50 protein-coding genes, 1 tRNA gene and 2 pseudogenes (1 of these 53 running past the window's edge) are annotated in these 57671 nt (G+C 47.1%); 22 read left to right on the top strand and 31 right to left on the bottom strand.

Annotated features, from left to right (window positions below; genetic code table 11):
- Nucleotides 1-225 carry the final stretch of an ABC transporter ATP-binding protein gene (locus AC5JR3_RS09400; RefSeq protein ID WP_495845253.1) on the top strand. It extends 1623 nt beyond the left edge of the window, so only the last 225 of its 1848 coding nucleotides appear in the window; the start codon falls outside the window, past its left edge; its stop codon occupies nucleotides 223-225.
- A gap of 72 nt (nucleotides 226-297) precedes the next feature.
- On the opposite strand, the gene AC5JR3_RS09395 is transcribed toward AC5JR3_RS09400, so the two are convergent.
- Both AC5JR3_RS09395 and AC5JR3_RS09390 read right to left on the bottom strand, forming a co-directional pair.
- On the bottom strand, nucleotides 298-924 hold the full coding sequence (locus tag AC5JR3_RS09395; RefSeq protein ID WP_495845250.1) for a restriction endonuclease subunit R: 627 nt from the start codon (nucleotides 922-924) through the stop codon (nucleotides 298-300).
- A gap of 32 nt (nucleotides 925-956) precedes the next feature.
- Nucleotides 957-2051, bottom strand: a complete 1095-nt coding sequence (locus AC5JR3_RS09390) for an FHA domain-containing protein (RefSeq protein WP_495845249.1) — start codon at nucleotides 2049-2051, stop codon at nucleotides 957-959.
- A gap of 124 nt (nucleotides 2052-2175) precedes the next feature.
- On the opposite strand from AC5JR3_RS09390, the gene AC5JR3_RS09385 reads away from it, so the two are divergent.
- Entirely contained in the window at nucleotides 2176-3498 is a 1323-nt protein-coding gene (locus AC5JR3_RS09385) for an RNA-guided endonuclease InsQ/TnpB family protein (protein ID WP_495845247.1), read from the top strand.
- A 194-nt stretch (nucleotides 3499-3692) separates the two neighbouring features.
- A complete protein-coding gene (locus AC5JR3_RS09380) occupies nucleotides 3693-4448 on the top strand; it encodes a fatty acid desaturase (protein ID WP_495845244.1) in 756 nt (251 codons plus the stop codon).
- Between the two features lie 88 nt (nucleotides 4449-4536).
- Here AC5JR3_RS09380 and folE read toward each other — a convergent pair whose 3' ends face one another.
- The 5 genes from folE to AC5JR3_RS09355 all read right to left on the bottom strand — a co-directional run bounded on the left by folE (nucleotide 4537) and on the right by AC5JR3_RS09355 (nucleotide 9938).
- Complete coding sequence (folE, locus tag AC5JR3_RS09375; RefSeq protein ID WP_495845242.1) at nucleotides 4537-5250, bottom strand: GTP cyclohydrolase I FolE; 714 nt, start codon at nucleotides 5248-5250, stop codon at nucleotides 4537-4539.
- A gap of 59 nt (nucleotides 5251-5309) precedes the next feature.
- Nucleotides 5310-6035: an SDR family oxidoreductase gene (locus AC5JR3_RS09370; RefSeq protein WP_495845239.1), complete on the bottom strand. Its 726-nt coding sequence runs from the start codon at nucleotides 6033-6035 to the stop codon at nucleotides 5310-5312.
- 456 nt (nucleotides 6036-6491) lie between these two features.
- Entirely contained in the window at nucleotides 6492-7472 is a 981-nt protein-coding gene (accA, locus tag AC5JR3_RS09365) for an acetyl-CoA carboxylase carboxyl transferase subunit alpha (RefSeq protein ID WP_495845236.1), read from the bottom strand.
- 180 nt (nucleotides 7473-7652) lie between these two features.
- Entirely contained in the window at nucleotides 7653-8675 is a 1023-nt protein-coding gene (locus AC5JR3_RS09360; RefSeq protein ID WP_495845234.1) for a long-chain acyl-[acyl-carrier-protein] reductase, read from the bottom strand.
- Nucleotides 8676-9242: 567 nt separating this feature from the next.
- On the bottom strand, nucleotides 9243-9938 hold the full coding sequence (locus AC5JR3_RS09355; RefSeq protein WP_495845232.1) for an aldehyde oxygenase (deformylating): 696 nt from the start codon (nucleotides 9936-9938) through the stop codon (nucleotides 9243-9245).
- A 196-nt stretch (nucleotides 9939-10134) separates the two neighbouring features.
- Between AC5JR3_RS09355 and AC5JR3_RS09350 the strand changes: the two genes are divergently transcribed.
- On the top strand, nucleotides 10135-10974 hold the full coding sequence (locus AC5JR3_RS09350) for a carbohydrate ABC transporter permease (RefSeq protein ID WP_495845230.1): 840 nt from the start codon (nucleotides 10135-10137) through the stop codon (nucleotides 10972-10974).
- 38 nt (nucleotides 10975-11012) lie between these two features.
- Here AC5JR3_RS09350 and AC5JR3_RS09345 read toward each other — a convergent pair whose 3' ends face one another.
- Both AC5JR3_RS09345 and AC5JR3_RS09340 read right to left on the bottom strand, forming a co-directional pair.
- The gene (locus AC5JR3_RS09345) at nucleotides 11013-12101 is read right to left on the bottom strand and encodes a fatty acid desaturase family protein (RefSeq protein WP_495845229.1); all 1089 of its coding nucleotides are present in this window, start codon (nucleotides 12099-12101) and stop codon (nucleotides 11013-11015) included.
- A 259-nt stretch (nucleotides 12102-12360) separates the two neighbouring features.
- Nucleotides 12361-13419 (bottom strand): hypothetical protein, encoded by a 1059-nt coding sequence (locus tag AC5JR3_RS09340; protein ID WP_495845228.1) that lies wholly within the window; start codon nucleotides 13417-13419, stop codon nucleotides 12361-12363.
- 108 nt (nucleotides 13420-13527) lie between these two features.
- Between AC5JR3_RS09340 and AC5JR3_RS09335 the strand changes: the two genes are divergently transcribed.
- Nucleotides 13528-13653 carry a hypothetical protein gene (locus tag AC5JR3_RS09335; RefSeq protein WP_495845226.1) on the top strand — a complete coding sequence of 42 codons (126 nt, stop codon included), beginning with the start codon at nucleotides 13528-13530 and terminating at the stop codon, nucleotides 13651-13653.
- Between the two features lie 39 nt (nucleotides 13654-13692).
- Here the strand turns inward: AC5JR3_RS09335 and AC5JR3_RS09330 are convergent.
- From AC5JR3_RS09330 to AC5JR3_RS09305, 6 genes are all read right to left on the bottom strand, one after another.
- Nucleotides 13693-13765: transfer RNA gene (locus AC5JR3_RS09330), tRNA-Met, on the bottom strand.
- Nucleotides 13766-13883: 118 nt separating this feature from the next.
- Nucleotides 13884-16622: a peptidoglycan DD-metalloendopeptidase family protein gene (locus AC5JR3_RS09325; RefSeq protein ID WP_495845224.1), complete on the bottom strand. Its 2739-nt coding sequence runs from the start codon at nucleotides 16620-16622 to the stop codon at nucleotides 13884-13886.
- Nucleotides 16623-17533: 911 nt separating this feature from the next.
- Nucleotides 17534-17995 (bottom strand): tRNA (cytidine(34)-2'-O)-methyltransferase, encoded by a 462-nt coding sequence (locus tag AC5JR3_RS09320; RefSeq protein WP_495845222.1) that lies wholly within the window; start codon nucleotides 17993-17995, stop codon nucleotides 17534-17536.
- A 202-nt stretch (nucleotides 17996-18197) separates the two neighbouring features.
- The gene (gshA, locus tag AC5JR3_RS09315; RefSeq protein ID WP_495845220.1) at nucleotides 18198-19349 is read right to left on the bottom strand and encodes a glutamate--cysteine ligase; all 1152 of its coding nucleotides are present in this window, start codon (nucleotides 19347-19349) and stop codon (nucleotides 18198-18200) included.
- 134 nt (nucleotides 19350-19483) lie between these two features.
- Complete coding sequence (locus AC5JR3_RS09310; protein WP_495845218.1) at nucleotides 19484-20401, bottom strand: histone deacetylase family protein; 918 nt, start codon at nucleotides 20399-20401, stop codon at nucleotides 19484-19486.
- A gap of 51 nt (nucleotides 20402-20452) precedes the next feature.
- A complete protein-coding gene (locus AC5JR3_RS09305; RefSeq protein ID WP_495845216.1) occupies nucleotides 20453-21703 on the bottom strand; it encodes a tetratricopeptide repeat protein in 1251 nt (416 codons plus the stop codon).
- A 277-nt stretch (nucleotides 21704-21980) separates the two neighbouring features.
- Here AC5JR3_RS09305 and AC5JR3_RS09300 point away from each other — a divergent pair, with 277 nt between their 5' ends.
- The 3 genes from AC5JR3_RS09300 (at nucleotide 21981) to AC5JR3_RS09290 (ending at nucleotide 24477) form a co-directional block, all read left to right on the top strand.
- Nucleotides 21981-22499 carry a hypothetical protein gene (locus tag AC5JR3_RS09300; RefSeq protein ID WP_495845214.1) on the top strand — a complete coding sequence of 173 codons (519 nt, stop codon included), beginning with the start codon at nucleotides 21981-21983 and terminating at the stop codon, nucleotides 22497-22499.
- 122 nt (nucleotides 22500-22621) lie between these two features.
- Entirely contained in the window at nucleotides 22622-23641 is a 1020-nt protein-coding gene (locus AC5JR3_RS09295; protein WP_495845212.1) for a mechanosensitive ion channel family protein, read from the top strand.
- A gap of 215 nt (nucleotides 23642-23856) precedes the next feature.
- On the top strand, nucleotides 23857-24477 hold the full coding sequence (locus AC5JR3_RS09290; RefSeq protein ID WP_495845210.1) for an HPF/RaiA family ribosome-associated protein: 621 nt from the start codon (nucleotides 23857-23859) through the stop codon (nucleotides 24475-24477).
- Nucleotides 24478-24581: 104 nt separating this feature from the next.
- On the opposite strand, the gene AC5JR3_RS09285 is transcribed toward AC5JR3_RS09290, so the two are convergent.
- The 4 genes and pseudogenes from AC5JR3_RS09285 to AC5JR3_RS09270 all read right to left on the bottom strand — a co-directional run bounded on the left by AC5JR3_RS09285 (nucleotide 24582) and on the right by AC5JR3_RS09270 (nucleotide 26779).
- The gene (locus AC5JR3_RS09285; protein ID WP_495845208.1) at nucleotides 24582-25019 is read right to left on the bottom strand and encodes a DUF4079 domain-containing protein; all 438 of its coding nucleotides are present in this window, start codon (nucleotides 25017-25019) and stop codon (nucleotides 24582-24584) included.
- Nucleotides 25020-25229: 210 nt separating this feature from the next.
- Nucleotides 25230-25628, bottom strand: a complete 399-nt coding sequence (locus tag AC5JR3_RS09280) for a DUF1830 domain-containing protein (protein ID WP_495845206.1) — start codon at nucleotides 25626-25628, stop codon at nucleotides 25230-25232.
- Between the two features lie 445 nt (nucleotides 25629-26073).
- Nucleotides 26074-26261: pseudogene (locus AC5JR3_RS09275) on the bottom strand (ABC transporter permease); the annotation flags it as partial.
- Between the two features lie 269 nt (nucleotides 26262-26530).
- Nucleotides 26531-26779 (bottom strand): DUF6761 family protein, encoded by a 249-nt coding sequence (locus AC5JR3_RS09270; protein WP_495845205.1) that lies wholly within the window; start codon nucleotides 26777-26779, stop codon nucleotides 26531-26533.
- Between the two features lie 543 nt (nucleotides 26780-27322).
- On the opposite strand from AC5JR3_RS09270, the gene AC5JR3_RS09265 reads away from it, so the two are divergent.
- On the top strand, nucleotides 27323-28099 hold the full coding sequence (locus tag AC5JR3_RS09265) for a response regulator transcription factor (protein ID WP_495845203.1): 777 nt from the start codon (nucleotides 27323-27325) through the stop codon (nucleotides 28097-28099).
- Nucleotides 28100-28314: 215 nt separating this feature from the next.
- On the opposite strand, the gene AC5JR3_RS09260 is transcribed toward AC5JR3_RS09265, so the two are convergent.
- Nucleotides 28315-29085: an ABC transporter ATP-binding protein gene (locus tag AC5JR3_RS09260; protein WP_495845201.1), complete on the bottom strand. Its 771-nt coding sequence runs from the start codon at nucleotides 29083-29085 to the stop codon at nucleotides 28315-28317.
- Nucleotides 29086-29180: 95 nt separating this feature from the next.
- Nucleotides 29181-29717: a hypothetical protein gene (locus AC5JR3_RS09255; RefSeq protein WP_495845199.1), complete on the bottom strand. Its 537-nt coding sequence runs from the start codon at nucleotides 29715-29717 to the stop codon at nucleotides 29181-29183.
- Between the two features lie 234 nt (nucleotides 29718-29951).
- On the opposite strand from AC5JR3_RS09255, the gene cimA reads away from it, so the two are divergent.
- The 4 genes from cimA (at nucleotide 29952) to uvrA (ending at nucleotide 36491) form a co-directional block, all read left to right on the top strand.
- A complete protein-coding gene (gene cimA, locus AC5JR3_RS09250) occupies nucleotides 29952-31577 on the top strand; it encodes a citramalate synthase (RefSeq protein WP_495845197.1) in 1626 nt (541 codons plus the stop codon).
- Between the two features lie 288 nt (nucleotides 31578-31865).
- Nucleotides 31866-32084: a DUF4327 family protein gene (locus AC5JR3_RS09245; RefSeq protein WP_495845195.1), complete on the top strand. Its 219-nt coding sequence runs from the start codon at nucleotides 31866-31868 to the stop codon at nucleotides 32082-32084.
- Nucleotides 32085-32846: 762 nt separating this feature from the next.
- The gene (locus AC5JR3_RS09240) at nucleotides 32847-33335 is read left to right on the top strand and encodes a pentapeptide repeat-containing protein (RefSeq protein WP_495845194.1); all 489 of its coding nucleotides are present in this window, start codon (nucleotides 32847-32849) and stop codon (nucleotides 33333-33335) included.
- 111 nt (nucleotides 33336-33446) lie between these two features.
- Nucleotides 33447-36491, top strand: coding sequence for an excinuclease ABC subunit UvrA (gene uvrA / locus AC5JR3_RS09235; protein ID WP_495845192.1), 3045 nt, complete (start codon nucleotides 33447-33449; stop codon nucleotides 36489-36491).
- 234 nt (nucleotides 36492-36725) lie between these two features.
- Here uvrA and AC5JR3_RS09230 read toward each other — a convergent pair whose 3' ends face one another.
- Nucleotides 36726-37166, bottom strand: a complete 441-nt coding sequence (locus AC5JR3_RS09230) for a hypothetical protein (RefSeq protein WP_495845190.1) — start codon at nucleotides 37164-37166, stop codon at nucleotides 36726-36728.
- A gap of 233 nt (nucleotides 37167-37399) precedes the next feature.
- Here AC5JR3_RS09230 and AC5JR3_RS09225 point away from each other — a divergent pair, with 233 nt between their 5' ends.
- A complete protein-coding gene (locus AC5JR3_RS09225; protein ID WP_495845188.1) occupies nucleotides 37400-39217 on the top strand; it encodes a hypothetical protein in 1818 nt (605 codons plus the stop codon).
- Between the two features lie 65 nt (nucleotides 39218-39282).
- On the opposite strand, the gene AC5JR3_RS09220 is transcribed toward AC5JR3_RS09225, so the two are convergent.
- From AC5JR3_RS09220 to AC5JR3_RS09205, 4 genes are all read right to left on the bottom strand, one after another.
- Entirely contained in the window at nucleotides 39283-41712 is a 2430-nt protein-coding gene (locus AC5JR3_RS09220) for a glycoside hydrolase family 31 protein (RefSeq protein WP_495845185.1), read from the bottom strand.
- 51 nt (nucleotides 41713-41763) lie between these two features.
- Nucleotides 41764-42384, bottom strand: a complete 621-nt coding sequence (locus AC5JR3_RS09215) for a hypothetical protein (RefSeq protein WP_495845183.1) — start codon at nucleotides 42382-42384, stop codon at nucleotides 41764-41766.
- A gap of 73 nt (nucleotides 42385-42457) precedes the next feature.
- Nucleotides 42458-43132, bottom strand: coding sequence for an SOS response-associated peptidase (locus AC5JR3_RS09210; RefSeq protein WP_495845182.1), 675 nt, complete (start codon nucleotides 43130-43132; stop codon nucleotides 42458-42460).
- Nucleotides 43133-43334: 202 nt separating this feature from the next.
- Complete coding sequence (locus tag AC5JR3_RS09205; protein ID WP_495845180.1) at nucleotides 43335-44177, bottom strand: DNA adenine methylase; 843 nt, start codon at nucleotides 44175-44177, stop codon at nucleotides 43335-43337.
- Nucleotides 44178-44433: 256 nt separating this feature from the next.
- Here AC5JR3_RS09205 and AC5JR3_RS09200 point away from each other — a divergent pair, with 256 nt between their 5' ends.
- The 4 genes from AC5JR3_RS09200 to AC5JR3_RS09185 all read left to right on the top strand — a co-directional run bounded on the left by AC5JR3_RS09200 (nucleotide 44434) and on the right by AC5JR3_RS09185 (nucleotide 47225).
- The gene (locus AC5JR3_RS09200; protein WP_495845178.1) at nucleotides 44434-44640 is read left to right on the top strand and encodes a DUF751 family protein; all 207 of its coding nucleotides are present in this window, start codon (nucleotides 44434-44436) and stop codon (nucleotides 44638-44640) included.
- Between the two features lie 55 nt (nucleotides 44641-44695).
- A complete protein-coding gene (gene rbfA, locus AC5JR3_RS09195; protein WP_495845177.1) occupies nucleotides 44696-45100 on the top strand; it encodes a 30S ribosome-binding factor RbfA in 405 nt (134 codons plus the stop codon).
- A 50-nt stretch (nucleotides 45101-45150) separates the two neighbouring features.
- A complete protein-coding gene (locus AC5JR3_RS09190; RefSeq protein WP_495845654.1) occupies nucleotides 45151-46698 on the top strand; it encodes a glycoside hydrolase family 3 protein in 1548 nt (515 codons plus the stop codon).
- 284 nt (nucleotides 46699-46982) lie between these two features.
- Nucleotides 46983-47225, top strand: a complete 243-nt coding sequence (locus AC5JR3_RS09185; RefSeq protein WP_495845175.1) for a DUF4327 family protein — start codon at nucleotides 46983-46985, stop codon at nucleotides 47223-47225.
- A 452-nt stretch (nucleotides 47226-47677) separates the two neighbouring features.
- Here the strand turns inward: AC5JR3_RS09185 and AC5JR3_RS09180 are convergent, their stop codons facing one another.
- Both AC5JR3_RS09180 and AC5JR3_RS09175 read right to left on the bottom strand, forming a co-directional pair.
- The gene (locus AC5JR3_RS09180; RefSeq protein ID WP_495845173.1) at nucleotides 47678-48076 is read right to left on the bottom strand and encodes a hypothetical protein; all 399 of its coding nucleotides are present in this window, start codon (nucleotides 48074-48076) and stop codon (nucleotides 47678-47680) included.
- Between the two features lie 184 nt (nucleotides 48077-48260).
- Nucleotides 48261-48614, bottom strand: a complete 354-nt coding sequence (locus AC5JR3_RS09175; protein ID WP_495845172.1) for a hypothetical protein — start codon at nucleotides 48612-48614, stop codon at nucleotides 48261-48263.
- 205 nt (nucleotides 48615-48819) lie between these two features.
- On the opposite strand from AC5JR3_RS09175, the pseudogene AC5JR3_RS09170 reads away from it, so the two are divergent.
- Both AC5JR3_RS09170 and AC5JR3_RS09165 read left to right on the top strand, forming a co-directional pair.
- Nucleotides 48820-49147, top strand: a pseudogene (locus AC5JR3_RS09170) (cation diffusion facilitator family transporter); the annotation flags it as partial.
- 134 nt (nucleotides 49148-49281) lie between these two features.
- On the top strand, nucleotides 49282-50106 hold the full coding sequence (locus tag AC5JR3_RS09165; protein ID WP_495845170.1) for an Rpn family recombination-promoting nuclease/putative transposase: 825 nt from the start codon (nucleotides 49282-49284) through the stop codon (nucleotides 50104-50106).
- Between the two features lie 341 nt (nucleotides 50107-50447).
- Here AC5JR3_RS09165 and guaA read toward each other — a convergent pair whose 3' ends face one another.
- From guaA to AC5JR3_RS09150, 3 genes are all read right to left on the bottom strand, one after another.
- Nucleotides 50448-52055: a glutamine-hydrolyzing GMP synthase gene (gene guaA / locus AC5JR3_RS09160; RefSeq protein ID WP_495845168.1), complete on the bottom strand. Its 1608-nt coding sequence runs from the start codon at nucleotides 52053-52055 to the stop codon at nucleotides 50448-50450.
- Nucleotides 52056-52198: 143 nt separating this feature from the next.
- The gene (cbiD, locus tag AC5JR3_RS09155) at nucleotides 52199-53332 is read right to left on the bottom strand and encodes a cobalt-precorrin-5B (C(1))-methyltransferase CbiD (protein ID WP_495845166.1); all 1134 of its coding nucleotides are present in this window, start codon (nucleotides 53330-53332) and stop codon (nucleotides 52199-52201) included.
- 69 nt (nucleotides 53333-53401) lie between these two features.
- Entirely contained in the window at nucleotides 53402-54613 is a 1212-nt protein-coding gene (locus tag AC5JR3_RS09150; protein ID WP_495845164.1) for a pentapeptide repeat-containing protein, read from the bottom strand.
- A 383-nt stretch (nucleotides 54614-54996) separates the two neighbouring features.
- Between AC5JR3_RS09150 and AC5JR3_RS09145 the strand changes: the two genes are divergently transcribed.
- Both AC5JR3_RS09145 and moaA read left to right on the top strand, forming a co-directional pair.
- Nucleotides 54997-56508 (top strand): MFS transporter, encoded by a 1512-nt coding sequence (locus tag AC5JR3_RS09145; protein ID WP_495845162.1) that lies wholly within the window; start codon nucleotides 54997-54999, stop codon nucleotides 56506-56508.
- A 117-nt stretch (nucleotides 56509-56625) separates the two neighbouring features.
- A complete protein-coding gene (moaA, locus tag AC5JR3_RS09140; protein WP_495845160.1) occupies nucleotides 56626-57612 on the top strand; it encodes a GTP 3',8-cyclase MoaA in 987 nt (328 codons plus the stop codon).
- Nucleotides 57613-57671: the final 59 nt, after the last annotated feature.

The following is a 57671-nucleotide window of genomic DNA, read 5'->3' as shown; positions in this document are numbered from 1 at the left end:
ATGGATGCGGAAGCTGAGATGCAAATTTTTGACCATTTCCGCACCATCACCCTTCAGCAGATGGTTGTTTTGATCTCCCACCGCTTCTCTACCGTGCGAATGGCAGACAAAATCGTTGTTATGGCAGAGGGAGAAATTATTGAACAAGGAACTCATCAGGAGTTGTTGCAGCTTGGCGGGCGCTATGCGCGACTATTCTCCCTGCAAGCGGCGGGTTATCAGTAAAGGCTTCTGGCTTCACCCATTGCCCGACCGCAGATATTACCAAAACGCGATCGCCAGCGTCGATTAATCCCCCTAACTACTCAACGCGCCAAGAGCCTTCAATATACCTAAAACACTGTACAGCTCGTTTCCACGATTGCGAAGTTCAAACACATTAGATGTAGCGTATTGTAATGTTTCTCCTTTAATTAATTTAACGAACATAAAACTTCCACCCGTGGTGAGCAATCCAAAGTTAGGTTTTTCTAGGTGAGGGTTTGCCAGTATATAAGCCAAAAGTTGGGCTAGTCCTACTTCTATCGAAAAAGCCGCCTGCTTCGACTCAATAACCAATACCCAAAGCCTTTCTCTAAGTACCAAGGCATCGAGCTGTCCCTTGACAACTACTCCTTCATCTTCTTCAATAATTTCTACAGACTGTTCTGATTTAATGTGAAAGGGAGATAAATAAAATCCAGCTAAATCTAACAGGGGAGACAACACCACCATTTTTACGGTATTTTCTAGCAGTGGTGGGTAATTCAGTAAATTGATGTAACTGGCTTTGACTCGATCGAGACGTTGCTTTTCTACTTCAGGAATTTCTGGTAAGTTATCTTGCCACTCGCGGAAAAATCCCTCGTCTTCAACTAATTGGAGATCAAATTTTTCTCTTAATTCTTGCAGAGTAATACTTTTCGCTTGGATTGTTTGAACCATAATCATTAGGCTGCTCAACAATTGACTGAAGATTACACTTCAAAAGTCCACTCTTGGGAACCAATCCGAATCACATTACCTGGAGTTAGCCAAAAAGGTTGATTAGGGGTAAGCCGTTCCCCACCCACAAACGTGCCATTGGAACTGCCGATATCAACTAATTGGTAGCGCGTACCCTGAGAGTCAGTCAGCTTGACAATTCGAGCATGGTTTCGGGAACACAAGAAATCGTCAAGGATGAGGGTGTTTTGTGGTTCCCGTCCGATGGTGAAGGGACTAGTAGATAAACTCATGACAGCACCGGAGGAGCGGTGTACCAGACGCGCACTAGAACTACCTGCCAAGACTGTTGGGGCAAGCTGTGGGGTATCTCGAAGCAAACTCACTTGCTGATTTGTTTCCCCTTCAATGGCAAAGCTCGTTGCTTCGAGAGTCGCTTCTAAGGGGTTAGCCGGATTGGGTGAACGACCAGAAATGAAATTGACCTGCTGCACATTAGGCGGCGGTATAGCCGGACGCCCTGCTTCAGCAATTTGCATTTTCAGTGCAGCTTGATACTCGGCTTCTTCCTTGGCGCTCATCCCTTCCACTTGGCGAATAATGCCACGAGTTTGGGGAAAGGTGATGTCGCTTACCCGAATATCCTCTAAAGCAAAGCCCAAAGCGTAGGAAACTTCGGCATGGTCAAGTAAATATTGCCGGATGTGGACTCTTCCCTGAGTGGTCAACTGTTCTACACGCAATTGACCCACAGCCACTCCCAAGCTGTCTTTGATGGCGCTCGTCAAGGCAGCAATCGGCTCGGATAACTCCAACGCTACTCGTTTCGGGTCTACGACCTGATACATCACGTTGAGGGAGATGTTAATCAGATACTGGTCGCGGGAGAGAAAGTCTCCCTGTGAAACAATCTCTAGATTTCGCAGCTTGCTATCTACCAAAATCACTTGGCATTGTTCCAGCCAGGGTAAGGCAAAGCTGAAGTGACGCCCTGGTACTAATGTTCGTACAACCCGACCGTTTTTGACTAATAAACCTGTAAAGCCGGCTCCGATAAAGTCCATGCTCAACCCAGCCCAGCGCTCTGGGGTTAATGTCTGGATGAGAGGGGGAGAGTTGCTGGACATGAGTCTAGGTCTAGAAGACTAATTAATTTGGGGAGTATTTCTTTACCAAAAAATTGGGTTTAAAGCCCCGTCCTTTTAGGACGGCTTTATATTAGTATTTTAACGTAGCGACTTTCCACGTAAAATGTTTGCTTTAGAGTTCAAGGCTAAAGGAAAACCAAATCAGTACGCAGCAATAGACGAGGCAATCAGGACTGCTCAGTTCGTTCGGAACAAGTGCATCCGTTTCTGGATGGATAACCGAGGCGTAGGGCAAAAAGAACTGTACCGTCACAGCACCGTACTGAGAGGAGAGTTTTCCTTTGTCAAATCCTTGAATTCTAGCGCTTGCCAAGCTTCAGTCGAAAGAGCTTATTCTGCAATTGCTCGGTTCTACGATAATTGCAAAAAAGCTGTTCCCGGAAAGAAAGGCTGTCCGCAATTTAAGAAAAACTGCCGCTCAGTTGAATATAAAGTTAGTGGCTGGAAACTTTCAGAAACCAGGAAGCAAATCACTTTCACCGACAAGAAAGGAATTGGCAAGCTTAAGCTCAAAGGAACGTGGGATCTAAACTTCTACCAACTCGACCAGATCAAACGGGTACGTTTGATCCGTCGTGCTGATGGCTACTACATTCAGTTCCTGATCGGTGCTGAAAATAAAGTAGACACGACTCCGACAGGCAAAACGATTGGCTTAGATGTTGGACTTAAAGAGTTTTATACCGACTCTGACGGTCACAGCGAACCTAACCCCAAGTTTTATCGAGAGAGTGAAAAACGGTTGAAGTTTAGGCAACGTCGCGTTTCTCGCAAAAAGAAAGGCTCTATCAACCGTCATATTGCCATTAATCGACTAGGGCGAACACACCTCAAAATAAGTAGGCAACGCGAAGAACATGCTAAGAGAGTAGCACGTTGCGTAATCCAATCTAACGATTTGGTAGCCTACGAAGATTTGAGGATTAAAAACTTAGTTAAAAATCACTGTCTCGCCAAGTCGATTAATGATGTGGGTTGGTATCAGTTCAGGAAATGGTTAGAGTATTTTGGAGTGAAGTTTGGCAGGGTAACGGTTGCCGTCAATCCTGTCTACACATCACAAAAATGTTCTAACTGCGGTGCAATCGTAAAAAAATCCCTATCCGTAAGAACCCATGTTTGTGAATGCGGGTTCGTTATGGACAGGGATTGGAATGCTGCGATTAATATCCTGAAATTAGCCTTGAGTACGGTAGGGCATACCGGAACTTCGGTTCGGCTTCGCTCACCGAGCGTAGTCGAGGTGAACGCTTTGGGAGATTCGACCTCTACTTTGGCTGGAGAAATCCTGTCTGAGCAAGTCGGGTCTATGAACAAAGAATCCCCACGCCTAAAGGCGTGGGGAGTGTCAATTCACCTTAACAAAGCTTGTTTCCAACTTGTTCGGATACAAACTGCACTATGCAGAAATGATTTCTGTATTTGAGGGGAGATAGGCAGTTTTAACTGACACATTGTCTGCGTAGCCGCGTCCCCAGGATGAGAGTTTTACGGGGCGTAATGTTACTGCAAACACCATCCTTCTATTGGTTTAGCCCAAATGTGCCTTTTGGCAGTGCTGCCGTTTCATTAACATAAGTTAACAATTAGGGATAAACTATCAATTTTACGTTTGAAACGATGCGAAGTACGCTTCCCTATCCCAAAAGTATCTCTCACACTCCTAGCGACTCTCTGACAGGAGTTTTTGTTGCTTCGACAATCCTGCTGTTTTGGGTAGGTAGTTTGATTTTCTTGTTTTCTATCAATGTTGCCCATGTCCCGGTAGTTTTCATTGTTCTAGCCGTTCTTTTCCGCATCTTTATTCAGACAGGATTATTTATCACGGCTCACGATGCGATGCACGGGCTAGTCTTTTCAGGAAACCGGAAAATCAATGACTTTATTGGTTCTGTAGCAATAGCTCTTTACGCGCTTCTACCTTATAAAGTCCTATTAAAAAAACATATTATGCACCATCGCGCTCCGGCAAGTGCTGATGATCCAGATTTTTTCGCAGATGGAACTAGCAACCCTGTGGTTTGGTATTTCCAGTTTATGAAGGGGTATTTAGATGGAAAATCTATCTGGTTTTCAATGATTGGGATAACTGTTATTTTCCACTCACTGCGATGGTTGGTACAGATTCCCATGAGCAATCTTTTGTTGTTCTGGGTAGTGCCAAGTTTGATTAGTTCTGTGCAGCTTTTTTATTTTGGAATTTATTTACCCCATCGCCAGCCAGAGGGGGGGTATGATAATCGTCACCGAGCGCGTAGTAGTAACTATCCGGTGTTGTGGTCATTTATTAGTTGTTACCACTTTGGCTACCATTGGGAGCATCATGAGTACCCTAATCTTCCCTGGTATAGGTTGCCTTCTGGGCGAAAGGATTAAGTAGCGTTCCGTGAAGGGGTACAGCGATCGCGATCGCTTTTTTCAAGGGCACTCTGCTAGGGTGGGTACTGCCCCACCCTACGGCTATTTAAAAGAAACTCGGTTGGTGACGAATCAGGTTGAGGAATTCTTCGCGAGTTTTTTGATCGTCTTGAAAGCAACCCACCATTGCACTGGTAACAGTCCAGGAACCGGGTTTTTGAACGCCTCGCATTACCATACACATGTGAGTCGCTTCCATGACAATGGCGACGCCTTGGGGTTCCAAAATGGTTTGAACCGCTTCTGCAATCTGACGAGTGAGCCGTTCTTGCACTTGCAGACGCCGAGCATACATTTCTACGACACGGGCAAGTTTGCTCAATCCGACGACTTTTTGGTTAGGAATATAGGCAACATGCGCTCTGCCAATGAAGGGTAACATGTGGTGTTCGCAGAGGCTGAAGAAGTTAATATCTCGCACCAAGACCATTTCGTTATGACCTTCGTCAAAGATTGCCCCGTTTACGAGTTCTTCCAAAGACTGGTTGTAGCCATTGGTGAGAAACCGCATCGCTTCGGCAACACGCTTGGGGGTTTTGAGCAGTCCTTCACGCTCTGGGTCTTCGCCAACACCAAGGAGTAGCGTCCGCACAGCGTTCATCATCTCTTCATTGTCTTCTTCTAAAGGCGGATGTAACTGCGCTTGCTTACCGTTTAGTGTATTGCGGTCAGGGCGAGTTTCAATGCGACCCTTCAATTTTGTGGCTTCACTGGCGGCATCATTAGATTGATTAGAACCGTTGGAGGGGGCAATAGTCATAAGTCAGTCTAGTGGAAATTCTTACGTCAAATTTACAAAGTCAGAGGGCAGCAGTGGGTCTACAAAGCACCAGCACTAGGCATAATGGTCACTTCTTCGATTACTGCTTGTTCAGGCAATAAGGCGGTATTTAGTATCGACTGCGAGATAATATCTGGGGTCAACATGGCTGACCGATCAAAGTCCATTTGCACCGTGTCGCTATCCCATAAACCCGTGTTGACGGCACCCGGAGAGATGGTGACAACACGGATGCCATGAGCGCGTTCTTCGGCGGCCAGAGTCTTTGATAAGGCAATGATTCCGGCTTTGCTGACGCTGTAAGCTCCCCAGGAGGGAAACGGTTGCAAGCCAGCAATTGATGCAATATTAATAATCATGCCTTGTCTGCGATCGCGCATCAGTGGTAAGACTCCCTGGATACACTGAAATACACTAGTCAGGTTCAACGCCAGTACTTGCTGCCAGTCGGATAGCGAGGTTTCCATCAGGGAGTTGGTGTAACCCATACCCGCGTTGTTAATCAGAATGTCAATCGGAGCAAAATCTGCCGCAATTGCCTGCATTCCCTCTTTTACTTGCTCAATATTTGCTAGATCGAAAGCATAAGCTTTGGCTTCTACTCCGGTTTCCCTCGCAGCAAGGGCGACGGACTCTAGCTCATCTTGAGAACGGCTAACTAAGGCAACGTCAATTCCTGCCTTGGCAAACGTCAACGCTGTTGCTTTGCCAATACCACTACTAGCACCAGTGATCAAAGCGCGTCGTTTAATTTGAGAAGCCATGAAATTTTCCAATACTCTGCAACTGAATACTTCTACTGCATCCTGTATCACTACTAAACTCAGTTAAAAATCGTCCTGAGTTGGGACGTGAGACAAGAATTGCCGATTTTTCGTTAGTACGAAGTACTTGGTGTTTCCTGCGTACCTATCCATGTTAAGCCGTGAAGCCACTTCACTCTCGCACTTGAGTTTAGGGGCATAACACCCAATCATGGTATGGCTGCACAGGCAACTAAATTCTCAAAATTTTTCGCGACTGCATCCGTCAGCTTGCATTGGCTTTTTAGGTTTAATCCCCTAACGCAAGTAGCTAGTACAGGTAGGAAAGAGTTTAAACGGGAAATGTAAAAAAATGTTACCTAAGTAAGTATATCACTCAGAATTGGGTTTGCAGGTTGAAGACGAGGACGAAGGATGAAGTTAACAAGGGATTGGTGATTAATGGGAGTTTTTCAATTACACCGCTACTTCTGTAAAGACACCAATGCTGCGGAATTTTTGATAACGCAGATCCCGACGTTCTTGGCTAGACATTTGGCTTAAGGTTTCTATGTTTCTGAGCAGGGCATCTTTCAGGATGGATGCAGCGGCTAGAGGATCGGAGTGAGCACCTCCAACGGGTTCTGCCAAGATTTCATCAAGAATCCCTAGCTCTTTAAGATCCGTGGAGGTAATTTTTAAGGAAGCGGCGGCTTGGGGCGACTTGCTGGAATCTTTCCAGAGAATTGCCGCACAAGCTTCTGGGGTAGCGACGGTGTAGACGGCGTGTTCCAACATTAAAAGGCGATCGCCAACACCAATTCCCAACGCGCCACCGGAGCCGCCTTCGCCGATTACTGTACAAATAATCGGGACATCCAAGCGGAACATTTCCCTTAAATTGAGAGCGATCGCTTCACCTTGTCCTAGTTCTTCGGCTTTAATTCCCGCCCAGGCTCCGGGCGTATCAATAAACGTCAAAATTGGCAAATTAAACTGGCTAGCATGGTTCATCAGCCGTAAGGCTTTTCGATAGCCGCCGGGAGACGCCATACCAAAGTTCCGGGCGACGTTATCCTTCGTATCCCGACCTTTTTGATGGCCCAGCATCACTACAGGACGCCCAGCCAGCCGTCCGACACCGCCCACTAAAGCCGGGTCATCTGCGCCACCGCGATCGCCATGTAGCTCAATCCAGTCATCGCTAATTGCCTGAATATAATCCAGCGTACTTGGGCGTCGAGGATGACGCGCTAATTGCAGCCGTTGTGACGGTGACAAACTACTAAAAATTTCTGTGCGAAGTTGCACAGCTCGTGACTCTAACTGACGAATTTGGTCAGAAACATCGACGTTATTTTCTTCAGCAAGTTCGCGAATTTGCTTAATTCGTGTTTCCAGCTCAACTAGAGGCTTTTCAAAGTCGAGGAGAAAGGTTCTAGCTTCAGTCGTTGCCATAGTTTAGTGGGGAATTAGGGACTAGGGGAGTACCCGGAGCAGGGGAGATGGGGTGAAGAATGAGCAACCGGAGCAGGGGAGATGGGGTGAAGAATGAGAATCAATAGCCTCCTTCACCCTTCCCCCCTTCACTCTTCGTACTTCATCCTTCCCCCTTACTCCCTAGCAACTGCCCCTTGACTAAAAGCTCAACAGTGGTCTAAATCCGTGCTTGACCGACACTTGACCAATCTGATCCATTTTTTCCACTGTGATCTGATTCCGCCCCCAAGAGAAGTTAGTGTACCACTTCTCAAATTCCAGCAGCATTGACTCAGCAAAACAGGCAAACAGTTGCCGTGCCGGAATGTCCATATTGACGATGTTCATAATTTTCCAGTCAATATCGAGGGAATGCTCCACAATGCCACCATTGAGGACATAGATACCGGGGTGCTGAAGTTTCGTCCCTAGATTTTTCGGGTAGCCTCCATCAATCAGCAAGCAAGGCTGCTTTAAAACCGTTGGGTCAATCTCAACGCCTTTGGGCATACTGGCAACCCAAACTACGATATCAGCCAAGGGAAGAGCTTCTTCTAAGCCCATAATCTTACCGCGACCCAGTTCCGCTTGCAAATTTTGCAGTCGCTCTTGGTTGCGGGCAACTAGTAGCAACTCAGCAACATCAGTGCGGGCATCCAGCCAGCGACAAACGGCACTACCGATGTCTCCGGTTGCCCCACAAACAGCCACCGTTGCTTTCGATAGCTCAATTCCAAGTGCTTGTGAAGCTTGTTCTACCTGACGACAAAGAATATATGCCGTGTGAGTATTGCCCGTTGTAAATTGCTCAAACTCCAAACTTACGTTTCGCACCTGCCGCATTTGCTGTAGGTTGAAGTTTTCAAAAACGATTGAAGAGAAACCTCCTAACGCCGTAATATTGATGCCCTGCTTTTGAGCATGAGCCATCGCATTGAGGATTTTTCGCATTGCTGTTTTAATGCGGCGGTTGGCAAGCATTTCTGGGAGAAAGCAGGATTCGACATACCGACCTTCAATTTTTTGTCCAGTAATGCTCGTAACTTTGATTGTGTCTACAATTTGTGGGGGAGCGCTGCACCAAAAATCTAATCCTTGATCAGCATATTCGGGATAGCCTAATTCTTTAGCGACCGCTTGGGCGTGTTCCAGACTGGTAAGGTGACCGATGAGACCAAACATGTATTACTCTAGGTAAACCTGTTAATCAGGCGGAAGTGGGATTAAAGGAAAGAAAAAGTTAAGACTTTTAAAGATATTACAAAAAATTACCGCTCTTGGAGAGCGGCTAATCTAAAAAAGCAACGATTCCTTTATACAGAGCGTATGTAGAAGCTGACTAAAAAGCTCAAACTAAGTTCCTGCAAACATGGGTTTTTGTTCAATGGCATCGGGGGTACTGAGGGGAGCAACCCTAACTGACTCGCTTTAGTCGTTCCCAAACACTGTTAGGTAGTGCCTGTAGAATGCCTAGGGTTGGCTAGGGAATGTGAGTTTCTTCGACAAAGGCTTGAATGCGATCGCCAGGGCCACTACGTTCCCCATCAAAGCCAATGATGAACCCGGCATGAATCAGGAGTCCGGCTTTATTGATGTTACGACGACCAAAAGGATTGGGGAAAGCGGGGGTAAAGTAGCAAGGCTTTCATTCGTTTTTTGAAAAAACTAAAAATCCAGCTATTTACGCCCCCCGTTATACCACCAGAATCTTAAGTAGAGATTGGCAATTTGGTTAAGTTGCGCTAGAGACTAGGCGGCTGTAAGACCATAGGCAGACATCCGCATAATATCGCGAGTAGAAAACCCAATATTGCTTAGGGCTTCACCGTAGGCAATCATAAAGTCTTCAACCAAGGCTTCTTTTTCCATCGCCAGAATGTGAGCATCATCTTCGACTTGGTTGAGCATTTTCCAGACGATGGGCAGGTTTTGGCGATTGGCTGCTTCGAGTTCAGCTTTGGAGTCTTCAAAGTGTTCTTTTAGCCAGACTTCACCGAAGTTGAGGTGAGAGTATTCGTCTTGAACAACGCCTTCTGTAATTTTGCGAGCAAAGGGGTCAGCAACAGGAATGTAGATGTTGTAAGCCGCGATCGCAAAGCACTCAATAATTAGTGATTGAATCAGCAAGCAAGTAACAACATTACCCGTAGCCGCTGCTGTTTGGAAATTATCATGCAACTGGCTGAAGTATTGACGAGCAAAATCCATATCTGGCGTTACGCTCAAATTTTTGCCACAAGCTTGAAATCCTTTCTTGTGGCGATTCTCCATTTTGGAGAGACGAATCAGCTCATCCTTCTGCTCTGGAAGCATTTCAGCCAGTTTGATATAGTTTTCATGAGCCTCTTGTTCGCCTTCAATCACGATGGCGTTGATGCGGCTGTAGGCATCTTTGTAAGTTTCGCTTTGAAAATCGAGTTCTGAACTGACTGCGAACTCTTGCATGAGTCGAATGTCTCCTGTTTTAATATCGATAGGTCGCTACAAGGTCAGTTCAACCTATACCTTGAGCGACAAAATCACTAGGGTTAAGTTGAACTTAACAAATCCCTATGTTATCTGTTGCTGATACTTGTGCAATAGTTCCCTAGGGGGAGAATATGGCATAAGTCATTAACAGCATAGAGTTAAATCCGCAATCATGCCGCACAGAGATTCAACTTCTCGTCTAGCAAGGCTTTGGAAGCCACTAACTGTAGGATTGCTTCTCATCGGTGCCCTTGTGGTTTTGTCCCCTTTAGCGATCGCTTTTTTCGCCTCCCTAGCCCCAGCCGGAACCAGCACCTTTAGTGAGATATTCCCAAAATCCCCCACTTGGGATAACTACAAAGAAGCTTGGCAGCGAGGTAACTTTCTTTTAGCCTTTGCCAATTCCACCTTTGTGGCACTCTCTGTCACCGGGTTTCAAATTATCACCTCCGCCTTGGCAGGCTATGCACTAGCGCGATTACAGTTTCGCGGGCGTCAGGCAATTTTGCTAATTGTCTTAGCCACATTGGTGATTCCCTTCCAAATTTTAGTGGTGCCGATTTTCCTGGTGCTGAAGTGGGGACATTTGATTAATACCTACGGGGCGTTAATTTTACCGACTGCTGCCAGTGGCTTTGGAATTTTTCTGCTGCGTCAGTATTTTCTGACTGTGCCAGTGGAGTTGGAGGAGGCGGCGGCGTTAGATGGAGCAAACCGCCTCCAGATTTTATGGCGCGTGATGTTGCCTTTGTCTCGTCCTGCCTTGGTGACGCTGTTTCTCTTTACCTTTATTGGTGAGTGGAATGACTTATTTAAGCCGCTAATTTTCACCACTCGACCCGAGTTAAGGACGGTACAGCTAGCATTGAGCGAGTTTCAGGAGCAATTTACCAACAATTGGTCGTTATTGATGGCGGCGGTGGTCATTGCGACAGTGCCAGTAGTGTTGCTATTTCTCTTGGGGCAACGGCAGTTCCTGCGGGGAATTGCAACGACAGGAATTAAGAATTGACAATTAGCTCTTTTTTCTCGTCTGACTTGAGGAGAGGTTTATTTCTGACTCAGAGGGCAAGTAACAGACTTTTCTCCTGACCAATCTGTAAAGGTATTCCCATCTTTGTAATGCCGAGGAGTTTGCCGTAGCAAGCGCCAAGCCTCTCCAGCATCCAGTAAGTTCATCCGTTCTGGGTAGTGGGTTTTTAATAATTCTTGAACCATTGGATAATAGTCCGAATTTATCCCTGGAAAAATATGGTGTTCGGTATGGTGTGAAAAGTTGAAATGCAACTTATCAAATACTTGAGGAACCCGGAGAGAAACACTATTGATCAGTGGATCATTAGTGCTGGTCATCTGGGAAAGCATGTGATTGGTATAGATATAAAACATTACACCAAAGTAGCCAATCCCAATGGGAAGAAAGTAACTAAGAACGAGTTTGATCGGGTCAAATTGCAGATAGACCAAGATACTCAGATGAATCATTAAAATACACAAGAATTCACCCGCGATCGTCCGACGATCTTTAGCGCTTACTTTAAAGGCGGCAGGAACATAATCAACGGATTCACTATTAAATATTAATACAGAGGTGAGATTGCGAAACGTATGGACTCCCCAGGCTGTTGCCATTCCGACTGTTAACCAAAGGAGATTAACTTCAGAAGATGGCACAAATAGATTCTGAATCCATTTGCCCCAAGTTTCAGGCTGCGTCCATAAATAATTGCGGTCTGGATCTGCCAAGGAATTCGTTTTGTTATGATGTTCTCGATTATGAACGGCTTTCCATAAAGTCGGGGGCATCCACAACATTGCTAACCCTAGTAAGCTAATTACATGCTTACCAGGCAATTTTCTAACTACGGTGCCATGCATAAGCTCATGGGAGCTAAATAGCAAGACAACAACGCTATTACCCATTACCACAGATAGGGGTAAATAAAGCCATAAAAGATATGGATTCCAATGACCTAAATGAGATGCGATCGCCCAACCGAGGATCAAGATTGCCAGATTAATCAACAAAATTACTAACTTACTTGGATCGGGAGCAAAAGCTTCAGCCGGAAGCAGAGGACGTAATTTCTTTGCATACACCGATTGAGTAATCAGTGTTTGATCTTCAACAAGATTCATAAATTCTCGGTAATTTTTCCAGAGAAAATTAATTAAAAATTCTAACTTTTAACTAATATCATGTTTAAATTGTCGCACAAATTAAATAAAAATTCCCAATATTTAGCGGCTTATATTTGATGTCTTTGTTGTCAATTCCGCTAATTTTGATAGGGAATATAGCAGCCACTAATAATGGATGTACATGCTTAATATTTGAGTAAGCTGACACAAGGGAGTCGCCAGCAGTTGTGCGTCTGCTTACCTAGGAAAACGGTGACTATGAATCGGCATCGGCATCGGCACCGGAATCTGTCATGATTTTCAGGCGAATGACATGTTCGTTGTCTTCGTCTAATGGCACTTCGATTGTTTCTCCGGCGAGGCGGTCGAGGCAATTGAGGAGCGATCGCAAATTTGGTGTACTTGCCCCTGTATCTACATACAATCGGTCGGAGAGATTGCCGACGCGCTTCCAGGTGGTGTAGAGTTTGGCGATGGTTTGCTCTAGCTGCGATGCTTGTTTCACCAAGTCGGCGGCGGTATTCAAGCAGTCGAGGCGTAAGGCTTCTTCCAGTGCCATTTCCATATCGACGGATGCGTGGTTGAGGGTTTGCACGCTTGCGGCCGCGTCGAGATATTTGGCTAAGTAGCGGGCGTCTGAAGTGACTTGTTTGACGGTATCCACGTCAGGATTTGCCGCCACCTCTTCTCGTAAGGCGCTGATGTGAGATTCTGGCAGCTTTTCCATCTCTTTTACTAAAGGTGCCAGGTGACGGGCAGGCATGGAACCCGCTGCCGCTTTTTCCTTGATTTCCTCTGGTAGCAGTTCAGAGGACATCGCTGTCCATTCGTCAGCAAGTTGCTTGACTTCGCGGCGGGTAATGCGATCGCCTTTTTGGGCAGCCTCTGTTACCATTTGCTGCACTTCTGGGGAAGATTTGGCGGTTTCAACAAAGGCGCGTTTGCTGAAGTTTCTAATCGCATCGGGGTTCAGCTTTCCCTCGGCTAAAAGGGTATCGGCACTGTTTGCCAGTTCAATTAGGGAATATGCCTGACTTTTGCTGATTTCTCGCTGTTTGAGCCAATTGAGAAAGCCTGTTCCTCGTCCGTCACCGCCGCGTTTTTCTCTGTCGCGTACTGCTCGTAAAATGCGCCCCCGCCAGATTTCGGTTTGCAAGTCGAAGCGATCGCACACTAACCAGGCGTTATCCACCTGCTGCTGAAAGTCGTACTCTAGAATCTCTTCATCATCAGGATCGGGAAGCTGGAAATTGAGATCGACAGGTTCTTCTAAAACCGCAGCCAGTTCAGAAGCAGATTCGGGGACTTGAACCATACGGAAGCAATGGAGGAGCAACAGATGCACATTATTGCATGATTCCTCTTTGTCGCGGTACCCCACCCATAGAGTGTTTTGTCAAGTCTAGTTGAGGTATTGCACAAAATGTGTTACAGAACTTACCTCGTAGGGAAATCTCAACGCGATCGCGGCAATGAGGAAATGACGACTAATCGTGATTATCCGATATTGACCGTAATTTACAAAAAGATAGAAACCCGGAGCCGTTAATTTTAATCGGTTTTTTGAGTTTTTATTCTTATAACAAAATGGCTCAGGCGAGATTTGAACTTGCGACCTTGGGCTTATGAGTCCCCTGCTCTAACCACTGAGCTACTGAGCCGTGCTTTTAACAGCTTTATCAATTTAGCACAATAACGTTGGGAATGGCTAGCTGTTTTTACTCAAAAAAAAGGGGAAGCGATCGCTCCCCCAACAAGCTTGAAATTAGATGCTTTGAATCAACGATTTTTAGGCAAGAATGCCATTGGGTTTACCGCACCGCGTCCAGTCGGGTGAACTTCAAAGTGCAGGTGAGGGCCAGTGCTGTAGCCAGTGCTACCCATCGCAGCAACTTGCTGACCCTGTGCTACTTCTTGCCCGCGACGAACCATAACTCGGCTGTTGTGGGCGTAGAGGGTCAAGCTACCATCTGGGTGTTTAATTTCCACCAAGTTGCCATAACCGCCAGAATTCCAGCCGGCTGTGACAACAACACCGGGGCCTGCCGCAACAATGGGGGTACCCACGGGACCAGCAATGTCAATTCCCTTGTGCATCCGTCCCCATCGGCGACCATAGCCGGAGGTCAAAACTCCCTTTGATGGCCAGATATAGCCATTGAATTTCGCTGGGCTATCCGGCAGGTACATATCAGGAGCTGACAGTGGAGGCAGTTCTGGAGATACTGTCTGCCCTACTGGAGTCTGAAGAGCTGGGTTATAGCTATCGGCTCCAGAGGGAGCAGAGGCAATCAGACCCTGCTGTGGGGGCGGCACTTCAATTTGAATGGGAAATTGTGCCGTTGGCTGTTGAAGTTCGGGCTTTTGCTGCTCTTGCTCTGTCTGTAAAGTAGCCGCATGGCGACTGGGATTAAACTCAGGATTAATCTGCCGGGAAGGAGTAGCGGCGCGGTTTAGGCTAGGAGCTACTGGAGAAGGAGTAGCGGCGCGGTTTAGGCTAGGAGCCACTGGGACAGGAATATTAATCGGAGTACTATTGGAAGTTTGCCCAGAGGTAGACACTTCCACAGGATTTTGATTTCGGTAGGACTCCCGAAGTCGGAGGACATCAGCTCTAAGTTTGTCAATGTGATTATTAGAGCTAGAGGTAGAGGTGTCTACTACAACATCGGGACGCTCTGAGGTGCGGGAGTTAACTTGCAAGTTTTCTTTAGGCACTGATTGAGCGATCGCTGTTGACGATAAACGATCCAGACTTGTGTTTGCCACAATCGGGGTCATCCGGTCTGAGCGCGTCGGAATCGCTGGAGTTGGGGTGACAACTGGACGCGACTCTTGTCCGAACCGAGAGTTATCTGATTTCGGATTGACACTCGGAATCAAGGTAACAGTTCGAGCGTTGGCATTAGCCTCTTGGCTAGGAATTCTGATCTGTTGATTGACGCGAATCAGGTTGGGGTTGTTGAGTCCGTTTGCCTGAATCAGTTCTGAGCGAGAGATCCCATGACGACGAGCGATCGCATCCAAGGTATCCCCCTGTCTGACTTGGTAAACATCTGCCGGATTGACAGCTACCAGGGTTTCCACCACCACAGGACGAGGGGTAGATGGTGTCTTTGCCGTTTCCTCAGTTGTCTCCGGTGCGATGGTCAGCTCGGTTGCCGTTCTGGTTTTTTGCTCCGCAGGCGATGCTGCCACGCTTGGGGTGGGCACCGGAATCACAACAGGAGCCTCGGAAATCCGCACTCTCGGTGCTGTTACCGCCGGAGAATTCGCCACATCCGGAGACGGCATTGGCAGTAGCACCGGAGATTTTGCTACTTCCGGAGATGGTACTGGCAGTGCCACTGGGCTGGGGATACTCGTCACCGCATCGGTAGGCTTCCGTAGGGAGGACTTTGCCACTTCTGGAGACGGCATTGGTAGTGCCACGGGGCTAGGAATACTCATCACCGAATCCGGCAGGGTCAAATTCGGCGAGATGGCGACGTTTGGAAGTGGCACCGGCAGAATGATCGGAGCCTCTGAATCTGCCTCGATCAAGGCTTTCTCTGCGGGAGAGACTGCTACATCAGGAGTAGGTACCGGGATTGCCACAGGGCTAGGTACGCTCGCTACTTCTGGTGGCTTAGTAAGGGATACTTCTGCTCGTTCAGCAGTGGGAGGCAATGTAACAGTCTTTGGCGTTGAAGCCGTTGTTAATTGCTCAACGTTGACTGCTGCTTGCTCTGATGTAATTGGGGACTCCTCAGACCTCAACTCCGCCAGACTATCGTTTAAGCGGTTCCGCTTTTCTTTTAGGCTATCGAGCGCGACATCTTGTCGGGCTTTGAGCAAATTGTTAACGTTTCCCGGAACCGTTACAGCTTGCCCCTCAGGCAGTTGCGTTGACGCCGTTGTTACGGGGAGTGACGTTTGCAACTGCGTAGGCTCAACACCGTAGGATTGAGACACTTTGGCTACCGTTTCGCCCTTCTTAACTTCGTGAACAACTCCGTTCACGGCAGGAATTTTTAAATTTTGTCCTGTAGGGAGTGCAAGGCTTGAAGGAACGCGGTTGGAAGCGGTAATCGCAGATGGCTCTACCTCATAGGTTTTAGCCACTTCCCAAAGAGTTTGTCCTTTCTGCACTTGGTGCGTCCGCACCGATTGGCTGGGAGCAGATACTGGGGCTTCTGCCTGCTTGCTGGGCAGCGTTGAGGCAGCATTAGTAGGCTCTGCTGTCTGGATCGGGGTATCAGCCGCTCCTGTGTCGGGCTGGGCTGACAGGGCGGGTTCGATGGCTAGGGGTTCGGCTGCCATTGCCTCCGAACCATCCTGAGGTATCAGTATCCCCGAAGCTCCCATTGAGATTGCCAAACCAATCATGGCGGCAGAGGTGCGAGCGCGGCGGTTGACCTCTGGAGGAACTACGGCTCCTACTGGGTGCTGTCCGGCAGAGGATTGCGATAGAGCCTCAAAGGAGTCAGCTGCACAAGAAGGAACATATTTGGCCTTCTGCGTAAATATCCGTTTCAAAAACGACCTCCTAGTGTGTGACAAGCGCTAAACGGTCCCGGAATGACTTTTAGCAGTCAATGAGGTAAATCACCTCAAGTTGTGATGGAAATCACAACAAGTAATCATACTTAGGCAAGACTACCTTGATCTTTATTGTTTAGACAAGTTTACATCTCTTGTCAAGAATTCCGCCTATAACGGCGACCGTTCGATCCACCCTTCAAGAAGCAACAGTTAGGTACCTTTAAACAGAGCAAAGGCTCAACAGACGATGAATCCATGGATGATTGTTGCCAGTATCTGCTGCTTTAGAATTACTGACCGAGCAGACCGTTCTCCGGAAGACGCTTTGAGGTAAAAATCGAACTTCCTTTGAGGGGTTGATCTAGCAAGATCTAGCGCTCGGCTATCATAGCAGTCGATTGATTACAGACGGAACTGTACGCTGAATTTGGGGACAACAACAACCGTATAATTTCTGAGCTACTCCTAGCAGATGACCAACAATTAAGCGGTTTTCACAAGGGGGATCAAGCTAGGAAATGCTTGCTGTACAGGCAATCTGCTAATTTCGAGTGTATGGATTGAGGATGAAAAAAAGCTATCAATCAATTTATCGAAATAACTCGACTTATTAATAGAAATTTCTTATCACCACCGGGAGAAATTCGTAGTATAGACGACTGACACTTAGTCCGTAATTCTGCATAGCCTACCCTCTAAGGGAAAGGTTCTCTCCAAGAGATTATAGTCGGCTTAATTAAGCGCAAAATTTTCCCCGGCAATGCCCTGTCACTGCCTATATCGCAATACAGTGTTAAAGCGGATCAAGGCTAACTGCCATTGCATTACTACTTGGTAATGCAAAATGTTAAATAGCACTTAAAAGTGATCAGTAAAAACGTTAAAGCTAACGTGCAATAAAGAAATCATTGCAAATAACCAAGTTGACGCTGGGCTTCGAATAACCCCACAGCCGCACTGACAGAAAGATTTAAACTGCGAACTCCTGGCTGAGCTATGGGAATATAGAGAGTTGCATCACAGCTCTCAAGAACGCCTACGGGCAGTCCTGCCGTTTCGCTACCAAACAATAACCAATCCCCAGTCTGAAACTGAAACGAAGTATAACTATATTTCCCTCTAGTGCTAAAGCCAAGGCAACGCCCTCCCTGTTGTTGCTGGACAAGACGAAATTCTTCCCAGGAATCGTGGTAATGCAGGTTGACATAGGGCCAGTAGTCTAGTCCCGCACGCTTGAGATAGCGATCGCTAATTTCAAAACCCAAGGGTCTAATCAGGTGTAATTCTGTCTGCGTTGCGGCGCACGTACGGGCAATATTCCCCGTATTCGGGGGAATTTGAGGATAAACCAGAACAACTCTCAGCATGACCTAATTCATAATTGACTCTGCTCAAGAAAGCTACCTTACCCGTTTGGCAACTATCCACAGAGGGTAATGATGTATACGTTTTTCTAATCACAAAACGTCCCAGAAAAATGATTAGAATTTGTAAACTAACTTTACCCCCCTTTTAAGCCGAGCGCGGTATTTTTCCCCGGTCGCGCTCGATAACAGGCGATCGCACCGATTAAGCAGCGATCGCTTGACACAACTTCTCTTCTAAATCTTTCTCCTGGGCTGCTAGAGCTTGAATTGCCTGAGCAATCACCTGACGGCTGTCGGGGTTTTGGGCATATTGGCGCGTCCACTGCTGGGCAGTATTTCCCTCTCGGAGAATTCTTTTCAGGGGGGAGAGGAAGCAACTAAATCCTTGTTGTTTAGCAATGCCCCAAACCTCTTGATACAGTTCCTCAATCCAATCTCTTGCCAAGATGGGTCTACCATCCTGCCAATGCTGCAGTTCGGCATCTAGACTGAGTTTCGCCGCCGCTGCTTCGTTGGCATCGGTGAGGGCAACTAACTCTTCTGAGCGAGTCGCAGCAGGTAGGCTACTGCTTTCTAACGGATCGAGATGGGGTTGGGCAATGATCTGCATCACTCGCGCTTCCAGCAATGCCATGATCGCCAGTAAGGCAATCGGATCGACAACGAGGTCGCAAATTCTCAGTTCCAGACGGTTGAGATTATAAGGACGGCGATCGCCATTGGGTCGGACTGATGACCATAAATGCCGCACGTTTTGCATCGTCCCCGCTATGAGTTGAGCTTCCGTCCACTCAATGAAGTGGGCGTGGCTTTCAAACAACGGCACATTCGCTGGCGTTTTCGGGAAAAGTCCCCAACGGGTGGAGTGGTAGCCTGTGAGTTCTCCATCGAGGAAGGGAGAAGAGGCGCTGAGGGCAAGGTAGAGGGGGGCTTCTACCCGTACTAAACGGATTGCCCGCATTAACTGTTCTGGATCGGCGATGCCGACATTAATATGAATGCTAGCGGTAACGACTTTCGTGCCGTAGGTTTGCTGAATGTAGTCGTGGTAAGGGTTGTTGGGGTCAGAACGGCAGAAGCGATCGCTACCGCCTAGGGATAAAGTACTGCCTGGAATCAGAGTGTAATTTCCTAAAGTCTTTAAATAAGCTCTTAACTCTTGGCGGGGGCGTACCAAGGCACATAGCAGGCGATCATAGGTATAGATAGGCGCAGTTGTATACTCCACATTGCGGCTGTCTGGTTCGCGCACAAATCCATCTAGTGCCGCCACAATTTTGTCAGAGAGACCAACAACATCCCCTTGGGGTGTACCCGTGTACATCTCAACTTCAAACCCTTTGGATAGCAGCACAATTTCTCCTTAACTGGGTAGGGATAGCAGGTAGGGGTGGAGGACAAAAACGCCAAAATTAGGCTTCCTCACCCTTGCCTCAAAAATAAAGTGTAGCGAAGGCAACGAAAAACTCCTCTATCCCTAGTTTGGCATTAAAGCCGGAGTTGGCGATAGACCTGATTTGCCGCACGATGTAACAGAGAGTGGCGATAAATCAGGGCGTCGAGGTCATTCCCGTAGCCACCGCCAATCACGCACGCCACCGGATAACCTGCCGCTACGCAGTTACTCAAAACCTGCATTTCCCGGCGAAAAATTCCGCGATCGCTTAACGCTAACTTACCGAGGCGATCGCTAACGTGGGTATCCACCCCGGCATCGTACAGCACCAAATCTGGCTGAAACTCACAAAGCAAGTCGGGTAAATACTGCGCTAGGGTTTGCAGGTAGGCATCATCATCCATTCCCGCCGGAAGCGGCACATCTAAATCACTTTTTTGTTTTGTCCCTGGAAAGTTCACCTCACAGTGCATCGAGAAGGTAAAGACACTGGCGTCATTTTGGAAGATAAACGCCGTACCGTCCCCTTGGTGAACATCCAAGTCCACAATCAAAATTTTTTGGGCAAGTCCTAGTTGCTGCAAGACACGGGCAGAAATTGCCAGATCGTTGAAGATGCAAAACCCCGAACCATAACTGGGAAACGCATGATGGGTTCCCCCGGCGGTATTGCAAGCGAGTCCGTGTTGTAATGCCAACTGCGCTGTGAGAATTGTGCCACCAACCGCCGTACAAGTCCGAGTGACGAGGGCGGGACTCCAGGGAAGTCCGATGCGGCGTTGGGCTTTGGGGTCGAGGGTGCCTTCGTAGTAGGCTTGGACGTATTCCGGGGTGTGGACTAATTCAATCCATGCTTTGGGAGGGGAGTTTGGTGTGTGAAATTGCTCAGGTGTGGCGACGCCATCAGCTAAAAGGAATTGGTACAGTTGCCGAAACTTGGGCATCGGGAAGCGATGTCCTTCGGGTATTGGGGCAACGTAGTCGGGGTGGTAAACAATTGGCAAGTTCATATTTCAAATTGTGAACTGCCCAACGGGATTAGCGGTGAAAGAGGCGAGCGCTTATTCCTGTTCTTTTAAGTTAGCTAGTGCCACGCTCCGGTTATACGAGGCTGGGTAGTATTCAGGATTGATTGCCAAGGCTTTGTCATAGGAGGCGATCGCTTCTTCATATTTCCCTAAATCACTGAGTGCTACGCCCCGGTTATACCAGGCTTCGTAGTCGTTAGGATTGATTGCCAAAGCTTTGTCATAAGAGGCGATCGCTTCTTCGTATTTTCCTAAATTAAATAGCCCATTGCCCCGGTTATACCAGGCTTCGTAGTATTCAGGATTGATTGCCAGAGCTTTGTCATAAGAGGCGATCGCTTCTTCATATTTCCCTAAATCACTGAGTGCTATGCTCCGGTTATACCAGGCTTCGTAGTATTCAGGATTGATTGTCAAGGCTTTGTCAAAGGAGGCGATCGCTTCTTCGTATTCTCCTAAATCACTGAGTGCTACGCCCCGGCTATTCCAGGCTTCGTAGTATTCAGGATTGAATGTCAAGGCTTTGTCATAAGAGGCGATCGCTTCTTCATATTTCCCTAAATCACTGAGTGCTATGCTCCGGTTATACCAAGCTTCGTAGTCGTCAGGATTGATTGCCAAGGCTTTGTCAAAGGAGGTGATCGCTTCTTCGTATTCTCCTAACTCACCTAGCGCTAAGCCCCGGTTACCCCAGGCTAGGTAGTAGTCAGGATTGATTGCCAAGGCTTTGTCATAAGAGGCGATCGCTTCTTCGTCTTTTCCCAGGTTACTTAGCGCTACGCCTCGGTTATACCAAGCTTTGTAATAATCAGGATTGATTGCCAAGGCTTTGTCACAAGAGGCAAGCATTTCCTCATATTTTTCTAACTCCTCTAGCGCATTACCCCGCATAGTCCAGGTTATATAGTTGTTAGAATTTATTGCCAAGGCTTTGTCATAAGAGGCAAGCGCTCTTTTGTATTTTCTTAACATCGCTAGCGCTACGCCCCGCATAGTCCAAGCTTGGTAGAAGTTTGGATTGATTACCAGGGCTTTGTCATAAGAGGCGATCGCTTCTTCGTATTTTCCTAACTTAAATAGCGCTACGCCCCGGTTATACCAGGTTTCGTCGTCGTCAGGATTGATTGCCAAGGCTTTGTCAAAAGAGGCAACAGCACCGCGAAAATCCCCCTCCTTGATTTGCTGCATACCTCGCTCAAACCACCTTTCTTCCTCCTGTGCTGCTAAATCAGCACTACTCTCCCTCACCTCTTCCTCCGCGTCCTCTGCGCCTCTGTGGTTCATTCCTCCTCCTTCGTTAACAAACAACTAAAATTTAACCTCCCAGAAGCAACTAGTGGCGTGGCAAATTCGCCATAAACAACGTGCATCTTGGAAGATCCCCCTAAATCCCCCTTAGAAAGGGGGACTAAGATTTATTTCGGCTCCCCCCTTTTTTAATCCTGGCTGGGGGGGATCTCCGGAGCCAAAAAACACGTCCTCAGGAGGCATCTCAATCGAAAAATTTACAAACACGCCCTAGACTGAAAAAAGCCTTCTGTAACCCACATCCTTACCCAAAATGCGAGAAAAACTCATCTGGCAACAGGGAAGTAGAAACGCCGAAAACGCCACCCACTTCACCGTCATCCAGGAGTGGTGGGCAAACCTGAAAAACACAGAAATTACCTGGCGACAGCGGCTGATTCCCCAGAGTGGTAACCTAAGCGAACTCAACTGGGAACCCCAGCGGTTCGATGAGACATTTAAAATCCAAAATCCCCAAATTCGCGGGATTACCCTTTACTGGTCTAAACCCGGAGAAGAACGAGAGCGTAGCACCACACCCTATCAGATGGTATTGGATAGCGATCGCCAACTCCTCTACATCTTCCCCCAATCCCAAAAAGAACTCGTCATCCAAGTCGCACTCCCACAAGTTCCCTACGAAACCATCGAACTAAAAAATCCGCAAATTCAAGGAACCTCTACCGGAGAAAATCACATCCTTACCTTCCGCGACGCCTCGCAACAGTTAGAAGTAAAAATTACCCTCACCCCCATCGAGTTAGGGCAACTAAAAGAACAGCTACCGGACTGATTTAGATCCCCGACTTCTTGAAGAAGTCGGGGATCTGAGCCGCAATTTTTGCTTAGGGCTAAAGCCCTCACTACAAACCTTTAATTATTTATGTAGTCCTACTTATTAATTAGATTTAACAAATGGAAAGGTTTCAGTGGATTATTCCTGTTATTTTCGTTTTAGGAGGATTTCTATCTGGATTAATTTTCGACCGAATCATCTTTAACCGTCTCAAAAAACTTGCTATCAAAAGACAGTTTCCAGGGCAGGATATTGTCTTTTCCTCCCTGCACAAAATGCCAATTCTTTGGTTTTTCTTAGCAGGAGTTTACGGAGCTGTTTTGAGCTTACAGCTTAATCCTACCCTGTCAGAGATTCTGCAAAAGCTATTGACAGCAGCTTTTCTCTATTCAGCAACCCTTGTCTTAGCTCGACTGGCAGCGGGTTTTATGACCTTGTATGGTCAGAGAACCGAAGGACTATCTGCCTCTTTACTATCCAACCTTGCTCGAATCCTTGTTATTGTCTTAGGGATTCTGGCAATCTTGCAAGCTGTAGGCATTAATATCACACCTATTCTTGCTACCTTGGGAATTGGTGGTTTAGCCGTTGCTCTAGCATTTCAAGATACTCTATCAAATTTGTTTGCTGGCTTATACCTAATTATTTCTCGGCAAGTCCGAACCGGAGATTATGTAAAGCTAGAAACTGGGGAAGAAGGATATGTAACTGACATTGGTTGGCGTCATACCAATATTAGAGAATTAGTTAATAACTTAATCATTGTTCCCAATACAAAACTAGCTTCTGCAATCTTTAAAAACTATCACTTACCCGCCAAACAAATTACATTACAGATTCCTGTGGGCGTCAGCTACAACAGCGACTTAGAGCAGGTAGAAGCCGTAACAGTAGAAGTTGCCAAAGAAGTAATGCAGAAAGTTTGCAGTGGCGTAACCAACTTTGAACCGTTTATTTGTTATCAATCCTTTGGAGACTTTAGTATTAATCTCACTGTTTTTCTATGTGCTAGCGAATTCTTAGAGCAGCGAAAGGTGAGGCACGAGTTTATTAAAATGCTGCATCAGCGCTATCGGCAAGAAGGGATAGAGATTCCCTTCCCGATTCGGAATGTGTACCTAAAACAGCAGCAAGACTAAAATCATCTGTCTCTTGAGAGGTTAGTGCTTACCACTAAGACTGAGGGTAAGTCACCAAAATTTGAGGCAATCTCTGTAAATCGAAGGAATTCAAGATAGCGATCGCCCCGCTACCATGAGAAGACTATCTCCTCCCGTGGGGTTATCTGAAGTGAAATCTCTCTCACGAAACCCTGAGGATTGAATTTTTCGCAAAATTAAATTAACAAATCGTCATGAAAGTACCTTTAGAAGTTTCTTATCGGAATGTCGAAAAAACTAACGACCTTGAAACATTAGTACGTGAAAAAGTTGGCAAGCTTGAGCAAGTGTGCGACCACATCAGTAGCTGTCGTGTAGTCGTAGAAAAGGCAAACGAGCGCCCGAAAAGTGGTTCTCCTTATCGAGTTTCCATCGACTTGACCGTTCCACCCAGCCACGAATTAGCCGCCGTCGAAAATCCCGGCCAAGGCACTCAGTACGTCCCCCTGGAAACCGTGATTCGTCATGCTTTTGACGCGGCGCGCCGTCAGCTTGTCGAGCTTTCAGACCGACAAAATGACGCAGTGAAGACTCACCCAGAGCAGGAAATGACAGCGATTGTCACCAAACTTTTTCCTGAACAGGGATACGGCTTTATCAAAAGTCTGACTGGGGAAGATGTTTACTTCCACGAAAATAGCGTCGTCAACCATGATTTTGACCGGATAGACGTGGGTACAGGTGTACACTTTGTCGCTGTCGAGGGCGAACAAGGCTTGCAAGCCACTACCGTACACATCGTTGACAAAGCAGGTGCCCATATTCCCCCATCAACTGATGAAGCGCCAGTGAAACCGCCTATGGGCTGGGAATAGGCTTTGGCTTTCCTCAACTAGCTTAGTTACTAAGTAGGTATTAGCCCGCGCAGGCGGGCTTTGTCCCTATAGCCCAAGGCGTAACAGCTTTAGGCTTAATTTAACTAGGGTAAGTATTTCTGCACGACATCCCAACCCGTTAGTGACACCAGGGCAAATCCAACAAACAGAGCAATGTTGGTACTGATGTGAACGGGGCGCGCCCAGGAGTGTCTAGAGCCAATTTGAGTCGCACTGGCGAAGGAGATTAAAGTGAGGGCGACGACAATAAATCCGTAGAGCAAGTGGGATGAGTGACCTAAGCTCCCGAAATGTCCTAAAGTGCCGACAATTCCAATCCCTAGTAAAAGTAGCACCAAGCTGACCATAATACCGCCAGTGATGTAGTGAAACGGACGTAACCACCGAGGACGGGGACGCCCAGCTTGACGTTTGGAAAACATCCAAATGCCAGTCATAGCGAGAAGGAGATAAGCAAACAGCGATAAGCCCATCGACCAAGCTGCGGCTTTCCATAACCAAAGAAAGGAAGGCAAATTCACGGGTAAGGTTTCTGATGAATGGAAGTAATATCAAGTTTATTTAAATCGCTGTACTCTAGCACTCTGCACTCAGCCGTAGGCTGGTAGCTGAGTGTCAGAGCCTAGTTTTGAATTAGCAACAACTTGATGTTACCCTGACCATTTTGATCATAAAAATGGAGGGCTGCCTATTAAGCAATCCTCCTGAAGACTGATCTTTTTTGATATTAATTAACAAAAATTAACTGATAAATTGACAGCTTCTAAGAAACCTGGAGCTGAAGCGATGGGCTTTGGGGCTAGTTCTAAGACTTGCTTAGTCTCAGTTTCTACTGCTACTGGTTTTGCGGCTGAACCATTAGAGTCAGTGGTTTCTGGTTGAGTGCACAAACGTTCGCAGGGAATGGTATCTGAGAGAATAGAACTTGCCATCATACCTGTATGAATTTCTAACTGTGCTCCTGGTAAAGCTTCAAAGACTAGGCGTTGTCCCGGAAATACAACGCGCTCAAAGTACCAGTTAGGAATATTGCAGATACGCGCAATTTGAATGTTGCTGGTTGCATTAATGTAACAGCAAAGAAGATCACCGTTTCTATCGTTAGGAATAGGATCAAGAATTTGAGCCATAACTGCCAGAAGATGGATGCCAGAAATGATAGATTACACTGTTTACGCTAACACCTGCGATCCCCATTAGTTGTAACTCCGACTACCAACTCAGTTTTCTACAACCCATTGCTGGAGACAAATCAGCGCTTAACCGCTTATTTCTGGTAAATTTCGCTAAAAAATGCCCAAATTTATATTTTTAGATGATGATTTAATTAATGGCTACTAGAAAAAATGAAATAGTCAATTAGGTATTTGATTACACAATTGAAGGATTAGTAAAACTTTATAAAATATATATCCGTAGATGGATGAACTGTCTCAATTTTTGCACTATCTTTCTAACCCCGCTGCTAATGGGGGATGAGGAGTAGAAGTAGCTCTCTCCCTAAATAATGTAAAAGTCAGTCTTGCTGATGAGCAAACTGATAAGCACCGACAAGAGCCAGTGCGATCGCCACATAAAGCTTATCGTCATCGACGATAACGCTACCATTCCCGGCAAAATAAATTCTAGGTAGTTATCCCCCGCAGCGGTTGGAGCGTCCTATCTAACGCATTTCCTAGCCCTAACCCAAACGCCAGAAGGTAAATCAACGGCGATACCAATCCTGTAGCCGCGATTCTATATTCCCTTGATTCGAGAGATATTAATTTGCGTCAAGATTGCTGAGTATAAGCTAGATGATCTACCCGAAACCTAGCTCAGACTCGATTTTCAGTATTAGTCAGATTAAACAGGAGTATCAGGAAAAAGAAGTTTAGCCTGGCTAGATACTAATAGTTAAAAATTATTAATTTCTCACCTCAAACTGCCTATCTTATACAACATTGGTAGACAGATCTGGCAACAAAAAAAAGGATCAAATGGGCATAGACTTACTGCCCATTTCCATCGCCGTGCTTTTAACTTTTAACAACTAGCGGTAGTCTCTCTCTGGCTCTGGCATGACTAACTCAAAGTTAGACGGATCTCGTATATAGCGAGAAACCTCTTCCTCAAGGCGGTGGATCAGGTAAGGTTCAAGGACACTGGCATGTCGTAAACAGGAAAGATATCCGTCTAAAAACAGGCGCAACTCCTCAAAGCGATAACCTCGCCGCCACAAGTCAACAAGGGAGTCGGTAAGTTTTTGATAGTAACGAATAGCAGACGGGTCTTGCAGCATGATTTTATTACAGTAGTCTAATGTTTTGTTAAATTTAACTGCAACAGTTGCAGTGAGGTTCGCGTGAATTAACCGCGTCCAGGCAAAATTATTATTTAATTAAATGATGCCATAGCGGAATTTACGTAAACGCCTATCTAGAGATTGAACACCCCTGAGTGCTTGGTGGTATTTTTTTCAGTCTCTCTGGGTCGAACTGTTGTAATTTACTAATTTTAGAGGCTTAAGTCTCCCATTTAATATTAAAACCTCCTGACTTTGACCCCTTCAAAATTGTTCGCCACCTAAAAATCTATTTTACATAGGGGACTGGTACTATTCGGGATTGGTTGATTTATTGTCAGTTGTTATTAAGTCGGTGAGGGTTGATGGTTCATGGCTAATTGTGATTAGTTCTCTCCTGGTGCACCCCTACTCCCCTGCTTCACCCTAGCACCCTATCCCCCACACCCCAATTCCCAGCCCTAGTAACCGTTGTTACAAAATCTTGACATTACCTTTGATAACCTGGAACGCACTGGCTCAAAGGGAAGTAGAAGTAGCGTGGAATCAGCTGGCATTCAAATTGTCGAAGGCAATCCTCACCTGCGATCGCTACTCGGTTGGCATTTGCAGCAAGCAGGATATTGGATCTATCAATCTGCCAGCCTTCATCAAGCGAGAAAAACGTTCTACAGTTGCCAACCCACCCTCGTTATTCTTGATTCTGATTTACCTGATGGCGATGGTATCGAGTTTTGCCGCTGGCTTCAACAACAGCGACAGTCTCTGATTCTCATGCTATCTGCCCGTAACACCGAAAGTGATATCGTTACAGGTTTAAAGGCGGGTGCAGATGATTACCTCACCAAACCTTTTGGAATGCAGGAACTGATGGCACGGGTGGAAGCACTGATTCGCCGCAACCGTATGGCTTCAGCACCCGTCTCTCTAGACTATGGGGACTTGAAAATTGACCTAGCACAGCGCCGGGTTCGTTTAAAAGATGAGTTCATTGATCTGACTCCCCAAGAATTTAGCTTACTCTACGTGCTAGCACAGACTGACGGTATACCATTAAGCCGTTCTGAACTCTTACGCCGTGCTTGGCCCGATGCCATTGATAACCCCCGTACGATTGACACTCATATTTTATCTTTACGTAAAAAAATCGAAGTTGACCCTCAACAACCCAAGCTAATTCAAACGGTTCGCAATGTCGGCTATCGGTTCCACTCCAGAGCACAAGACAGCAGCACCTCTTCGACCGAATCATCCAATGGTCATCGAATTTTGGAAAGTAAAGAGGCTCACTCTGTTGTTGGTAATCATTTTCGATAGCAGGATGGGGGAACAGAGGTTTGAGTGCTGAGTGCTGAGTGCTGAGCGGGAAGAAAGTATGAAGGGTGAAGTATGAAGTATGAAGGATGAAGGGTGAAGGATGAAGGGTTAGAGGTTAGAGGTTAGAGATTAGGGATTATCGTTTCTCCCCTGCACCCCTGCTCCCCTGCTCCCCTGCTCCCCTCACTTCTAGAGAAGAGGATGTGTGATTAGCCTTATCTCCATTCTTCAGCCGCTTGGGTTTCGGCTTGTAGTAGGCGATCGCGTAATTTTTCCCAGTTGATATCAGTCGTCAGCGTATCCTGCATCAACCTTCCGTCTTGAAGGTATAAGACTCGCTTGGCAAAGAGTTTTGCCATATCTAGCTGATGATTGACCATGAGGACTGTAGTGTTTCCGGCTTGTGTCAGATCCCTCAACACGCTGAGGATGTAGTTAGCGCGTCCAGCATCAAGGGCGGAGGTAGGCTCGTCTAGTAAGAGGACTGGCGGTTGAGTGACGAAGGCGCGAGCGATCGCCACAAGTTGCCGTTGTCCGACGGAAAGTTGCAGTTCAGTACGTTCTAGCCAGTCTTCGGGGATGTGCAGTTGTTCCATCCCGTATTGGAGACGCTGCTGAATGTCTGATTTACTGTCGCCCCGGAGTTGCAAGGGATAGGCTAAGGTTTGCCGTACCGTCATCCCTAATAACTTGGGTTCTTGGGGTACTAACATTACCTGTCGTCGCAATTGTATGGCAGGAATGTTGGAGTAGTGATGATTGTCCAGGTAAATCATGCCACCTGTCGGTTCGCTCAAGCGATTTAGCAGTCGCAAAAGCGAGGTTTTCCCCGCACCCGAAGGGCCAATAATCGCGATCGCCTCGCCCTGAAAAACTTCAAAGGAAATATCCGTCAGTATGGGTGTCGCCTGGAGTGCGCCCCCTAGAGATTTTACAAGGCTCACTTGCTCTAGTCGCAGTTGAGGCTTTTGGTTTGTAGATGTCACGCTTTTTTGGGGCTACGCTTGGGGAGGTGTTTAACGAACCGCAAGTGAGGACGCAAAGGAGAGGAGATTTTAACTTCCTCATCGACTTAACCCGATTAGGGAAGAAGTCCCTGAGTCGTCGCTGTCCAAATTGTCCAGCCGTCAACCAGCAGCAGTAATAGTGTAAATCCCAACAGAATTAAATACATCCAGGGCTGTGAGAGTGGACGAACATCGGTTGTATCGATTCCCGTATACTTTTCCACTAGTTTGACTAAGCGAGCAAATCCGACTACCCGCATGGGGAGTAGGTAAGCTTTTTCTGAAGACTGGCTAATGAAGTAGTAAACTAACCCACCTTGACCCGTCGTTCGCATTTTCAAATCTTTCACATCCGTCCAAGGTAATGACCAGCCTTTGCGGAAGAAAGGCGGCACCCAACGGGGATAAGCGACCTGAATTTGCTCCTCGTCCACAATGACTTTCTCACTCAAGGCTCCGTAAAGCGCGATCGCTCCTAATATAATTCCTACCCACAACAACAGGGGAGGAACAGGAGCCTCTGATGCCTGCGCCAAAAAGGGTAGAGGCATAGTCAAGGCACTGTATAAGCTCAACAGTGTTAGACGAATTAAGGGAGAGATCCGAAACATAGCAGGGTGGGGCGGCGAAGATTCCGACTGATTTTTAAGAGTTGATGACACGGAATAGAGGATTTTATGGGTTTGTCTAGCTTAAAAAGGGATTGGAGGCGATCGCGTTAAGCAGGCTCATGGGCAATTAGCTGTGGGAGAATGGAAAGAAAGCGATCGCTTGAGTCAACAGCAAAGTTACTTTAGTCTAGTTTAAGTTTCTTAAAGCATTGCCTTTGAGCACATTCCTTGCCCATGACCTTTGATCACCCTCCACAAATCTGGATTTACGACACAACGCTGCGAGATGGTTCCCAGCGTGAAGGATTGTCACTGTCCTTGGAAGACAAGTTGCGAATAGCAAGACAGCTCGACCAACTTGGCGTTCCCTTCATTGAGGGCGGATGGCCAGGGGCGAATCCCAAGGATGTGCAATTTTTCTGGCAGCTTAAAGAACAGCCCCTCACCAACGCGGAAGTTGTTGCCTTTTGCTCCACCCGTCGCCCCAACAAAGATGCCGCCGATGACCCGATGCTGCAAGCGATTTTGGCAGCAGGTACCCATTGGGTAACAATTTTCGGAAAATCTTGGGAGCTGCATGTCACCGAAGGACTAAATACTAGTCTGGAGGAAAACCTGGCAATGATTCGGGATACGATCGAGTTCCTCCGCAGTCAGGGACGGCGGGTAATTTATGATGCCGAGCACTGGTTTGACGGCTATAAGCAAAACGCCGATTATGCCCTGCAAACCCTCAACGTGGCAATTGAGGCGGGTGCCGAGTGGATTGTCCTCTGCGATACCAACGGCGGTACTCTCCCTCACGAAGTGGGTCAAATTGTCCGCGAGGTGGTTGCAGCCACTGGAGTGGGAGCCGATTCTCGTCCTTTATTAGGAATTCACACCCACAATGACTCCGACACCGCCGTCGCCAACGCTTTGGCAGGGGTAATCGAGGGCGTCCGCATGGTGCAGGGTACAATCAATGGCTACGGCGAACGCTGCGGCAATGCTAACCTTTGCTCCTTAATTCCCAACTTGCAGCTGAAACTCGGCTATCGCTGTCTAGAAGATCAGCAGCTAGCCAAACTAACCGCCGCCAGCCGCTTGATTAGTGAAGTAGTCAATCTCGCCCCAGATGACCATGCTGCCTTTGTCGGTCGCTCTGCCTTTGCTCACAAAGGTGGTATTCACGTCTCAGCGGTGGAACGGAACCCTTTAACTTACGAGCACATTCAGCCGGAAAAAATTGGCAATCAGCGGCGAATTGTGATTTCTGACCAGTCGGGGTTGAGCAATGTTTTGGCAAAAGCCCGCAGCTTCGGTCACGAACTGAACAAGCAAGACCCTACCTGTAGAGAGATTCTGGGGCGTTTGAAAGATTTGGAAAACGCCGGTTATCAGTTTGAAGCAGCAGAGGCGAGTTTCGATTTACTGATGCGGGATGCCCTAAAACAGCGGCAGCAGTTGTTTGAATTAAAAGGCTTTCATGTCCACTGTGACACTGTACAGGGGACTGGGGTTGATTCTCTTGCCACAATCAAAGTGGCAGTGAATGGTGAAGACATTTTGGAAGCGGCAGAAGGGAATGGCCCGGTTTCTGCTCTAGATGCGGCTTTACGGAAAGCGTTACTGAAATTTTATCCCGCGATCGCGCAATTTCAACTCACCGATTATAAAGTGAGAATTCTTGATAGTACGTCTGGAACCTCAGCCAAAACTCGCGTGCTCATAGAATCCAGCGACGGACAGCAACGCTGGACAACCCTAGGCGTTTCCTCCAACATCATTGAGGCATCCTATCAAGCTGTGGTAGAAGGTATTGAGTATGGTTTGCTGTTGCAGTCTTCCCTGAAGCCTACAGTCACCTCTTCAAGCTGATCTCTAAATTCCTCAAGATAAACTCAATCTATAAAGCGAAACCCTAGCCCTTTGAACGTTGCAGCCGCTAGGGAATTTGTCCTGGGTTGGCAATGTTGAAAACAAATGGTAGTAATTACCGTACTTTTTTCAAAAAACCCTTGCAGTCATCGCTCTGATAAGCTACAAAGGTATATGACTGCTTCCTCACCGTGCAGAACTCCACGACCCGGTGCAATAAATTAATTAGGAAGCATATTTAGACCAAGCATTTGTAAAAGTTATTTCAATAAAGAAAATCGAGAGAATATGACTCAGCAAGTTACTCACCCAATGGTGAAGTTGCAACGTCAGGTGCATTCACTTGTAGAATCAAAAATCATAAAACCCACTGACAGTCTCTGGAAGATTGCCCTGCTGTATGGGGATGAATGGTCTTTTTGGAAGAAGGAATTACTTGATTTTGGCTTCACGATGCAAGATCCCATTGCCGATTTACTGGCGGTAGAAGCCTGGGATGAAGAATAAGCCGCCGACTAGCACTTTGCAGTTGAGGTTGATGTATTCATTTAGTGGTTAAAGTCTGTCTGGACTTTCGTAGATAGCCTAGTTTTACGGCAAGTCTGCGTAAAAGTGGCTCAGGTTTACCCTTCAGGGACACGTCCTGAAAATTTGCCTCCCAAAAAAGCGGCAAACTGAGATTTTGAGCAATATTAGGCTTTAACAGTCTCCTGGCTTTAGCTGGGAGACTAATAAATAAATTGGGTAAAAGGCAGTTATTGAAAGCTTTTTACTCAAGTTTTTCTTTTCTGATGCTGTTTTACTACCTCGTTAGCGATCGCCACTCTGTTTCTATAACCCCTTAACTACTTGAGGAGGCTGTAGAGACGTAGTGTGTTAGTCTCTACCTCTAGCTTTAGCGCCATAAAGTAAGCGTGCTGGTTGCACCTTCAACTTACCGACTCACCAACTCAGCACTTTGCTATATCTCTGGCGTCGAGTGCAGTCAGGTATCGCAAGTCAGGTGCGTTGGTAAGCGTCAACTTTTCTGGAAAAACCTTAGATGCAGTTGTAGTCAACCACTAGGAAGTAAGACTGCACTAATGGAAGCGTTTGACAGTTTTATATCTTGAGTAGCTTGACGCGCTGCAATTTATCTTACTAACGGATTAGGCTTTCACTCCGTAAAGTCAGTCAATTAGGGGAAGTGTCATTTCCTAATTAATCGTACATTAAGCAAGAGCGCTTCAAACTATAGCTTAATCAAAAATACAATCTGAGGAAATATTTATGAAAACTACTCTTTTAACGGCGATCGCTTTACTCTCGCCTTTGTTCATCACTGCACCAGGGCAAGCCGCGAATCCGGCACATGTAAAACAACTTATGGAAACCCGGTCTTGTGCTGGGTGTGACTTGTCAAACGCTAATTTAGAGACGGTACACTTGATCGGGGCTGATTTGAGAGATGCCAACTTGGAAGGGGCAAATCTTGCGGAAGCTAATTTAGAAGGAGCTGATTTAGCCGGAGCCAACTTAGAAGGGGCAAATTTGACGGGAGCCTTTGTCACTGATGCTAGCTTCAAAAATGCCAATCTTGACGAGGTGGATTTTACCGAAGCGCACATTTACAACGCTAATGTTGCCGGAGCATCAATGAGCGATTTGACGCTGACGGATGCCAATATATTTAACACCGCAATTGGTGTTGGCGGTGAAGCACCGTCTGATGATGAAGCTGCATTGGAAGAATCAGAATACTTTGAAGACCAATACTAAAGGTGTGGGTGTCTTTGTAAAGGAAAGGAACTGCACGTCGTTAGCCTGAGTCCGTCTCTACAGGTGCAGCGCTAGAATTGTTAAGGACTGTTTCTGTGCTGCCTTCCCCTCATGCCTAACCCTGTGAATCTTTCTGATCATCTACCTGCAAAATCCAGTCATGGGCATGATGCTACGCACCAGAATGACGCCAACCGGAACGTCATTCACGTTCGGGGGGCGAGGCAACATAATCTCAAGAATGTCGATCTAGAACTGCCGCGCGATCGCTTAATCGTCTTTACGGGTGTATCCGGTTCTGGCAAGTCTTCCCTGGCTTTTGACACCATCTTTGCTGAAGGACAACGCCGCTACGTAGAGTCCCTCAGTGCCTATGCACGGCAATTTTTAGGACAGTTGGATAAGCCGGATGTGGATGCGATTGAAGGCTTAAGTCCTGCTATCTCCATTGACCAGAAATCCACCTCAAATAATCCCCGCTCCACCGTTGGCACCGTCACTGAGATTTACGACTACCTGCGGTTATTGTTTGGACGAGCTGGCGAACCTCATTGCCCAATATGCGATCGCAACATTGCCCCGCAGACGATTGATGAGATGAGCGATCGGATCATGAAGCTGCCAGACGGCACTCGTTTCCAGATTCTGGCTCCAGTGATTCGCGGCAAAAAGGGGACGCACCGCAAGCTGCTATCGAGTCTCGCCGCCGAAGGATTTGTCCGCGTGAGAGTTGATGGCGAGGTGCGACAGCTCGACGAAAACATTGAGCTGGATAAAAATTATACCCACACTATTGAAGTCGTTGTTGACCGTTTAGTTAAAAAGCCTGGTCTACAGGAGCGTCTGGTTGACTCGCTCAATACTTGTCTGCGTCGTTCCAGTGGAATTGCGGTGATAGATGTGCTAAATGCTACATCTGATACCGCAGAAGAAGCTAACAATGAAGAAAATAATACCAAAAAAAATGGCGAATTTGGCAAAATTGACGATACAGAGTCAATAAATGCTGATGATTCCTCTCAGCAACTGCCGAGAGAATTAGTCTTTTCGGAAAATTTTGCTTGCCCAGAACATGGGGCGGTAATGGACGAATTATCGCCGCGATTGTTTTCCTTTAACTCGCCCTATGGTGCTTGTCCTAACTGTCATGGATTAGGTAGTCTGCGTACCTTTTCACCAGAACTGGTGGTGCCCGATCCAGAAGCACCTGTTTATGCCGCGATCGCTCCCTGGTCAGACAAAGACAACTCCTACTACCTCTCCTTACTCTACAGCGTTGGCAAAGCCTACAACTTTGAAATCCAAACCTCCTGGAAGAAACTTGCTCCCGAACAACAGCAGGTAATTTTGTACGGCACCGAAGAAGCAATTTATATTGAGGCGGATTCTGCTTACCGGGAGAAAAAGGGATACCACAAACGGTATCAGGGCGTCATTCCTATCCTTCAGCGGCAGTACGAAGAAACAAGTTCAGAACTGCAAAAACAGAAGCTAGAACAGTACCTAGTTAATCAAGCTTGTTCAGTTTGTCAGGGAAAGCGCCTCAAACCGGAAGCCCTAGCAGTACGGCTGGGACAATACCAAATTATTGATTTAATTAGTGCCTCAATCAGCGAAAGTAAGGAGCGAATTAATAACCTAGAGCTATCATCTCGTCAGGCTCAAATTGGTGACCTTGCCCTCAAAGAAATTAAAGGACGGCTGCAATTTCTCCTCGATGTTGGCTTAGACTACCTCACCCTCGACCGTCCGGCGATGACCCTTTCCGGTGGTGAAGCCCAACGGATTCGGCTGGCAACGCAAATTGGGGCAGGGCTTACCGGGGTTTTGTACGTCTTAGATGAACCGAGTATCGGACTGCACCAGCGTGATAATGGACGGTTACTCCAAACCCTGACGAAACTGCGGGATTTGGGCAATACCTTAATTGTGGTGGAACATGATGAGGAAACGATTCGTGCTGCCGATTACTTAGTTGATATTGGCCCGGCGGCGGGAATTCATGGTGGGGAAATTGTTGCCCAAGGTGATTTAGAAACCCTACTAGCAACGGAAAATTCCCTCACGGGGGCTTATCTTTCAAGACGGCAGGCAATTGCAACCCCAGCGGAAAGGAGAAATGGCAATGGGCGGAGTCTTTTGATTAAAAATGCCCATCGTAATAACCTAAAAAACATTAATGTGGAAATTCCCTTAGGGGAACTTGTGTGTATTACAGGCGTTTCCGGTTCCGGTAAATCTACTCTCGTCAACGAGTTACTTTACCCAGCATTGCAACATCACCTCAGCCGCAGAGTTCCGTTTCCTAGCGATTTGGAAACGATTAAAGGACTCAATGGCATAGATAAAGTAATTATTATCGACCAATCCCCAATTGGGCGGACTCCTCGTTCTAATCCTGCAACTTACACGGGAGTTTTTGATAGCATTCGGGCAGTTTTTGCGGAAACAATTGAAGCTAAGGCAAGAGGTTACAAGCAAGGGCAATTTTCCTTCAATGTTAAAGGAGGACGTTGCGAAGCTTGTGGTGGGCAGGGTGTGAATGTGATTGAGATGAACTTCCTGCCGGATGTCTATGTGCAGTGCGAAGTTTGCAAAGGGGCAAGGTACAACCGAGAAACCTTGCAGGTGAAATACAAAGGCAAGACGATCGCTGATGTTTTAGATATGACAATTGAGGAGGCGTTGGCGTTTTTCATAAATATTCCCAAAGCTGCTACCCGACTGCAAACATTAGTCGATGTCGGCTTGGGTTATATTCATTTGGGTCAAACTGCCCCTACCCTATCGGGAGGCGAAGCCCAGCGGGTAAAATTAGCTTCAGAATTATCTCGTCGTGCAACAGGAAAGACGCTTTATCTGATTGATGAACCGACAACTGGTTTATCGTTTTACGACGTTCACAAGTTGCTGGATGTGTTGCAACGGTTGGTGGATAAAGGCAACTCAATTTTAGTAATTGAACATAATTTAGATGTGATTCGTTGTTCGGATTGGGTTATTGATTTAGGCCCAGAAGGTGGGGATAAAGGGGGAGAAGTTGTTGCGGTAGGAACGCCGGAAGATGTGGCGAAGAATCAGCGGTCTTATACTGGGCAGTATTTGCAGCAGATGTTACAGCAGTATCCACCCCAAGCAACTATTGCTACCTCTTAGTTTCAAAAACCTCTATCTGCGCCATTCAGCAAGGCTGCGGGAGGTTGAGTCTACACAATCGGTGATTTTTGGGTGGTTATAGTGGAGTGGAATTTATAGCCACTTGAGATGGTGCGATCGCGTCATCTATTACTTATGAACAACGAGGCTCAAGCACGGGTGGAACATTTTGCTACCCTCAAGTCCAAGTACCAAGCCACAACCTATGACGATTCATCTCTTTCTAGTGCAAAGTCATCTATTTGGCACTTGTAACACTTTAGTTACTTTCTCCCTATCGGTAGGAGGACGAACATTAGGTTTACCTAGTGCCAGATACCAACGACCCCGATAAGAGACGAGAAATGAACCGGGTTCATATTGAAGATTCACTTTATCTTCAAACCGCTTACGTTCAATATTCGATCCTATATACGAACCTTGAATTGTTACGAAGGTTATGTGTGGTTTAAATTCAAAATAACACAGCAGAAGTTCACTTATATCATGCCCTCCTAGTTGCGCTATTTTATCCTGTACAGCCTGCTCTGCCGAGTAGGACTTTGGCACCAGTTGCAGCATCAAGCTTTCATCTCTATTTCTCAAGGCACGCAGATAGGTTTTTATCACTTCATCGCGTGAATCGGCACCGCGCTGATTCACAAAGTTATAGGCAGCAAACAGCAGGATGGTCACACTTAGGAGTAGTACTAAGTATAACCATCGTCGGTTGTGCGTTTGATTCATGGGAGATCAATAGTAGTTGGATAACAGACTCTAGGCGTAGTTGCTAGAGAGATATGAGAAGGCGATCGCGTCTGTATCATCTTCAGCGGGAGGTTGAGTCTAAACAAGCTGGGACATGAGTGGTTATAGTGGAGTGAAATTTATAATGACTTGAGATGGTGCGATCGCGCCATCTATTACTTATGAACAACGAGGCTCAAGCACGGGTGGAACATTTTGCTACCCTCAAGTCCAAGTACCAAGCCACAACCTATGACGATTCTTCACCCTCCAGCCTTCTGTATCTCATTCTGCGAAAAGCTGATTTAGGAATTGAGATAACTGAAATAGAGCGGAATTGGCTGCTAGATCATAAACTTTTAGAAACGATTGAAGCTATTCGGAAGGAACACAGACTTAGAGAAAAAGAACTCAGAAAATTAGAATTAGAATTTGATAATTTAAAGTCTAGGTACAAAGCAAAAAACCATCGTATTTCTTGGGAAACAAGCCCTCTTTACTTTATCCTTTGCCGGATAGAATCAGAAAATCAAGTAACTGATACAGAAGTTAAATGGCTGCAATTTCAGGGACTGACTGAGACAATTGCAATCACTCGACAGATGGAATACTTTGCCACATGGAAAGCAAAGTATCAAGCGACTAAACATCAAGACTCATCACCCGATAGTCCTCTATATAGAATCCTCAAACGGCTAGACGCCGAAGAATCGTTAAACAATTCAGACGTTAACTGGCTAAAAAAACACGAACTTTTTGAAACTCTAGAAATCTTCCAGCGACGAGAGGCAGCAAGGGAAGCCGAATTTGCCCAACTAAAGAATAAGTACCAAGCAACTAAACACCTAGATTCATCTGCATCCAGTCCTTTGTATCCCATTCTGCAAAATCTGAATGCAGATAAGCAATTAAGTGAGTTGGAAATAGACTGGCTGGAGCAAAATGAACTTACCGAGACGCTTGATATTATTCTGGAGATTGAAAAAAAGCGTCACTTTGCCAAACTGAAGGTAAAGTACAAAGCTACACAACATGAGGATTCATCACCTTCTAGTCACCTATACAAAGTTCTCAAACAACTTGAATTAAACAATCAGCTAGGTGAGCAGGATATTAACTTCCTGAAAAAGCGTAAATTGATTGGTACGCTTACCATTGCTCAAGATAAACGCGCGGCTAGTCTGAAGTCTAAGATTGAATCGGGAGAGCAGCTTGAGGAGTCAGAGATAGAGTGGCTCAAAGAGAATGGACGTGAAGAGGTAATTACTTTTGCTCAACAAAAGCATTTTGCCTTGTTAAAGGTCAAGTATCGAATTCTAGATCCTAGAAATGAATTGCCTCTTGACCCGTTTTACACAATAATGCAAAAACTGGAAAGAGAAGAAAGGTTAGATCCAGTATTGGTTGTTCAGCTAATAGAAGAGGAGCTTCTTTTTTTTGAGGGTAAGATTGCTCGGGCTTTCTATAGGCTAGAAGCACTTTTCTTTGAGCAGGAATACCAGCGCACTGGGAATCAATGGAACTTGCCGAACGCTAGCAGTCATTGGCGCAAGGCAGGTAAACCCAAGCAAGCATTAAAGCTGACAGAAAACCTAAAATTCGACAAAATCAAAGAAAATAAGCTCAAATCAGCCTTGCTAACCACTAGAGGAGGAGCACTTCGAGATATTGATGACTTAAGCCAAGCAGAAAAATGTGCGCTAAAGGCTATTGAGTACCAGCCTAGTAGCCATCACCCTTATACGTTAATGGGAGCCATTTGTTATGAACGGGGTAATGGTAATTATTCAAAGGGTGATTATTGGTTTGAAGAGGCAATCAAACGTGGGGCTTCTCCTAGAGATCAGGATGCTGAAATTAGGCGAGTAGTCAAGAATGCTAAGGATGAGAACAAGCGCAGTGAAGTTGTAGAGTACCTGCTGGAAAAAGATTCACAACGGTATGCTTGGGCTACGTCTTATCTAAAGAAATCAAAAAATAAAGTCAATCGAGTTTCTTAAGGATTTCTAGCACGGATTGCACAATTACCCCAGCCACCAATCAGAAGCGATCGCCTTAACCAACCCTACCCCATCACCCTCACTTGCCAACTCGCACTCTGAGGCACATCCAGCAGCATCACCTCTAAAACCTTCCCTAGCCAACGCACTTCCTTGTTTTCTACTCCACTAACTTCCACGAAACTATTAGGTGCTAATCCAATCCACTGAATCTGGAAATTTCGCTTTGCTGGCATCCCTTCATAACTGCCTCGAACGGCTTGGCAACTAAGGATGCAACTTTCTCCCTCACTGCGTTGAGTAAATAAGCGATCGCTTCCTCTATCTGTTCGGTAGGCGGTGCTAATTCCGTCATCTTCGTAGAAGTCTAGTTCACCTTCTCCTCCGGCATAAACTTCTAGCAGCAGCGTATCTGGTGCAGCCGTGCCAACTGGGAGAGAGGCGGGGGCGAGGGGTAAAATTGCTCCCGCACGCAGGAATACAGGGATTTGGTTGAGGGGGGCGTACCAATCTAAATACTGAGAGGCTGAGAAGAACTGATGGGTTGAACGCTCCCACCAAGCGCCCTCTGGGAGATAAACCGAACGGTAGCCTCCGGCTTCAACAACAGGAGCAACCAAAATGTGATTGCCCAACATATACTCAGTTGATGCTAGATACGCTTCTTTATCCTCCGGATACGCCAGATACAACGGACGACACAAGGGTAAACCCGTATCGTAAGCGACCCGACTCAAGTGATAGAGGTAAGGAATTAACTGACGGCGGGTAGCAAGTGCCTTCCGCACCGCTTCTAGTACCCAACGCCCATAAAGCCAGGGTTCCCGGCGACCGTGGTCTGAGTGCAACCGTACAATCGGACTCCAGCAACCAAATTGCACCCAGCGCACCAATAATTCTGGGTCAATCAGGGAAACGCCAGGGACGTGACCAAAAAATCCCCCTAGGTCATGAGACCAGTATGCAACCCCTACATTCCCGGCTTGCGCTGTGAAATCAACGAGAAATTGCAACACTTCCCAATGGGAGTAGGTATCTGCCGAGAACTGCACCGGATAGCGATGGGAACCCACGCCGCCCGCACGAGAAAGAATCACCGCACGGGTGTTAGTTTTGGCTTCTAGGTGGGTGTAGTAGACGTGATTTGTCCATAACTGCTTGTTTACACCCCCATGGGTGGCATTAGCTCCGTCAATCCACCAAAATTCGATGCCATCCTCCTCCCGAGGACTGTGTAGCATCTGCATAAATAGCTTCGCTTCTTCCTGTTCTGCCAAATTCACTAGCAGCCAGCCCTCGTCCCATTCTTCTGTGGTGGCTTGCGTTCCCTTTGTCTCCTCCGGTTGCCAAGATTCAAAAATCCAATCGGCTTTCGGGTTTTTTACCGCAAAGACTTCCCCAGCTTTTACCGCCTCCGGGTCTAGTCCCCGTGCTTCACACATCGCCGCAAATTGGCTATCCGTAGGGGGGACGCCTTCAACGTGGACATTCGCGCCGATGTGCAGCCCCGCCTCTTGATGCGCCCACTGGAGAAACGCCTGCGGGTTGGGAAATAAGTCCCGATTCCAGTCCCAACCACACCAGCCGGACAGGTGCCAGTCTACATCCAAAACCAAAACATCTAGTGGTAATTCCCACTCTTTAAAGGTGCTGATGAGTTGGCGATAATCATCATCGTGCATCTGGTCATACAGGGAAAACCAGACCCCAAAAGCCCAACGTGGCAACATGGGGATGCGTCCGCAGAGTTGCACAAAATCCTGCAACGCCTGGATGTAGTTGCGACCGTAGGCAAAGAAGTACCAGTCTTGGCAATCTTGATCCGCGCGATCGCTTAACCCCTGATCCGCAATGGGCGCACTCTGGGAATCATTAAGAACGTGATAACCGCTCAAGCTGAGTACGCCAGGGGGAAAGTGATGCCATTGTTCCAGAAACTCCTGCATGGCTTCTGGTAAATCTTCCGGGCGGAAGCGGTCGAGATACCATAAAGGCGGTTCTTCAAAACGGGTAGTTTCCCCGCGATCGCGCAGGTATTGATGGATGCTCTTTAAAGGGGTATACAGCCATTCTTGGGTGTGGGGATAGTCGTCCATTACCGAGGCAGGATGCACCCCCTGGGGCAGAAACTCCCGGTGAATCAGGTCAAGGCTGGTAAAGGTGCCACCGAGATTTTTCGTATCGACTAGCGACGGCATCCAAGTGCCAGCGTAATCACCGCAGTGCCAGTGGATTTGCAGGTTACTGTTATTAAGTGGCTCTGAGTCAGCCCTGTAGACAAGGTGGATAAATTCCGTGTAGAGGTGCAGCACCCCATCCTCCGTTGTCTCAATCCTCTGGAACGGTACCGCCTGCGGGCGAGTGAAAACAACAACCGTAGGGCGGTCTTCAAATTGACCTGTAGGCGATCGCTCTAACCGCATTAAGCCATTACTCAGAGCGCAAAAACGGGCTGTTCCCGATACAACGCAGTTACCGACAAGCTGATAAACCACAACTCCACTCCAGACTATTTTGAAGTACTGGGTGTAACCAACCAGATTTGATTAATCCCCAACATTTGATGCGGAGAACAACCCCACCAACACAACACCTGTTACTACCCCATAACCCGCCCAACCCGCACCGTAGGACATTGCTGTAGCAACTTGGTTTCCCGCCGCCAACTGCACCGCCTCACAAGCTGCTGCACAGACGAGGGAACCGACTGCCCCTTTGATCATTCCACCGATAGCACTAGCCAGTATCCACCAACGGGAAGAGGAAAGCTGACGCCGCAGCACCAGCCACTGACCAATGCCCATCACCGCTAAAATTATCAGGTCTTGAACAACATTAAGCCAAAAGACCTCACCGATTCCTCCGACAGCCGTCAACTGTGCAATGGTAGGGTCGAGAATGCCATTGAGCAGAATTGTGGCATTAATCCCGACAAACCAACCAATCGCACAGGCAAGCACCCACAACCCGGATTGTTGAATCCGACGACGCAGGATAAACGCTTGAGTAATTCCCAGCACAAAACCCGTCAAAACCAACGTTGCTAGGAATTGGAAACTCCCAGCTTCCAAAGCCCCAACAACGGCACCCCCAGTTGCACTGGCAAGTATCCATCCCAAGTACAAAGTCCAGTATCGTTGCCAGGGTTGAACCTCAACTCCTCTCACAAAACCTCACTGGAAAATACAAATTACCGCCATACTTCCCTATCTTCGGTGGGGGTGAGAGGAGCGATCGCCTCTAGCTTTTCAGGATACACTCGGCTTGATCGTTTGCTGCCTTATTCACCTTCGTACTCACCGCATACACCTGCATATCGTCAGCGGCATAAGGACGCAACAACGGCTGCAATACTTTCGACTCTTGCACCTCAGGATCGAGCCACAGATCGTAGTCTTCAGGACTTAAAATCACGGGCATGCGGTTATGAATCGGACGCATCAGTTCATTGGCATCTGTCGTCAACAGCGTGCAGGACTCAGTCACCTCGCCGTTGGGGTCTTTCCAGCTTTCCCACAAACCAGCAAACGCAAACGCGCCCCCATTATTCAGGCGACAGTAAAACGGCTGCTTGCGCTGTTTAGCTTCCTGAGACTGCCACTCATAAAAACCATCGGCAATAACTAGGCAACGCCGATGCTTAAATGCATTCCGAAATGCTGGCTTCTCATCTACTGTTTCTGCCCTGGCATTAATCAACTTTGAACTGATCTTTGTATCCTTTGCCCAACTGGGAATCAGACCCCACTGCAATAATTTGAACTGCCGTGTTTTCTTATCTCCCCGCTGTAAAATAGTTGCTACAGACTGAGTTGGGGCAATATTGTAGCGAGGCTCTAAGGTAGACACATTCTCTACCTGAAATGTCTTCGCAATCACTTCTGCTCGCTGGCTTTGAGTGAATCTTCCACACATATTTCTATATCCAATTAGCCAACTAAAATTTAACGATCGAACAAGAACCAGTAAAAATCAAACTGGAGTTTAAAAAGGTATATAACTCCTATCTTAAGTCACAAACCATCAAATTTCTGATTATCTTCTTAATTCTTCCTAATAGATAAACTCAGATATCCGGAGAGCTAGTGACAACTAAAGATAACTTTCTCCGATAGTGCTAATAAGAAGTCACTAATACTTCTGTAATTCTGCCGCGCTTGCTGGCATTGGAGTTAATTGACCTCGACGCTGAGATTGTATGGATAGAGAAATCACTGTATAGTTCGCGGATAAATGGCACATCAGAATTAGACAGCATTACTTTTACCCCGCGTTTAGCTAGTTTTGTAAAAACCTCTTTTAGCCTCATCTGGTCATCCTGACTAAAAGCAGAACGACTATAGGCAGTAAAGTTGCTAGTCGGGCTTAAAGGCTGATAGGGAGGATCAAAGTAGACAAAATCATCTGACCCTTGGGCATCAGATAAGACACCTTCAAAGGGTCTAACCAATATCTGGGTATTTTGCAGGGCAAGAGAGACGGCATAAAGTAAGTCAGGATTACAAATTTTCGGGTTTTTATATTTCCCAATCGGAACATTAAACTCACCTTTAGAATTTTCTCTATATAAGCCGTTAAAGCAAGTTTTGTTGAGATAAATTAGGCGGGCAGCTCTTTCAACATTGGGAGATAAATAATTTCCCCTAGTTTTATCAGAACGGATTTCATAGTAGTATTCCGGATCGTGCCTATCTTGATGTACTTTCAAAAGATTTATGAGTGGTTCAACTTTGTCCCGAACGCAGAGATAGGCGTTAATTAATTCCGAATTGATATCTGTGAGAATGGCTGATTTAGAGCAGAGAGCAAAGAAGATGGCTCCTCCTCCTAAAAAAGGTTCGTAGTAAGTTTGAAAATCTTTCGGGAAATACCGACGATACTGCGGAATTAGCTGACTTTTTCCACCTGCCCATTTTAGGAAGGGGCGAGGTAATACCTGTTGTTGAGTGTCAGTTGCCATTACATTTCCTCCCATCTCCTCCTCTCCCTATCAGTCTTAACAATACCTTTGCCACCGAAAACGATCAGGAATTACGCCTGTATTATCGTTCACCCCCCTCTTATCGCTTCTAATTTATGCAGGGAAGCCAATTTTTAAATTCCAGTCCGTCATAAAACAGGGGATGAGAGGATAGTGTCAGATTTAACTTGTCGAAACTCGCTTACAAATGCTACCAGTTAAGAGATAGTGACTGTTAGCCTCACATTTTGATCTTATGTTTGATGACTTTTGGACAAATATCTCTCGCTATCCCCGTTATCTAGTCGCCATCACTTTGGGGGTTTTATACCCGCTGCTACTGTGGGTAAAACCGCTTTTGGAGCGTCCTGTGACCGCCGTTGGGTTGATTGGTGTAACTTTAGGAGGAATTTTGTTTATTGTATTTACTCTCCGTGCCATGCTAGGCATTAGTCCGGTCTAGACTGGGGATTGTGGACAACGAGTGTCCACCTTGTAGTGAAGGAGAGCGTAAAGTTATGGCGACCAGCCGTCGGGTTTCTCGTGTTGCCTCGCTGATTCAGCAGGAAGTCAGCCAAATGGTGCTGCATGAAATTAAGGATGACCGCGTCGGTGCAGGCTTGGTGAGTGTCACTGATGTCAATGTGTCGGGCGACCTTCAGCACGCTAAAATCTTTGTGTCTATTTACGGCACCGACGAAGCCAAAGCTGAGACAATGGAAGGGTTGAAGTCAGCTACGGGTTACGTCCGCCGGGAGTTAGGCAAACGCGTACGCCTCCGCCGTACCCCAGAAGTGAGGTTTGTCGAAGACCAGGGAATTGAACGGGGCGATCGCATGTTGGCGTTACTCAATCAGCTTAATGAGGAACGCCAAAGCAAAGGATTGGACGACGACTATATCCCAGCAACAGAAGAAGAATAAAGCTTGTGGCGGAATTTTTGCCTGATTTAGACGACCTCTCTCTAGAAGAGATGGTTGCACAAATGCTTGTTGTCCGCGCCTCTGGCTTCCTGTTTGACCACGAAATTCGCTACCCTGCCTGGGAGGCTCCTAACGCCACATTGCGGCATTGGTTGGAAGACGTAGGGGTTGGGGGAGTAATTTTGCTGGGAGGAAGTGCTGGGGAACTCTCAGTGCGATCGCAACAACTCCAAGGTTATGCAAAAGTTCCGTTACTCGTTGCGGCTGATATTGAAGAAGGAGTAGGGCAACGCTTCAGCGGCGCAACCTGGTTTCCACCGCCGATGGCAATTGGGGAGATTGCCTGCCAAAACCTCCTCCAAGCCCAGGACTACGCCGAGCAAATGGGCGCAATTACCGCCTCCGAAGCCCTCGCTATTGGCATTAACTGGGTGTTAGCTCCGGTTGTGGATGTTAACAATAACCCTAACAACCCGGTGATTAATGTGAGGGCGTTTGGGGAAAACCCACACATCGTTAGTCAACTTGCTACGGCGTTTATCCGGGGAGCGCACCAGTATCCTGTCTTAACCAGTGCCAAACACTTTCCTGGTCATGGTGACACGGTAACGGATTCCCATCTCGATTTGCCTGTGCTGGATCACTCTGCCTTCCACCTAGCAGAGATTGAGTTGCCTCCTTTTGCCGCCGCGATCGCAGCAGGAGTGGATACGGTGATGAGCGCCCATCTTCTGATTCCCACCTGGGATGCAGAGCGCCCTGCTACCCTATCGCCGCCCATTCTCACTGATCTGCTACGGGAGCAAATGCAGTTTCAGGGCTTGATCGTCACGGATGCCCTAGTGATGGGAGCGATCGCCAATCGCTATGGTGCCAATGAAGCCCCCGTTATGGCAGTGGAAGCGGGTGCTGATATTTTGCTGATGCCTGCCGATCCAGTCGGGGCAATCCAAGCCGTATGTGCCGCCGTAACCAGCGGACGCCTTACCAAGAAGCGCATCAGAGCCTCCGTCGAGCGGATCTGGCAAGCCAAAGCTAAAGTTACCCCAGGCTTAAACGCAACTGAGCCGACTTCCTACGTAGACCATCTGGCTCAACCTGCTGCTTTCAGCACCGTTACTAACATCCTGGAAGCCTCTGGATGCTACGGCGGTAATGTTCCCTTATCCCTTGATTTAGAGAGCGACACCCCACCGCGCCGCAATCTGATTGTCGTTGATGACGCTTTGGATTGTCGGTTTCTCTCACCCCATACCCCAGCCGTAGCGTTACCAAGACAGTTCGGTTACACGTTGCAAGTGGTTGACCGTAATACTCCAGCTCTGGCGATCGCGGATGTTCAAGCCACACTGCTGCAACTGTTCATTCGGGGCAACCCATTTCGCGGCAGTGCGGGACTCTCGCTGATCCCACAAACCTTGTTGAAGAAATTGTTAGAAACGGGTGAACTGCAAGCGTTGATCGTTTATGGTAGCCCGTATATTTTAGAGCAGTTTTTATCGAATTTACCTTCAACAACGCCTTATATTTATTCCTACGGGCAGATGCCAGAAGCACAAGCGCGGGCGCTGAAGGTGCTATTTAAAAATAGCTTTTAGCTGATGAGCAAATTCTCTTAATCTTTTGTTTACCTATTGCTAATCTAAAACGCCCATTGTCAAGCTTTCATGACATAAACCCCGGCACCAAAGGCTTCTCCATCAACGTTTCCTTTTTTAGGCGGTGTGATATTTCTTTTTCAAAACTTAAATAAGTTTTGTAATTCCTATGGGCTAACAGAATTACTTTGTAACTCTCTATACTGAATAAATTTTCTTAGCGCGCTAATGATTCTTAGACTATAGTTGATCGTAAGGATTGATTCTTTATCAAGTTAAGACTCATGAGTGTTGACACTATGCAATCTGCCCCCTCTGTCCGATACTCGATCGACATTATCCAAGACGAAGCACGCCTGCTTGTGGAAAAGGGGATCGTTAGCCGCCAGCAACCCATCTATGTGCTTTGCCAATACATTCCGGCACGAGAGTGGGTTTACATTGAGTTTGAACTAGAGCGTTGCAACTTCTTGTTACGCGATCGCATCGGTGATTTGATGGGTTCTGAGCAATGGGATAACGACTAAGTTGTTGAGTGTGGAGAATAGACAGGTTGCACTAAATGGTTAGCGCAACGACTCCCAACATTCCAACACCTCAGTTATCCACAAATTCCCAGACGACTCAACCAGCTCTCACCTACTGATCCTGAATTTACTCTCAACCCGTAGCCGTTGACATCTCAAGTACGTCAATCTATTTCCTGCTTAATAGGCGGTACTTGCAAGAGTAACTGGCACGCAAAGCACTACTAACCCTATGTTTTCAAAAGTCACGAAGGGAAATAAAGAGGGTGCTTAAGCCGCCCGTCGTAGAACCCACGCATTAACATCAGTTTCTAGGGACTGATACTAAAAGTTTTTTTGGCGGCTTAGGCACTCATTTTAAAGCTACCTGCAATAGAAAACAGCAAGCCGACCAACTCTCCATCAAGTCGCTATTTTCTTCCTACACCGCTAGATAATTCGCCCTAGCGTTATCAAGAATTAGACTCTGACTGGCGTAGCTTTTCCAATTCAGTTCGGATAGCAGAGATTTGTGTGGTTAGCGCTTCAATTTCTTGCTGGACGTTGGGTGCAGCCGTAGGCTTAGTCGGAGTGGCTATAGGTTCAGTTACCGTGCTATTGCGGGTAGAGGACGAGCTTCCTGAGCTGCTGCGTTGCTGCAACATCGCATCAATGAAACGCCGTGCTTCCTGCTCGGTCACTTCTCCTTTTTCTTCCCACTCCGCTGCCTTCTGACTTAACTCGTTGGTCAGCTCAGAAAGACTCTGGGCGCGTTTTTGCGGGTCTTGCACCGTTTCCATTAAGGAGGCTGTCGCTCCTAGAGAAACGCGAAACCCAGTGTGGAGCAAGTTCAGGAGATTATTAGAGTTCATCTAAAATTGTTGCAGTTGTATTTTTCTTGAGCGGGACAGCCTATGTGTCGCCGCCAGCGTTTAGCAAAGTCTGGCCCAATCCTACGCTTGTACTTTTTCAAGTCAATCATAGATAAATACCAGCAGTTGTGCAGCTTGACGCTGTTATTGTACAGCAGTTGCCAAAAAACCAGTATTTAAGACTCTAGCCAACCTGCTCTAAATACTGACTTAAATCTTCGATCAATCGGGTCAGTTCCGCTTCTGTCGTGAGACGGATATGTTCGTCCCGCAGGGTGATCAGAACTTTAGCGGCAAAGGGAGTCGGCCAAATATTGGGGTTGCAGAAAACCTCCAAAAAAACCGATCCGCCGGAAAACTGATACTCCGTCGGTTTTTGGGGGCTGGGTTTGCTACCGCTACCTTTTGCCTGCGTTGTTACTTTCAGGCTTTCCATCAGTTGGGCGATCGCCGTTTGTAGATCTTTGGCTGCATCGGGGGTGAAATTAAACGAGACAGAACCCTGAGTCAAGTTAAGGGTGAGTTGCGGTAATGCCATAAGTAATGAATCTTAATTTTTTGAGGTTAATGCTAGCAGGTGTTTTTAAGCCCCTGAAAGAATCTACCAAACAATCAGCTTCCTTGACATTTATGATTAGAATCAATCCCAAAAAGCAAGTTAATTTTTAGCTAGTAAAGAGAGCCAGAATCATTGCCAGAGCGCGCTCGAGCGGGTTTTTACAAGTCTCACTCCTGTCAATATTTCCGGATCGGAACTGTTGCGGGAGAATTTGCCGTGGCTGGTAGATGAAATGGCGTTCGCGCCGGAAGCGATTTATGCGATCGCCCTGCAAGTTCCCGGCGTCATCAAATGCCACGACATCGCCTCCCGTGGATTGTTAGGGCGACAAGCATTTGTTGAAATGCATTTAATTGTTGATGCCAAGGATGTCGAAACCGCTCACGCCATTACGGAAGAAGTGGAAGCCCGTCTGGAAGAACGATACAGTCCAGTCAGGGTGTTAATTCACGGTTGAACCGCCAGAGTACCAGCGCGATCGCATTAGCTTTGAAAGTAGTGCTGAGTCCTGAGTTCTGGAAAAAAAACTTCCATTCTTGGTTGCGTACAAAGTATGGGGGAATCTTGCTCCGCTTCACCGAAGGCTTTTCATAAGGCTAGAATTATCAAAAATTCAGCTATTTTTTGTTAAAAACCGAATAATTGCGTGAAAACAGACACAATCTTTTACCGTCTCTTTCAGTCCTTTCCCAGCATATTTTTTGAACTCATCAACCACCCTCCACAAGAGGCAGATAGATATCAATTTGCCTCTGTTGAAGTCAAGCAACTATCTTTCAGGATTGATGGAGTATTTCTTCCTGCGGCTGACGCACGAGAGCAACCCATCTACTTTGTAGAAGTGCAGTTTCAATCCGACGCCCGATTGTACTCTCGCTTTTTTAGCGAAATCTTCCTCTACCTCGACAAAACCGAATTGGATAATAATTGGCGTGGCGCGGTAATTTTGCCCCGTAGAAGTATGGATACCGGGGAAACAGAGCGCTATAGTGAGTTGCTCAATTCTGAGCGGGTGTCCCGAATTTACCTTGATGAACTTGGAGAAACCTCAGAGCAATCCCTCGGCATCACGACAATCCAATTAGTGGTTGCACGGGAAGAGACAGCTATAGAACAAGGAAGAGAATTAATCGAGAGAGTTAAAGTTGAAATAGGAGACGAGCCACAAAGGCGAGAACTCCTTCAATTAATCGAAACGATTTTGGTTTACAAGTTGCCACGGATCAGTCGTAGGGAGATTGAAGCAATGTTTAGTTTGAGCGATCTAAAACAGACAAGAGTTTATCAGGAGGCTTTAGAAGAAGGTAGGCAAGAAGGCAAGCAACAAGGTAGGCAAGAAGGTAGGCAAGAAGGCAAGCTAGAATCTGTACCCTTTATGCTGAATTTAGGAGCGACGGTAGAACAAATTGCTGAGGCGCTAGGTTTGGATGTCGAGCAGGTGCGGCAGGTGGCACAGCAGGAAAAACTTTAAGGAGATGACAATAGAACAACTAGAGCCTAACTACGTGTTTTCCACAGATAGGGATACTTTTCCACAGTTTAGGCGTTAGTTTTCCACAGAAACTAAAGAAAAGGTAATCTTGTCAACATTATTTTTGACAAAAACAAATCTGATCTTTATGTAAGTTAGAGCTAAGCTTATTGAATCTTTACATAGTCGCCTAATTCTCAGTACTCGATCAATCAATGGGCATAAACCAACCTGATTCTTAAAGACGATCAGGGGTTAATTAGTGCAAATTGACCCCTGATAATTTCTGCCAACTTGTCGAGGTTTTGATGGTATCTGTCTTTCTGGTTACTGATGCTGGACTATTCCCACTCAATAGTGCCAGGGGGTTTGGAGGTGATGTCATAAACCACCCGATTCACACCTTTGACTTCATTGACAATCCGGTTAGAAATAGTTTCTAACAAGTCATAGGGAACCCGCGACCAATCAGCGGTCATGCCATCTTCGCTGCTGACTAAGCGCAAGACGATGGGGTAGGCATAGGTACGCTGGTCGCCCATCACACCGACACTCCGCACCGGGAGCAGCACCGCAAATGCCTGCCAGAAATCGTGGTACATCCCTTGCTTATTGATTTCATCGCGAACGACAAAGTCAGCATCGCGCAGAATATTCAAGCGCTCAGAAGTGACTTCACCGATGATGCGAATCGCTAAACCGGGGCCAGGAAAAGGATGGCGACTGACAATTTCTTTCGGTAAACCGATGGAGCGACCGACTTGCCGCACTTCATCTTTGAAGAGTTTCCGCAAAGGTTCAACGAGCTTGAAGCGCAAATCCTTGGGTAATCCACCGACGTTGTGATGGCTCTTAATTTTGACAGCAACTCGCTCTCCCGTTTTGGGATCGATGTTGGTATCTGCTGATTCAATTACGTCGGGATAGAGGGTGCCTTGTGCCAAGTAGTCAAAGGGGCCAAGGCGTTTGGATTCTTCTTCAAAGACGTGAATAAATTCGTGACCAATGCGGCGGCGCTTTTCTTCCGGGTCAGTGATGCCAACCAGTCTTTCTAGGAAGCGATCGCGGGCGTTAACATACTCTACCCCAATGTGGAATTGCTCTTTAAAGAGTTTCACCAATCGCTCTGGCTCCTCTTTCCGCATGAATCCTTGATCGATAAACATGCAGGTGAGTTGGTCGCCAATTGCCCTGTGGAGTAGGAAGGCGAGGGTGGAGGAATCTACACCACCAGACAACGCCAGCAGCACCCGCTTCTCTCCAACCCGAGCGCGGATTTCCCGAATCGATTGCTCCACAAAGGCAGCGGTTGTCCAAGTAGGCTCGCAGTCACAAATATGGTAAACAAAGTTGCGAATTAGCGCCAGACCGTATACGGAGTGGACTACTTCCGGGTGAAATTGGACGCCGTAGAACTTTTTCTCATGGTGGGCGATCGCCGCACAAGGTGTATTCTCAGTATGTGCCAAAATCTCAAACCCGTCTGGAAGCCTGGTACAGGAGTCGCCGTGGCTCATCCACATTGTCGAGCCATCTTCCACATTGGTGAGCAAATCTGTGGGATCGTCAATTAACAGCGAAGCTTTACCATATTCGGCTCGCTTTGCCCTGACAACTTCCCCTCCAAGCTGTTGCACCATCAGCTGCATTCCATAGCAAACGCCCAAGACGGGGATACCTAAGTCCCAAATTTCCGGGTCACATTGAGGCGCACCTTCGTCATAGACGGAATTAGGGCCACCGGAAAGGATTATGCCTCTGGGGTTGAGTTGTTGCAGTTGTTCAATCGTGGTGCGGTAGGAAAGAACTTCCGAATAAACTTGTGTCTCGCGAATGCGACGAGCAATTAGTTCTGAGTATTGGGAGCCAAAGTCCAAAATCACAATTATTTGACGATTGAGCTGCCCTAATGACTCAGTTTCAGGCAATTTCTCTGTCTGTAGTTTCACTGATATGTTAGTCCTGTCAATGGTATAAAGTACAAAAATCTCGCTGTCAAAGTATGTCCTTGAAAGCGAGAATCTATTCTATGAATAGATAGGTTGAAACTCAATGGTTTCTATAGATTAAACCAATAGATATTCCTTCAAAGTTAACATAATCGAGGCAATAACACCGCAGCGTTTTGGCTCTTGACGATAATTTCGCGGTGGCGATCGAATAGCACCGAACCCACTTGCAGGGTTTGCTGGCTATGTTTGTGGATGTAAGCCTGGGTACGGGTGTCAATGGTTGCCGCGATCGCCTCATAAACCCGGTGTACCCAATTACTTCCAGTTCCGGCATCTACATCCCGCAAGCACTGCAACGCCGCTTCTGCTGTACTACAGGCAAATACCTGCTGGAGTAGCGGCGTCGGTAAACCAAGATTGGCACAGTGAGCCGTGAGAATTTCTAATCGTCCATCTGCTAGATGGTGATGGGTGTGAAAAATTCCTCCCGCTAGCTTAATCAACTTCCCGTGGTAGCCAAACAACACAATTGCCTTCACCTGCTGTAGCCCCGCCGCTACCAGCAATGGCCCCAACCAGTTCGCTGTTTTCACCAGTTGCTGCGGATTTATCCCCAGTTTCTCTGCCAAATCCAAGCCATTTTCCCCAACACAAAACACTAAGCAGTCAAACTTCCCAGCTTTCCGGGCTAAATTCTCCCGGTACGCTTCCAATTGCCCCGGTGCGCTCAAGGGCTGAGAAATCCCCGTTGTTCCCAGCAGCGACAGTCCTTCCACCACCCCAAACGCCTCATTAGATGTCCTTAAAGCCAACTGACGCCCTTCCGGGAGGATAATTGTCACCTTGATTGTTTCGTTCGGTACTAGTTGACGCTTGAGATTTTCTCGTAATAAGCGCTCGGCATAGGCATAAATTGCCGCTTTCCTTCCCGCCTGTAGTTGTTGCCCAATACCCTCACCGCCTTCGAGGATAATGGACGACTCTGGCGTTTGGGGCGTTTTTGGCTGCAATTCTACTAAAGCCCAGATGGGTGTGTTGCGAGTCAGATCGAGATTATCGCCCGGATCGCTACGGGTAACGGCTAACGCTTTTCTTTTACCAAATCTTGCTACTTGTTCAATGGGAATCTCTACCGTTTGGGCAGGTGCAATCAAATCGATAGACACAGCCTTAAAGGGTTGAGTGTCTTCACGTAACCAGCGCAGCGCCGCCACCGCCGCCGCACAAGCAAACACAGGTAAAGTGTATCCAGAACGCGGTTGAGAGCCAGTCATTATAGGGATGAAGTAGGTGTTATGGGGGAGGATGCGATCGCCCTAAGTGTAAGAAGCGATCGCTAAATTTTAGCCCCTATCCCTAATTTCCCTTGCCTTTAAATACGCCGGGGTAATAATTTTGCTGTCTAGAGCAGCAAGGGCATCATCCAAGGTGTTGTAGTGGTAAGGTTCCAACACCCAGGAACAGGATTGAATTTCGCTCAACAAATCCGATTTTTTCTCACTGGAAACCTGCACTAAAGGCTGCACGGGGATCGATGGTAACTTCGGTACAATCTGCTGCAACTCTTTGAACAGATGCTGGGCATCAGTGGCATCAGCAATGATCAACTGAGATATCCCGGCGAGGGTAAATAGGACTTCAATCTTCAAGTCCTTACTAACATCAGTGTGGCAGTCTAGAGCAATGGGCACATAGTTTTGGTTCCGCAGCGCCTCCCGCAGCACTTCCAGAAAGTCCTGGCGTTCTGGAGTCGCAAAGTTACCAACAATCAAAGCAACTTGGGCAGTAATTTGATCAACAACCTGATGAATTATTTGGTTATTTAAAAGCAAATAGATAAGCTGGGCAACTTCTAGGTAATCAACAGTAACGATTGGCTCACCTAAGGGTGTAATCGACAGGCTGGATTGATTTGCCCCTTCTAGATTTAAACCCCAAGAGGAAATGCCGTAAATGGAACATCCTGCCAAATTGGCATCCATAAAGTTCGTTTTGAGCAACCTTGCCCCGCTTAGATCTGCCCCGCTTAGATCTGCCCCGCTTAGATCTGCTCCCTGTAAATCTGCCCCAATTAAATTTGCCCCGCGCAAGTCGGCTTGACTGAGGTTGGCTCCGACTAGACAAGCGCCCCGCAAGTCTACATCCCTGAGATCTGCGCCAATCAGGTAAGAACCACTGAGATCGGCTCTACCCAGGTAAACCCATTGCAAATTGGCATCCGTCAAGTTGACTCGGCTTAAATTCGCTTCAAACAAGTAAGAGCTGCTGAAGTTAACTTCCGTGAGATTTGCCTCGCTGAAGTTTGCCTGACTCAAGTAAGCCCCTTGGAGATTGCTACCCTGCAAATCACTACTCCGCAAATCTGCTCCCAGAAGATTTGCTTCGCTAAAATCGCAGCCGCGTAGAATCGCACCCCGGAAGTTGATCCCACCGAGGTTTGCCTGACTCAATACAGCACTGCTGAGATCTAAGTTGGCGCTTGGTTGAGTTTCTCGCCACTGATTCCAGGTGTCTACTCCTTGTTCAAGGAGGGTTAGTTGTTGCTCTTTTGCCATATTGTTTTTGGGGATGAGGTTTGCGATCGCTCTAATAGTCCTCACATATAAGAGATTAGCCGAATCAACCTAGTTGCTAGGGCGTCCTATTTCTAACGCTACTGCCTGTAGCATTGTGTTAGCCTTAATCAAATTTAAATATTGATTCAAGCACTGACTCCCCTTGTGGGCAGGAACGCTTGAGTTTTTTTTTTGCTAGTCCCGCGAACGGTCGCCAGGATGAGCTGTACGACGAGTGGTTTAGGCGATGGTCTATTCCTAGAGGATTACCACATCCTTCTCTAGGTTACAAAGTGTTTAAAACCATTTCTTTCTGTTGAGTGATGCTCCGCCGGGGGCTTAATACCTATTGTTCAAAGCATTACCCAGGCAGGTTAACCACAATGGTTAGGCAAGTCGTCGATGTCGGTGTAGGAGAAGAAACACTTCTTCCCCCATCCCCGGAGATTTCTCTCAATCCAGCATCGTCAGAGGCAGTGATTCTTTCCCAGCCGCTGAATCGTTCTAAGACAGCCGTTCGCACCAGTCTCCGAGCCTCTACCTTTGATGGCGTCTTTTCTGCCATCTTCACCAGCACTACCACAGGGATTTTGCTGACTAATTTCTTGTTGGAACTCGGAGCAACGAGTGTAGAAATTGGTTTGCTTGCCTCAGTTCCCATGTTAGTGAATTTGCTGCAACCCTTGGGTGCTTACCTGGCTGCTCAAACTAGCAGCCGTTATCGCTATGGGTTGTGGGTTTTTGGCTTTTCGCGGCTCCTTTGGCTCGTTTTGGTGCTGGGGATTACTCAGGTGAGTGACGCCCACACAGAACACCATCACATCGTCCTATGGACATTGGGCATCGTTCTAGCCAGCCATATCTTCAATGCCTTGGGAAGTGCCTCTTGGTTGAGCTGGATTGCCGTATTAGTACCGCAACAGTTGCGAGGGCGATATTTCGGTGTTCGTAGTAGTGCGGCTAATTTGATTAACTTAGTGGGAGTGCCACTGCTGGGGCTGGGAGTATCGGTATGGCGGGGAGGAGCAATCCAAGGCTACGGCGTGGTGCTGTTTATTGGGGTGATTGCTGGGTTAATTAGCTTGGTCTTTCAGGGCTTTATGGTGGATATCAATCCCCAAACGCCCTTGCCAGAGCGTCCAGGTGTTGCGAGTAGCGCTAGCAGCCAATCGGGACAAGGCTGGTTAAAAGACCGGAATTTTTTGACATTTTTGGTGTATTGCGGACTATGGACATTTGCCGTAAACCTCAGCGCTCCGTTTTTTAATATCTACATGCTGGACAACCTACAGCTTGATGTCAGCGTGGTGACGCTCTACAGCAGCTTTACAGCTGGGGCAAATTTGCTGATGTTGGTGATGTGGGGAAAGCTCGCGGACAAGATTGGCAATCGCCCGATTTTGATTTTGGTAGGGATTTTAGCGGCGATTGTACCTTTGTTGTGGCTGCAAGCTGGGGCAAACTCCATGTCATTGTGGGTTTGGCTCCCTTTGATTCACCTATTTAGTGGTGGAGCTTTTGCTGCTGTGGACTTATGCAACAACAATATGCAGATGAGTGTTGCTCCGGTTCGTTCTCAATCAACGTATTTTGCGATCGCGGCGGCGATTATGGGTGTTTCTGGAGCCATGGGAACTGCTAGCGGGGGTTTTCTGGCGCAGTTTAGTCATCTTGGGGGTCTACCAGGATTATTTGCCCTCTCTGGGGTCTTACGGCTGGTGGCTTTATTACCCTTGGTGTTCGTTTTAGAACAACGCTCTCAACCCGTGATGCAGTTAGTGCGATCGCTGAAGGTTTTTCAGATTTTTCGCAAACCAATTTTCCTCCCACCTGTCAAACCGCCGCAACCTGTCTTTTTGCAAGCGGTGAGACTGGCAATTCGCCTGCCTCGCTAAGATGGGGAATAAGGAGTTTTGAATTCTAAATTAGACAGACTTCAATATTTGGTTATCAGACACAGGTGATTTATCTGCGTAGCCGCTTATATCCTGGTACTCAATCGCAGAATACTCATGAATACCGTCGATTATCTCCGAATTAGTCTGATTGACCGCTGTAACTTCCGTTGTCAGTACTGTATGCCGGAAGGGACAGAACTCGACTATATTCTGCGCCAGGAATTGCTAGCTCATGAGGAACTGCTAACTTTACTGCGGGAAGTTTTTATCCCGGTAGGATTTAGGAAGTTTCGCCTCACTGGGGGGGAACCCTTGCTGCGTCCGGGAGTGGTGGACTTAGTCAGGGCGATCGCTTCGTTTCCCGAAACCCAAGACTTGGCAATGACGACGAATGCCTTTTTACTGGCGGGAATGGCACAAGACCTTTATGATGCGGGGTTGCGGCGGATCAATATTAGTCTAGACTCTCTGGCTCCAGAGACCTTTGACAAAATTATTGGCAACCGGGGGCGATCGCGTTGGCAACAAACCTGGGACGGGATTCAAGCCGCGCACCGCGTCGGTTTTGATCCCCTAAAGTTGAATATAGTGGTAATTCCGCGAGTAAATGACCAAGAAGTGCTGGATTTAGCTGCCTTAACCATTGAACGGCAGTGGCACGTCCGATTCATTGAATTTATGCCGATTGGCAATCCAGAATTATTTGGAGAGCGGGCATGGGTGCCGTCGGAGGAGTTGCGGCAACGTATCTGTCAGGCGTTCGGTTTAATGGAATCCCACGTCCGGGGTAACGGCCCGGCGGATGTTTTCCAGATTCCCAACGCTAAAGGAACTTTGGGCTTTATCAGTCAGATGTCGGAATGTTTTTGCGATCGCTGTAACCGGATGCGTCTTTCTGCCGACGGTTGGCTACGCCCTTGTCTGCTCAACGAAACGGGTCAAATTGACCTAAAAACTGCCCTGCGTAGCGGTGTCAACCTGGCTGACTTGAGAGAGCAAGTCAGAGAACTCTTGCTCCTCAAACCCGAAATCAACTATAAACAGCGAGATTCCGGAACAGCCGGCACTTACACTCGCACAATGTCACAAATTGGCGGCTAAAGGTTTATTGACACTCCCACGGTTGCGCTAAAAGCTAAAACCGTGGGATTCTTGGGTCA

Source organism: Kastovskya adunca (assembly GCF_059505785.1).
Note: the sequence above shows the minus strand (reverse complement) of the source record. Positions and strands in the feature narration are given on the sequence as shown.

Coding starts and splice junctions, on each gene's coding strand:
- AC5JR3_RS09205 (WP_495845180.1), bottom strand. CDS start 44,177: ATGGCAACTGACACTCAACAACAGGTATTACCTCGCCCCTTCCTAAAA.
- AC5JR3_RS09335 (WP_495845226.1), top strand. CDS start 13,528: ATGTGTTACAGAACTTACCTCGTAGGGAAATCTCAACGCGATCGCGGC.
- AC5JR3_RS09245 (WP_495845195.1), top strand. CDS start 31,866: ATGACTCAGCAAGTTACTCACCCAATGGTGAAGTTGCAACGTCAGGTG.
- AC5JR3_RS09290 (WP_495845210.1), top strand. CDS start 23,857: ATGAAAGTACCTTTAGAAGTTTCTTATCGGAATGTCGAAAAAACTAAC.
- AC5JR3_RS09200 (WP_495845178.1), top strand. CDS start 44,434: ATGTTTGATGACTTTTGGACAAATATCTCTCGCTATCCCCGTTATCTA.
- AC5JR3_RS09255 (WP_495845199.1), bottom strand. CDS start 29,717: ATGTTTCGGATCTCTCCCTTAATTCGTCTAACACTGTTGAGCTTATAC.
- AC5JR3_RS09270 (WP_495845205.1), bottom strand. CDS start 26,779: ATGCTGCAAGACCCGTCTGCTATTCGTTACTATCAAAAACTTACCGAC.
- folE (WP_495845242.1), bottom strand. CDS start 5,250: ATGACTATTGCCCCCTCCAACGGTTCTAATCAATCTAATGATGCCGCC.
- AC5JR3_RS09340 (WP_495845228.1), bottom strand. CDS start 13,419: ATGGTTCAAGTCCCCGAATCTGCTTCTGAACTGGCTGCGGTTTTAGAA.
- AC5JR3_RS09310 (WP_495845218.1), bottom strand. CDS start 20,401: ATGAACTTGCCAATTGTTTACCACCCCGACTACGTTGCCCCAATACCC.
- AC5JR3_RS09300 (WP_495845214.1), top strand. CDS start 21,981: ATGCGAGAAAAACTCATCTGGCAACAGGGAAGTAGAAACGCCGAAAAC.
- AC5JR3_RS09280 (WP_495845206.1), bottom strand. CDS start 25,628: ATGGCTCAAATTCTTGATCCTATTCCTAACGATAGAAACGGTGATCTT.
- AC5JR3_RS09370 (WP_495845239.1), bottom strand. CDS start 6,035: ATGGCTTCTCAAATTAAACGACGCGCTTTGATCACTGGTGCTAGTAGT.
- AC5JR3_RS09185 (WP_495845175.1), top strand. CDS start 46,983: ATGAGTGTTGACACTATGCAATCTGCCCCCTCTGTCCGATACTCGATC.
- AC5JR3_RS09345 (WP_495845229.1), bottom strand. CDS start 12,101: ATGAATCTTGTTGAAGATCAAACACTGATTACTCAATCGGTGTATGCA.
- AC5JR3_RS09380 (WP_495845244.1), top strand. CDS start 3,693: ATGCGAAGTACGCTTCCCTATCCCAAAAGTATCTCTCACACTCCTAGC.
- moaA (WP_495845160.1), top strand. CDS start 56,626: ATGAATACCGTCGATTATCTCCGAATTAGTCTGATTGACCGCTGTAAC.
- AC5JR3_RS09355 (WP_495845232.1), bottom strand. CDS start 9,938: ATGCAAGAGTTCGCAGTCAGTTCAGAACTCGATTTTCAAAGCGAAACT.
- AC5JR3_RS09210 (WP_495845182.1), bottom strand. CDS start 43,132: ATGTGTGGAAGATTCACTCAAAGCCAGCGAGCAGAAGTGATTGCGAAG.
- accA (WP_495845236.1), bottom strand. CDS start 7,472: ATGGCAACGACTGAAGCTAGAACCTTTCTCCTCGACTTTGAAAAGCCT.
- cimA (WP_495845197.1), top strand. CDS start 29,952: ATGACCTTTGATCACCCTCCACAAATCTGGATTTACGACACAACGCTG.
- AC5JR3_RS09145 (WP_495845162.1), top strand. CDS start 54,997: ATGGTTAGGCAAGTCGTCGATGTCGGTGTAGGAGAAGAAACACTTCTT.
- AC5JR3_RS09350 (WP_495845230.1), top strand. CDS start 10,135: ATGCCGCACAGAGATTCAACTTCTCGTCTAGCAAGGCTTTGGAAGCCA.
- cbiD (WP_495845166.1), bottom strand. CDS start 53,332: ATGACTGGCTCTCAACCGCGTTCTGGATACACTTTACCTGTGTTTGCT.
- AC5JR3_RS09180 (WP_495845173.1), bottom strand. CDS start 48,076: ATGAACTCTAATAATCTCCTGAACTTGCTCCACACTGGGTTTCGCGTT.
- AC5JR3_RS09150 (WP_495845164.1), bottom strand. CDS start 54,613: ATGGCAAAAGAGCAACAACTAACCCTCCTTGAACAAGGAGTAGACACC.
- AC5JR3_RS09385 (WP_495845247.1), top strand. CDS start 2,176: ATGTTTGCTTTAGAGTTCAAGGCTAAAGGAAAACCAAATCAGTACGCA.
- AC5JR3_RS09240 (WP_495845194.1), top strand. CDS start 32,847: ATGAAAACTACTCTTTTAACGGCGATCGCTTTACTCTCGCCTTTGTTC.
- AC5JR3_RS09390 (WP_495845249.1), bottom strand. CDS start 2,051: ATGTCCAGCAACTCTCCCCCTCTCATCCAGACATTAACCCCAGAGCGC.
- AC5JR3_RS09190 (WP_495845654.1), top strand. CDS start 45,151: ATGGTTGCACAAATGCTTGTTGTCCGCGCCTCTGGCTTCCTGTTTGAC.
- AC5JR3_RS09175 (WP_495845172.1), bottom strand. CDS start 48,614: ATGGCATTACCGCAACTCACCCTTAACTTGACTCAGGGTTCTGTCTCG.
- AC5JR3_RS09320 (WP_495845222.1), bottom strand. CDS start 17,995: ATGCTGAGAGTTGTTCTGGTTTATCCTCAAATTCCCCCGAATACGGGG.
- AC5JR3_RS09360 (WP_495845234.1), bottom strand. CDS start 8,675: ATGTTTGGTCTCATCGGTCACCTTACCAGTCTGGAACACGCCCAAGCG.
- AC5JR3_RS09225 (WP_495845188.1), top strand. CDS start 37,400: ATGAACAACGAGGCTCAAGCACGGGTGGAACATTTTGCTACCCTCAAG.
- AC5JR3_RS09295 (WP_495845212.1), top strand. CDS start 22,622: ATGGAAAGGTTTCAGTGGATTATTCCTGTTATTTTCGTTTTAGGAGGA.
- AC5JR3_RS09305 (WP_495845216.1), bottom strand. CDS start 21,703: ATGAACCACAGAGGCGCAGAGGACGCGGAGGAAGAGGTGAGGGAGAGT.
- rbfA (WP_495845177.1), top strand. CDS start 44,696: ATGGCGACCAGCCGTCGGGTTTCTCGTGTTGCCTCGCTGATTCAGCAG.
- uvrA (WP_495845192.1), top strand. CDS start 33,447: ATGCCTAACCCTGTGAATCTTTCTGATCATCTACCTGCAAAATCCAGT.
- AC5JR3_RS09395 (WP_495845250.1), bottom strand. CDS start 924: ATGGTTCAAACAATCCAAGCGAAAAGTATTACTCTGCAAGAATTAAGA.